This window comes from Ruegeria sp. BHSC223, assembly GCF_059613025.1.
In genome coordinates, this window is sequence record NZ_JBXWRR010000017.1 from 1 (window position 1) to 56,585 (window position 56,585).

Sequence of the window (56,585 nt, forward strand, 5' to 3'; positions counted from 1 at the left end):
CTACAACAGCCGTCGACCGCACTCATCGCTTGACGGGAGAACCCCCGATCAGGCCTACTTCAACAAGCCAATACCTGATGCGGCAGCGGCGTAACCCAGGCGGAAAAACACCTACAGAACGCCCGAAACCTGTTCAAACAAACCGAACCACCTCTGCTGGTCAAAATCCTGAACTTCGCCGGGATTGATCGGTGTTGCCATAGCTTAGCTCCATTTCCAAAGTTATCTTTATGACTTGCCTGTTGCAGCGTCTAAGTTCAGAGCATCGGGCGCTCTTGGGCCATAAACACATTCTGCTTCCAGAATGTTAACTATTTGATCGGAAAGGACGCGACCTTTATCTGCGTCACTCCATCCTGCGCAAAGCGCAGTCAGACAGATCCCAATCAGCGTCGCCAAGGGGTGTTGCGCTGCCTTTTAGGTCACGCAGGGTTGGCACCGCTTGGCGAGAGCAGCGGCGCGGTTCAGCTTGAACTTGGCTCGAGATTAGGGGTTGGCTGCGGGCTGTAGTGGATGAATGAAGCAGTGTGTACGGATGCGAATTGCTGCAAGCTTCACATGATCCGAAAATGCTGCATCGCGCGCTTCCATCGTAGGAACCCCAGCAGCGAGTTGCCCGCCCGATTGTTCATCGAGCCGCTCGGTTCAAGTAGATCGGCAGCGCCGACTTCGTTCAACGCAGCACCGTAGAACCGAAAGTTCTGAAACGCAGAACGTTGAATTCGGAGATTGGCAGATCCGACACTCCGTTCAGGATCAGGTCAGCGATGATCCGGCCTGTGATCGGTGCAAGCGCAAAGCCATGGGCCGAGAAGCCGAACAGATGATAGCCCCCGCCAAGTGTGGCCGGGCCGATCACCGGCAGCCGGTCGGGCGTGATCCCCTCGATCCCGGCCCAGCCGCGCAACACCCGCACGCCTGCCATGCAGGGGAATATTGCCGCCGCTGCCGCTGCATTGCGGGCAAGTTGGCGCATATCGAGGGCCGTGGTGCCAGTTTCGGGATTGGCGCGCCCCTGATAGGCGCCCCCGATCAAAACCGTGCCATTGCCGAACTGCTTGAAGCTCAGCGCCCGCCCCTGTGCGCCCACGACAGGCGACAGGAAAGGTTGCAGCCTTTCGGTGATCATGAGCATTAGGGCCGATGCCCTGACCGGCGCGTGATCGCCCATCATCGCGGCCAGGTCTCCGCCCCATGCCCCTGCAGCGTTGATGAGCAAAGGGGCGGCAAAGACAGGGCCGGTGCTTTGCACGGTCCAGATGCCGTTGGCGCGGCTAACGCCAGTAACTTTGCTTCCCTCCACAAGGTCCGCCCCGAGCGCGCACGCCTTGCGGGCAAACGCGCGCACCGTCCGGAACGGGTCGGCATGCCCGTCGCCGTGGACAATTGTCGCGCCCAGGCAGTGCGGGGCGACATCGGGAAGCAGCGCGCGCAAGGCGGTGACGCCAATGATCTCTTCATGCTTGAACCCGCAGGAAACGAGCCTCTCACGACGTGCATGCAGCGCGGCAAGCTCATCCTCGCTCTCGGCCACCTTGATCTGGGCAGCTGGGGCAAAAGCGCAATCATCGTCTACAAGCTCGGAGATCCGGTGCCAACACTTCAACGCGGCCTCGGCAAGCGGAAGTTCCGGAAACGCCCGACCCAGTCGCCGCACGCCACCGGCATTTACGCCCGAGGCGTGCCGCCCGGCGTGATCCTTTTCGACAACAACGACGCGCATCCCGGCTCGTGCAAGATAGAGCGCTGCCGACAATCCGTGCAATCCTGCGCCGACGACCACGGCATCGGCCTTTACGGTCGCCCGGACCATCTTCGTCACTCCGCCTCGTCGAGCGCCGCCAACTGCCCAAGCTCCAGAGGCTTGACCGGCGCGCGCAGGCGCGCGGCGCCGACATCGGTTATGGCGCATCCCCGTTCGGCGGCGATTACCTCTGTCACCGTCAAGCCGCAGAACCGCCCCTGACACGGACCCATGCCAGCGCGGGTAAAACTCTTGAGCTGGTTGGGGCCCCTGCAACCCAGCGCGACCGCCTCGCGGATCTGGGCGGCGGACACCTCTTCGCAGCGGCAAACGATGGTGTCGTCACCGGGCGGGATGCGAAAGCGGTCCGCCGGGCGATAGAGTGTATCGAGAAAGCGCCTCAATCCGGCCTGATGATCCAAGGCCCGGCGCATGCGCACGGCAAGGCTGTCGCGCTGTTCGGTCGTGATCCTGCCCAACCGGTGCAAGGCGCCAAGCGCCGCGATCTGCCCACCTGCTTCGGCGGCCACAGCGCCCGCGATCCCGGCGCCGTCACCGGCGACGGCAATGTTTGGATGGCTGGACGTGCCCCAATCATCAACGCGCGCATGCCAGCAGGCCTGTTCGGGATGCCAGTCGTGCCGACATCCGGCAGCCATCGCCAGATTGACATTGGGGACCACACCCTGATGCAGCAGTACCGTCTCGGCGGGCACGCGACTCCAGCGGCCCGACTTGCAATATTCCACCGCCTCTGCGGCCCCTGCCCCAACGATCCGGATATCCTCGACCCCGCTCATTACCGGGATCCCAGAGGCACGGATCTCCCGTTGCCAGCGCCAGCCTTTCCACAGGCTGGCCGCGTGGCGCATCGTTCCGGGCAGATGAGGCAGCGCGCGGGTGTAGTTCCCTCGCGGCGTGGTGTCGAGCAGGCCCGCCACCTTGACCCCGGCGCGCAGGTACTGATGCGCGACGAGGTAGAGAAGCGGCCCGGTGCCGACGAAGACCGGCACCGGCATGGCGATGCCCGATGTCTTGAGCAGGATCTGCGCGGCGCCCGCGTTCATCACCCCCGGCAGGGTCCAGCCCGGCACGGGAAAGGGGCGCTCCTGCGCGCCGCTGGCAAGGATGATCTGATCTGCCCGAAGCAGTTGTGCGCGATCGCCTATCGTTACGCCAATCTCGCCGCTAGCGTCGACCTGCCAGACGGTCGCGCCGGGAACATAGCGGGCGGTGCTGGCCCGGAACCGGTCGACCAGGCCTGCGCCATCGAGATACTCTGCCCCCAGGATCGCGGCGCCGTCCTCGCGGCGCCGCTCGACGGCGCGATAGATCTGACCGCCGGGCCGGGGTTGCTCGTCCAGCACGAGAACCGAGGCGCCGTGATGGCTGGCCAGTGTCGCGGCGGCCATGCCCGCGGGGCCGGCGCCGATGACGACGATATCGTGCTGCTCGTTCATGTGTCCTCCTCCGGGTCAAAGGACAATGCCGAGGTCACGTCAAAGGCCCCTTTCTGACGGGACACCCGCATTCCGTCGCGCACCTCGTGCATGCAGGCCTGCTGATTGCCCTTGCCGTCGATCTCGACCAGGCAGTCGAAACATACCCCCATCATGCAGAGCGGCCCGCGCGGTGTATCGGACAGGGCGGTGGTGCGGAACTGCCGGATCCCGGCGCCAAGCAGCGCCGCCGCAACGGTGTCTCCGGGCTGTGCCTCGATCACGGTGCCTTCGAAATGGATGCGGACAGGCGCGCCCGTGACCTCAAACACTCGGGACATGCTCAAACCTTTCCGGGCCAAGGCCGCTGGTTTCGCTCGGAAGCCCGCCCTTGGCAATCGCGGCGGCAAGGCTCTGGATATGGGCGGCGGCAAGGGTGACGCCGCTGTGACAGGTGGCGGCATAGGCGCCAGGACAGGTTTCCGAGCGGGCATAGATCGGTGCGCCATCCGGCGACATCACCCGTAACGCGCCCCAGGCGCGGACGATCCGGGCGTGGCGCAGATGCGGGAATGTTTGCACCGCACGTGACGCGATCCGCGCCTGGCAGGCGGCGGTTGTGCCATCGTCGAACCCCACCTCTTCCTTGCTCTCTCCCAGTTGCACGCTGCCTTCGGCGGTCTGCCGGATGCCGGACAGGGGCAGGTCGAGGAACGGGCGCATACGCTCGGTAATCAGGTTCTGGCCACGCTGTGGGCGGACCGGAACCTGCAACCCGACCTGTTGCGCCAGGGCCGGCGTGCCGAGGCCGCAGGCGACGACAACCTGTTCGCAATCGAAGCTCTGGCTGGCGGTTCTGACCTGAAACCCATGCGACCGCTGCTGGATTTCCAGCACCTTCTCGCCACTTCTGTTCGTGCCGCCCAGCAACTGGAAACCTGCGTGCAACGCCCGCAACAGGGCCAGCGGATTGACATGTCCGTCGGTCGAGGAATAGCAGCCCCCCACCACATCGGGGCCGAGGCCGGGCACCATGTTTCCCAGCGCGCGGCGTTCCAGTATCCGATAATCCACATGCGGGGCGTGGCGGCACAACAGCTCCATCCGCTCGGCCTTTTCGGTCATCTCGTCATCGGAGAGAAAGATCTCGATCCCGCCGGGCCGCCGATAATCGAGGCGCAGACCGGTCAGATCGGTCAATTCGCTCGCCAGCTGTTCCCAGCCCTGCGCCGATTGCCAGGTCCACTGGGCATAGGGTGGCATCTCGACCCCCTTGGACTGCACCCAGACCAGCCCGAAGTTGCCACGCGCCGCGCGAAAGGCGACATCGCCCTCGTCCAGCATCAGGGCCCTGACCCCGCGGCGTTGCAGGCCAAAGGCAATCGCGGCCCCGACCAGCCCGCCGCCGATCACGATGGCGTCGGCGCTGGTCATGCGAACCTGCCGATAGCGTAGGGCGCAAGATCGAGGTTCAGTGGCTCGCCCGCGATCAGCCCGGCAAGGATGCGCCCGGTATTGGGCGCCATGCCCAACCCGTAATGGCAATGCCCGAAGGCCACGAAGAGGCCCGCCGCGCCCGGCACCGCCCCGATCGCGGGCAGGCTGTCGGGAAAGGAGGGCCGCACCCCCATCCAGGGGGTGACGGTTTCGGTATCGAGCCTTGGGAACAGCCGTTTGGCCATACGCCGGAATACCTCGGCGCGGCGATAATCGGGCGGAGCGTCCAGTCCCGCGAACTCGGCGGTTCCGGCACAACGCAACCCGTCGCGCATGGAACTGGCGACAAACTTGCCTTCGACATCCATGACCGAATTGTTCACCGCGATCCCCGGGTTGGCAAACATCAGGTGATAGCCCCGCTCCGCCTCAAGCGGCAGTGTCAGTCCGAGCGGCGCCAAGAGCCGTGCTGACCATGCTCCCATGGCGACAACGGTGCAAGCGCTTGTGAGCGTGCCCCCGGTTGTGTCGATCCGCCATTCGCTCCCGTCGCGTTGCAGACCGCGAAGCTCGGCCCGGCGAAACCGGGCGCCCATGCGCAGGGCCTTGTCCATCAGCGCCCGGCCCAGGGCGCCGGGATCGGTGGCGCGGGCCTGATCGCGGATCACGATCGCCGCCCTGTAGTCGGGCGCGATCTCTGGTTCGATCTCGCGCAGCGTATTGCCGTCGATCCGCTCCAGCGGCACCCCCCGGTCAAGCCGCATCCGCCAGCCAAGCGCATCGAGATCCGCGTTTGCGGGGTTGCGAAAGACATGCACATAGGCCGCGTCCCGCAAGAGCCCCTCCTGCCCTGTCCCTTTCAGGTGCTGGCGGTAGAGTTCGACATTGGGACGATTGAGCGCGTTCATCGCATCGGCAATCGCGGGCAGTCGATCAGCACCCCCCGCGCGCAGGAACCGCAGCAGCCAGGGCAACATGCGCGGCGCGTGGGACAGTCTGACCGACAGCGGCCCCTCGCGGTCGATCAGCCATCCCGGCACTTGCTTCCAGAGGCCCGGCATCGACTGCGGGACGCAACTCCATGGTGAAATCACCCCGGCATTGCCATGGCTGGCCCCGCTGGCGGGATCGTTTCTGTCGATCAGTTCGACATCGAACCCCTTTTCCAGCAGGGACAGCGCGGTGCAGATACCGACGATGCCCGCCCCCAGAACGTGAACAGAGCCTCGCGCGGCGCCCTGCATTACGCAACCTGTACCCGTTTGCTGGCATAGACTTGCTGGAGCAATACCGGCAGCGCCACCATCATCGCGAACAGGTCGCTCTTTGACCCGGGCGTGACCATGAACAGGGCAGCAAGGGCGATCACCCAGCGAAGGGGTTTCGGCATCGGTGCGATGAAGAAGCCGCTGACGGCGGTTGCCATCATCACCACGCCCAGACCACAGGTCAGGACGGTTTGCAGGAACTCGGCCCAGGTGAAGTACTCTTCGAGCACGATCAGCATCGCGGGTGAATAGACGAACACCATCGGCACCATCAGCTTGGCAATGCCCAGAGAGAAGGCCGATAGCCCTGTCTTGAACGGATCGGCCCCCGCGATACCCGCCGCGGCATAGGCCGAGGCACAGACCGGCGGTGTGATTTCCGAAATCACGCCGTAATAGAGGACAAAGAGATGCGAGGCGAGCGGCGGAACACCGAGGTTGGCCAGCGCCGGCTGCGCGACCGTCGCCAGCATGATGTAAAGCGCCGTGGTCGGCAGGCCCGCGCCCATCAGGATGCAGGTGATCGCGATCAGCACCAAAGAGATGAACAATGTCAGGCTGGGGATCGAGATCTCGAGCATCGGGATCCAGCTGATCAGCCCGTGCACGGTTTCGGCCAGAGACAGGGCGCCATTGGCCACCATGAAGCCGAGCCGGAAACCCAGCCCGGTGGAATTGACCACGCCGACAACGATGCCGATGGCGGCCACGACGGCACCCACGGCAAGCGCGTATTTGGTCCCCAGCACCGCGCCGTCCATCACGTCGCGGATGGTCATCCTGTGCATCGGGTTGAGAAAGCCCACCACCAGGGCCGAGGTGATCCCCCAGAACGCCGCCATATGGGGCGAGTAGCCGCTGAACAGCACATAGATCAGGACGAATAGAGGGATCGAGGCGGGCCAGCCGCGCTTGATCACCTGCCAAAGCTGCGGGATCTCGGCCTCGGGCACGCCTTTCAGCCCCATGCGCTTGGCCTGGAAATGCACGATGCAGAGCACGCCGATATAATGCATCGCTGCCGGGATCGCGGCGGCCAGCACGATGGTGGTATAGGGCACCTCGAGAAACTCGGCCATGATAAAGGCCGCAGCCCCCATGATCGGCGGCGTGATCTGTCCGCCCGCGCTCGAGGCCGCCTCGACCCCACCCGCCAGGTGACCGGGATAGCCCATCCGTTTCATGTTCGGGATGGTCAGTGAACCGGTCGACACCGTGTTGGCGATGGACGATCCCGAAATGGTGCCGAAGAAGGCCGAGGAAACGACGCTGACCTTGGCCAACCCGCCAGTGTAGCGGCCGGCGACCACGGTGGCCATGTCGACGAACAGTTGCCCCAGCCCCATCCGCTGCGCGAGCACGCCAAAGAGGACGAAATGGAACACAACCGTCGAGACGATCCACAGCGTCACGCCATAGATGCCTTCGGACGGGAAATACATGTTGTTGATATACTGCGACCAGTTGATGCCCGGATGCATGATGGTCTGGATCGGGATGTACTGGCCGAAAACCGCGTAGCCGGTGAACAGCAGGATGATGATCGGAACGACCATGCCCAAGGTGCGCCGGACCGCTTCGAGCAGAACCACGATCAGCGCGGTGCCAAAGACGACGTCGATCAGCCAGGGGTCCCCCTGTCGCATCACCTGCTCCACCATCTGAAAATGGATGCCGAAAACGGTGACGTCGACCCCGTACCAGGTCACCCCGATATAGAGCGACGTGGTGATCCCGACGACGATGAAGATCCAGTCGATCAAGGGCACGTTGCCGAACCGGTACCACGCATTCGGGCGCATCGGTTGGTTCCGGTCGCGCTTGAACATGGGAAAGCTGATAAAGATCAGGGTGATGACACCGGCCATGTGGAAACCCATGTGCCAGTAATCGACCGGCACCCCGATCCCGGCGGTGACATAGTGATAGGCCGCGAACACCAGCGAGAACAGAAAGACGAACCTGACGATCCAGGGACCGACCGTTCGGGTCTGAAGCGCGCTGTCATACTTCTTTTCAAGCTGTTCGGCCTCGTTAACGTCAAAGGTCGCCATGTCAGTCTTTCCGGATGTGAAGCGTTGGTTACCCGTCCGCAGGCGCGCGGCGCCTCGGGGTCGGTGAGGGAAACGGGCGCAACCCTGCGCCCGTTTTGACAGGGCGCGTCGGTTACTTGATCATCCCGATCTCTTTGTAGAACCGTTCGGCACCGGGATGCAGCGGGATCAGAACACCGGTCAGCGCGGATTCAAGCTGGATCGCCTTGCCCTTGGCATGGCCCTTGTCCAGCAGGCCGCGGGTCTTGTCGCTCCAGAGCGCCTTGGTGATCTCGTAAACCAGGTCCTCGTCCTGATCGACCGAGGTGATCAGCTGGGCATTCACGGCAACCGTGGCGGTATCGGCGGTGATGTTCTCATAGACGCCGCCCGCGATGTTGCTGTGCACATAATAGGGGATGATGCCGTTGATCGCGTCCCGCTCGTCATCCGAGAAGGAGTATAGCTCGAAACCCTTGGTCGACCCCAACTGGATCAACGCTGCAAAGGGCGTGCCGCCGGCATAGAAGAACGCATCCAGCTGACCATCGGCCAGGCGCTGTGCGCTTTGCCCAAGGCTCAGTTCGTGCTCCTCGACGGTGATCCCGTAATGCTTGAGGATCATCCGCACCGATACCTGTGTGCCGGACCCGGCCGCCGCCACGCCGACGCGCATGCCTTCGAGCCCCTTGAGGTCGTCGATGCTGGTACCCTTGGCCAGAACCAGGTGCATATCCTCGGGATAGAGGTTGGCAATGACGCGGATCTTGTCCTTGGGCACGCCGTCGAACTTGCCTTCGCCCTTATAGCCCTGCACCACGCTTTGCGCGCCTGCCAGACCGGCATCGAGCTGGCCTGCGTGAATGGCGTTGACATTGGCCACCGACGCATTGGTCGACACTGCGATTGCCACCAGACCGGGCACGCCACAGGTGCCGCCATCTTCACAAGCCCGCGCGCCCGGCGGGTTCGAGATTGCGTTGGCGATCAGGCCCCCGATCGGGAAATAGGTGCCGCCGGCCCCGCCGGTACCGATACGCCAGAATTTCATGTCCTGCGCAGTCGCGGCGCCAGCCGCCAGCAACAGACCTGCGGTCGCCGCAATCAGTTTGTGTCGCAATTTCATGTGTCACTCTCCGTTGGTGGTTATTTACACGGTTTTGGTCGTCGTCGGCAGGAACAGGACTTGGGTGTCAGGAGCAAGCCAACAATCCGGCGCCTTCTACAGGGCCCTGCCGCAAAGAGTGACCGGTTCAGCCGATTAGCACAAATTGTAAATTTTTTTGATATGATCGATTTTTCTTATGGGATAGAGAGCCTTCTAAACCAGTCAAAGGGCAACAAATGAAGCTGAGGCAGCTTGAAGCGTTCCGCGAGGTCATGCTGACCGGTTCGGTGACCGAAGCAGCGCGCAACATGGGTCGGACACAGCCAGCAGTCAGCGCGCTGATCGCAGGGCTGGAAAGCTCGGTCGGATACCCGTTGTTCGAGCGACGGAAGGGACGGTTGCACCCGGTTCCCGAGGCCCATTACCTACTGGACCAATCCGCTACGATCCTCGACGATCTGGGCAAGCTTTCGCACAACATGCGGGCCGTGGGGCGTTTGCAGGAGGGTCATCTGAACATCGCCTGCCTGCCAGTGTTCAGTACTATCATGCTACCCAGACTGATTTCGAGTTTCGTCAAAGACCGGGGAAATGTCTCGGTCTCGCTTGTCAGCCAGTCCTCGGAACGTGTCTATGAACGGCTGGCATCGCAGCAATTCGATGTCGGAATCGCCGAAGCGACGACACATTCACCACTGGTAACCGAGGTCGAGACCAGCATGGACTGTCTTTGCGCCGTGGCTGCGGACAGCGATCTGGCACGCCAACAGATCCTGACGCCACATGATCTGGTGGGGTTGCCGATGACAACCTTTATCGACGGCCATTTCATTCGCCGCCAGGTCGAGAACGCCTTTGTCCGCGAACGCCTGGACCTCACCATTCGTTTCGAGATGCAAAACGCGGCCTCGCAATTCGCATTTGTCGAGGATGGGCTTGCCTGGGCGATCGTCAGCCCGATGAGTGTCTACTACTACAAGCAATCCGAACTCAACCAGCCGCGCATCGTGTTCATTCCGTTCCGCCCGTCGATCGTTTATCGCATCGCGGTGCTGACACCGGCACACACCCCGGTCTCACGCCTGGCCCGTGCTTTCTCCGATATCCTGGTCGACGAAGTGCGGCGCGTTGCTGGTCTGGACCCCCGCCAGGATCTGTCAGACAGACTATAACCAATCTCATCAAGGACAATTGCGCTGCCTCCTAGGTCACGCCAAGTTGGCGCCTCTCGGCGAGAGGATCAGCCAGCGCACTAGTCTATGGTGGTCCATCTGTTGATGGGTTTCAGTCCGATCTCTGCCCGGATTTTTCGTCCTTCAACCAGAACAGCGTAAGTCCCGGCCAATAGAGTGCTGCGCGTGCCACCGTTGGGTGGAGAGATCACACAGAGCCCGATAGCCGAACGCGCCTCGGCGCTATAAGCGCCGCTGGTGACAAAACCGACGATCTCATCGTCTCTGAGAACGGGTTCGTTGTGGTGCAATAGCGCGTCCGGATCATCCAACCGGAGCGAACACAGGAACGCACCCTTTCCAGCAGCCTTCCGTTCGAGAAAGGCATCCCGTCCGATAAAAGGCACCGGCTTGTCCGTCTTGCACACAAATCCAAGGCCCACCTGGTGCGGCGCGTCCGTATAGGCCAAATCGTGGCCCCAATGCACGAAACCCGCTCCGATGCGCAGGGCGTTCAACGCTTCGCCACCAACTAACTGCAGGCCGTGCGCCGCACCGGCGTCCATCAGGCAATCGAAGACATGCTCGGCAAAATCGGGAGTGATGAAAATCTCCCATCCGAGTTCCCCGGTATAGGACAACCGTTGGGCAAAAACGGGGGCGTGGCCGATATGAAAGTGTTGCAGGGTATTGAAAGGAAAGGCACTGTTGCTAAGGTCCGAGTCACAGACGGCAGTAAGGATATTCCGCGACTTCGGACCGCAGAGAGATAGCACCGCGTAGGCCGTCGTTGCATCAGTGAAACGCACATCCTCATCGGGCGCGACAAGCCCTTGCAGATAGGCGCGATCCCGCCGTGTGTGCGATATCGCGCTCATGACCATGAAACTCTCTGGCCCGTGCCGCGCGACGGTCACGTCGCTTTCAATCCCGCCCCGGTCATTCAGCATCAACGTGTAAGCCACCTTGCCCAAGGGCAGCGCCATGTCATTGGTGCAAGCGCGTTGCAGAAAGCGTTCCGCGTCGCGTCCCTCGACCATCAGTTTTCCCAACATGGAATAGTCGATCAGCCCTGCCGCCTCGCGCACGGTGCGCTGTTCGGCCAGCATATGTTCGAACCAGCTTGGACGGTGGAAGGAATGATCGTAGGTGGGTGTGTCCCCGTCGGGCGCGAACCAACCCGGGCGTTCCCAGCCCTGCGCTTCGGCATAGGCCGCACCACGGGCCTTCATCGCGTGGTAGAATGGTGTACGCCGCAAACCTCGTGCGCTTTCCCGTTGCCGCCCCGGCCAGTGCATCGCGTAAGTCAGCACCAGCGTTTCAGGACAGCGTTCGCGCAGATAGGGATCGCGGGCTTGCCACTCCTCTATCCGGGCGGGGTCCATCTCGGACAGGTCCATCGTCGGGTGGCCTGCCATGATCCAATCGGCGAGCGCCTTGCCCGCGCCTGATCCAGATTGGATACCGGTGGAATTGACCCCGGCCAGCACGAAGTACCCCTTGAGATCGGGCGCCTCACCCAGGGTGAAGCGGCCATCATGGGAATAGCTTTCAGGTCCGTTGAAGAAGGTGCGAATGCCCGTCTCTTGCAGGATGGGCACGCGGTTCATGGCCAGGTCCAGCACCTCCATCACGTCATCCTCGACAAAGGGCAGGCTGTCGAATTCGAAACTCTCGGGGATGCCGCCGGTCGCCCAGGGTTTAGCCTGGAAATGGGCGAAACCGAACAGCAGCTTGCCTGCGTCCTCTTTCCAATAGGTGCCGTCGCAGTAAGAGCGTAGCACCGGCAGGTCGGCGGGCAGGTCCGGGATCGGCTCGGTGACCAGATAATAATGCTCGCAGGCATGGAGCGGCACGCCGACACCGTTCTGGCGGCCCAGATCACGCGCCCACATGCCGCCGCAGTTGACCACGAAATCGGCGGTGATGGTGCCGTGATCCGTGCGCACGCCGGTCACGCGACCATTGGCGGTCAGCACCTCTTCGACCTTCACGTTCTCGCGGATCGTGGCGCCGTATTTTCGCGCGCCCCGCGCCAACGCCTGGGTCAGGTCGACCGGATTGGCCGACCCGTCCGAGGGCATGTGGATGCCGCCCAGAACGCCCTCGGCATTCATCAGCGGCCAGCGCTCGGCAATCTCTGCCGTCTCCATGTAATGCGCCTCGACCCCGAAAAGGCGTGCGAAATCGGCCTTGCGCTTCAGCTCGGCCATGCGCTCGTCATTCAGCGCGATGGATATCGAACCCGATTGTCGGAAACCGGGGTTCTGGCCGGTCTCCGCCTCGATCTCTTGCAACAATTCAACGCCATAGCTGGCAAAGGCGGTGGTGGCATGGCTGCCCTGCAATTGCCCGACCAGCCCCGCCGCGTGCCAGGTGGTGCCGCTGGTCAGCGTCTTGCGTTCCAGCAGCACGACATCGCTCCAGCCGCCCTTGGCCAGGTGATAAGCCACCGAGCAGCCCATGATGCCGCCGCCGATGATGACAACGCGGGCCCTGTCGGGAAGCGGAGTGGTCATTTGCTTGATCCTGTCTTGAAATTCGGGGATTGGGTGCGGTGGGTCAGCCGGTCGCGAACAGGCGACCGGCGCCCTCTGGCACGCCGCCAAGGCTCGCCAGCCGCATCAGGTGCCAGGCCAGAACCTGGTTCGAGGCGATCACCGGCTTGCCAATCCGCGCCTCGGCCTGGGCGATCACGTCAAGCGCGCGCAGGCTGGTGCAGGAGACAAAGACACCCTCCACCTCGTCACGCGCACCGATGGTCGCGACGGCATCAAGAATGCTCTGGGCCGAGATCCGGGCCACGGTGAAATCGTCGGACTGGTTGAACGAGGCAACCGCCACGGTTTCGAACCCCGCGGCGCGCAGATTGGCCTGCATTTCCAGCGTCACCTCGGGCGGATACGGCGTCAGCAGCGCGATCCGGCGCAGGCCCAGCGCCGAGAGCGCCGCCTTGCAGGCGGTGAGCGGGTTCGAGGTGCGGGCGCCGGGATGTACCGCGCGGATCATCTCGTCCACGCGGGCCTCGCCGATCATCGTGGCGCCCGAGGTGCAGGCATAGCCGATGGCGTCAAATCCGAAAGACGGCGGCAACAGTTCGGCGGTGCGCGGCAGATCGGCCTGCATCTGGCGCAGGGTTTCGGGCGAGACCTCCATCGCGTTGGGGATGCGCGCATGATAGAGCGCCACGCCCTCCCCCCGGAATAGCCGGGCGAACTCGTGCTCGATGGTCTGATCGGTCTGCAATACGATCAGCCCGATCCGGGCCTGCTGGCCAAGTCCGGCATCGGTTTCGAACGCAAGCGTTTCAATGACCGACGGGGGGGAGAACGCGGCGTTTTGCATGGCTACATCATCGCCCCGGCGCCGGCGCCATCCGATCCCTCTTGTTGCGCAAAGAAGGACGTCCCCTTGGGCACCGCCGGCAGCTCCATCTGATAGGTGGTGCAGCGCACCCGGCCCGAGGCCTCGCCGCGCACCAGTTCATGGGTGAACCGGCTTGGCAGGTGGTTGGGGCTCAGCTCGATCGCGTCCTCGGCGTAATAAGTGGTGATATACAGCGTGCGCGGCTGGTCCGACAGGTTCGGCGCCGAGCCGTGCAGCAGGCTGGCATGCATCAGGCAGACCGACCCCGCCTTGCCGGTGCATTTGACGATCTTGTCACGCTCTGCCTCGACGATCGCGTCATCCACCGCGCCGGTGAACACACCATTGTGCCAATGCGAATGGATCGGCCCCTTGTGGCTGCCCGGGATCACCTCGAGCGGGCCATTTTCCAGCGTCACGTCGTCGATGAACAACAGGCAGGTGATCATGTCGTCATTGGTCATCGGCTCGAACGGGAAATCCTGGTGCCATTTCACCTGGGTGGCTGATCCGGGCAGTTTCGAGTTCACCTTGCCATGATGAAAGCGCACGCCGGGTCCGATCAGCTCGGCGCAGTAATCCACCGTGCGCGCTTTGCGCATGGTGTCGGCGTAGACCTCCGAGACCTCTTCGGGCGACTGCACCCGGCGCAGGGCGGGCTTGTCTGCGCTGTGACCCGGTTGCAGGTCGAACCGTGCGCGACCGTCCAGCGTCTCGCCATAGTCGTCGGCATGGGCGCGGCTTTCCTCGACCCAACCCGCGAACTCGGCCCTGAGCGCGGCCAGCTCATCAGGCGAAACCGCATCCTCGACAACCAGCACGCCATCGCGCCAGAACATGTCCTTTTGTTCCTGTGACAACAGTCCCATCGTCTTTCCTCCCTTGTTTGACCCGGTTGCACCGGGGGTGGTCATGCCGGCAGCAGCGCCGTGCCGGGGTTCTGGAAAACCCGGCCGAAGCCGGTCAGCTGATCGGTGATTCCGGCGCGGCGCAGGCAGCTCCAGAACTGGGCCTGGTTCGATGTGATCACCGGCTTTCCAGCGGCCTGTTCGATCTCTTCGACCACTTCGAGCGCGCGTATGCCGCCGCAGGACAGAAAGATCGCGTCTGCCTCGGGCCGGTCGATCGCCAGGGCGAATTCCTTCCAGAATTGCGGCGTTACCTGTCCCATCTGGGTGCCCGTGGACAGGTTGAGCCCCTGGATATCCAGCACCTCGAACCCCTTGGCCAGTAGATACTCGGCCTCGGCGGTGTTGACCTCGTCCAGATAGGGCGTGCCCACGACGATGCGGCGCGCGTTCAATGCATCGAGGGCGTCCAGCACCCCCTGAACCAGGCACATCGGCCGCGCCCAGGGCGCGCCCTTGGCGATCTCGGCCATGACCCTGTCCTCGCCGATGACGATGGACCCGCTGGTGCAGCTATAGCTGATGACATCGGGTTTCAGGTCGGGCTGGATCCGCGCCGCGGCATCGGCCATGTGGTCGATATGCCGGGCAAGCGTTTCTTTGGTGGTGAAATCGTCGGTCTTCAGGCGGGTGATATGCACCGCGACACCCGGCGGCACCATGTCGAAGAAATCCGCCTCGGCCGCCAGATCGGTGGACATCAGGATAAAGCCCAGCCGCGCACGATGATGGCGCCCGGCGTCCAGCACCGGTGACCAATCCCTGGATACGACCTGTTTTCCCGAGGTGAACATATGCGTTGTTTCCCTTGCGAGGCGGAGGCCGGCACATCGGGTGCGAGACAAACCGCAATAACTGGTATATACCAGACTCACACGATGTAACGGTGAGTCCGCCCGTTCAGTCAAGTGAAATAATTTTCCTTGCCCGAACTGGTATATACCAAATACCCTTGTTAAAAATTGCGGGAATCAGATGAACGACGCAACACCCGATCAGCTCCGGACAGGACCATCGCGCGACACGCCGCGCTTTCAGCAGATCGTTCAGGACATCAAACGGCGGATCGTCGATGGCAGCCTGCCGGAACATGCCGCCCTGCCCTCGGAACGGCGCATCGCCGAGGAAACCGGCATCAGCCGGATGACCGCGCGGCGCGCGCTTGATGCGCTCGAGGCCGAAGGGCTGGTCTATAGCGCCGACCGGCGCGGGCGCTTCGTCTCGCCCAAGCGGGTCAGCTATGACGTCTCGAACATGGTCAGCTTTGTCGCCGATGCCGAAAGCCGGGGCGCCGCGCTGGGGATCGAGGTGATCCGGGCGCAGGAGGGCCAGGCCGACGCCGCGCTGGCCGCGCGGCTGGGGCTGAAACCGGGTGCCGCGATCTATGAATACACCCGCCTGTTCCATCAGGATGGTCACGCGATCTTTGTCGAGACCGAATATGTCGATGCCGCAAGATGCCCCGATTTCCTGTCTCACGACCTGCATCAATCCACCACCCGTCTGCTCGACAGCCACTACGATCTGGTCGCGCATACCGGGGATATCATGATCCGGATGCGCGGCGCCCATCCCGAAGAGACCCAGTTGCTGGGATTGGCGCAAAGCCAGTCGGGGATCGAACTGACCCAAGTGATCCGGGACGCATCCGGGCGCCCTTTCTGTTTCGGTCGCCAGTTCTGGCGCGGTGAACTGGCAGAGTTTTCGGCCCGCGCCATTGTCGGAGGTTTTACCCATGGCTGACAGTCCCATGCGCGGCTTCGCCGCCGCCGAATTTCAGGCCCGCACGGCGCGGGCGCAAGACAGGATGGCGGCACAGGGGCTGGACGGTCTGCTGCTGATGACCGAACCCGAGTTGCGCTATTTCAGCGGCTTTCACACGTTGTTCTGGCAGAGCCCGACCCGGCCCTGGTTCCTGTTCGTGCCCGCCAGCGGCAAGCCCATTGCGGTGATCCCCGAGATCGGCGCCGAACTGATGCGGCGCGGCTGGCTGGACGATGTGCGCACCTGGCCCGCGCCGCAGCCGCAGGATGACGGGATCAGCCTGTTGACCGAGCTTTTGTCCCCGCTGGCCGCGCGCGGCGCGCGATTGGGCGTCATGAAGGGGCATGAGACGCTGCTCAGGATGCCGCTGGGCGATTGGGAACGCCTGATCTCTGCCCTGCCCGGCCTCGAGATTGCCGATGCCACCGGCCTGGTGCAGGGGCTGCGCATGGTCAAGACCCCCGCCGAGATCGAGAAGCTGGCCCATATCTGCGCGATCGGCTCGGCCACGTTCGAAGCGGTACCACAGTTCGTGTCCGAAGGGATGCCGCTGGACGCCGTGTTTCGCGAATTCCGCCGCGCGGCGATCGGGTTGGGCGCGGATGACGCGCCCTATGTGGTGGGCGCCGCCGATCAGGGCGGCTATGCGGATGTGATCTCTCCGCCCTCGCAACGGCCCCTGCGGGCGGGGGACGTGCTGATGCTGGATACCGGCTGTACCTGGGACGGGTATTTCTGCGATTTCGACCGCAACTGGGCGATAGGCCGTGCCGATGATGCCGCGCGCCGCGCCTATGACGTGCTGTGGCGCGCCACTCAGGCCGGGATCGACGCCGCGCGCCCCGGCGCCACCTGCCGCGACCTGTTCGGGGCCATGTCCGCCGTCATCGCCGAGCTGGATGACAGCGGCGGCGATATCGGCCGGCTGGGCCACGGGCTGGGCATGCAACTGACCGAACAGCCCTCGCACGCGGCCTTTGACACCACCGTGCTGCAAGAAAATATGGTCCTGACCATCGAACCCTCGCTCAGCTACGGCAACGGGCTGATGATGGTACACGAAGAGAATATCGTGGTGACCGACGGGCCTGCCCGATTGCTGACCAACCGCGCCGCGCCCGAGTTGGTGATCTTGCAATGACCCGCATGCCCGCATCCGATCCCCTATTCGTCCACGCGGCGACCCGCTCGACGACGGGTGGTTGGAGACACGATCACGCAACTTCAGAAACTCTGAAATTTCTTTCAAAGGTTTCAAATTGCTTTGAGAGGACACGCTCTCTAGCCTCGGTGCGGGTGTAAACGTCCCGAAACCCGCACTTGGACAAGGCCAGGGACGGCAAAAAACAAATCACCAACAGGAGAAGACCATGAACAATCCCATCACTCTGGCCAGAAGCGTCATCGCCGTCGCGGCCATGACCACGGCATCGGCCGCATGGGCCGAATGTGGCGAGGTCTCGCTGACCGAAATGAACTGGCCCTCGTCCCAGATCATCACGCATACCGCCAAGTTCCTGATGGAACAGGGCTATGGCTGCACGGTCGAGCTGGTGCCCTCGGCCACCGTGACCTCGGTCGCATCGCTTGCCGAGAACGGCGAGCCCGACATCGTGACCGAACTTTGGCTGAACTCGGCCGGCGAGCCCTATCTCAAGCTTGAAGCCGAAGGCAAGGTCGAGCGTCTGGCCGAGGTGTTCAATCCCGGTGGCCTCGAAGGCTGGTGGATTCCCTCGTACCTGGCCGAGGCGCATCCCGAGCTGAAGACCGTCGCCGACATCCTAGCCAATCCCGAACTGGTCGGTGGCCGGTTCAACAACTGCCCGGTGGGCTGGGGCTGCCGGATCGTCAACGACAACCTGATCACCGCGCTGGGCATGCGCGACAAGATGGAGATCTTCGATCACGGTTCGGGCGAGACGCTGGCCACCTCGATCGCGGCGGCCTACGAGGACAAGACCCCCTGGTTCGGCTATTACTGGGCGCCCACCGCGGTTCTGGGCAAATACCCGATGACCCAGATCTCGATCGGCGATATCGACGCGGATGTGCACCTGGCCAACCAGTCGGCCGAAAATGCCAATCCGGGCGTGTCGGACTTTCCGCCGGCGCCGGTGCTGACCGTCGCGACGGCAGCCCTGACCGAACGGGCGCCGGACGTGGCCGAGCTGATGCGCAATCTTAGCTTTGACATCGACGTCATGAACGCCGTGCTGGCCTGGAAAGACGACACCGGTGCCTCGGCCGAAGAGGCGGCGGTCTATTTCCTGAGCAACAATTCGGACATCTGGGCAAGCTGGGTCAATGACGCGGCCCGCGAAAAGCTGGCCGCCCTGATCAAGTAATCCGGAACTTCCGCCGGGCCGCCATTGGTGGCCCGGCGGTTTCGACACCCGCCGTCGCGCATCCGGCACCAGACGGGAACCGTCCGAGACAACCGTGAAAGGGGCTCGTTCTCATGGCCACCTATGACTTTCTGTTCAACAGCCTCGGCTTGCGCGACTGGTGCGATGCCGGCAAATCCGGCGAAGCCACATTGTCGATGGCCGATCTGCTGGCCAAGGCCGGTGGCAAGACCGAGACCACCCTGTTCAACCTGCCCTTTCCCTCGCTGGACGAACTGAACAAGGCCTGCGCCGCCTTTGCCAAATCGCGCGATGTGACCAAAGGGGTCGAGGACGCGTTCCTGGCGGCCAAGGGCGCGCTGCGCTTTGTGCTGGACCCGCTGACGCAGCCGCTGAGCTGGATGCTGGAATTCGCTCTGGCCACTTTCGAGGCGACGCCGTGGTGGATCATGATGCCGCTGCTGGCGCTGGTGGTCTATTTCGCCTCGCGCTCGATGCGGCTGGTGGGCTTTGTCATGGCCTGCCTGGTGTTTCTGGCCTTTGTCGACCACTATGACCACGCCATGCAGACGCTGGCGATCATCTTTGTCTGCGCCTTTCTCTGCGTGCTGTTCGGGGTGCCCATCGGCATCGCCATGTCGCGCAACGACCGGCTGCAACGCATGACCATCCCGATATTGGACATGCTGCAAACGCTCCCCTCTTTCGTCTATCTGATCCCGCTGATCTTTCTCTTTTCGGTGACCGAGCCCAAGCTCTATGGCATCGCCATCATCCTTTACGCCATCGTTCCCGTCATCCGCCTGACCGATCTGGGAATCCGGCTGGTGGACAAGGACGTGATCGAGGCCGCCGACAGTTTCGGCATGACCGACCGGCAGAAGCTGTTCGGCGTGCAGATCCCGTTGGCCCTGCCCAATATCATGGCCGGGGTGAACCAGACCATCATGATGAGCCTTGCCATGGTCGTCATCGCCTCGCTGGTCTCGGCGCCGGGCCTCGGGGTTCTGGTCCTGCGCGGCATCCGCAACCTTGAACTGGGTGTCGGCCTTGTGTCGGGCCTGGGCATCGTGCTGCTGGCGGTGATTCTCGACCGGGTCACCAAAGCCGCGCTCAACCGCGTCAACGCCGCGCAACAGCACTGAGGGACACGGGCATGAGCGACAATATCAAGGTTTCGATCCGCAACCTCTACAAGATCTTCGGGGCCGATCCGAAAGCGGCGCTGAAACATGTGCTGGACGGCATGTCCAAGGCCGATCTGCTGAAACAGCACCGACACGTTCTGGGGCTGCGCGACATCAATGTCGACATGCGCGAGGGCGAGATCACCGTGATCATGGGCCTGTCGGGCTCGGGCAAGTCGACACTGATCCGCCACCTGAACCGCCTGATCGAACCCACCTCGGGTGAGGTGCGGGTCGATGGCGCGGATGTGCTGGCCTATGACGAGGAAAAGCTGCGCAACCTGCGCCGCGAGGTCATGTCGATGGTGTTCCAGAAATTCGCCCTTCTGCCGCACAAGACCGTGGCCGAGAACGCGGGCACCACGCTCAAGGTGCGCGGCGTGGCCAAGCGGGACTATCTGGTCGAGGCCGACAAATGGCTAGATCGGGTCGGGCTGCATGGCTATGGCAACCACTATCCGCACCAGCTGTCGGGCGGCATGCAGCAGCGGGTCGGGATCGCCCGCGCGCTGACCTCGAACTCGCCCATCATGCTGATGGACGAGGCGTTCTCGGCGCTCGATCCGCTGATCCGCACCGACATGCAGGACCTGCTGCTGGAATTGCAGACCGAGTTGCACAAGACCATCGTCTTTATCACCCATGACCTGGACGAGGCCCTGAAACTGGCCGATCACCTGGTCATTCTCAAGGACGGCTATATCGTGCAGCAGGGCGAGCCGCAGCATATCCTGCTCAATCCGAACGATCCGTATATCGAGGACTTCGTCAGCGACATCAACCGGGCCCGGGTGCTGCGGGTCCGCTCGATCATGACACCGCTCGATGGGCAGCCGGTACCGCCCGACGCCCATGGCGAGGTCGATCATGACGATACGCTGGAAAGCATGATTGCCCGCTCGGGCGGCGACACGTCGCATCGTTTTATCGTGATGCGCGATGGTGTGCCTGAGGGAACGCTCGATATGACAAACTTGGTCAAAGCACTGGTGCCGCGCGTTGCATCAGACGCGAGCACGCGGCGGAACTGACAGCACAATGAGGAGGTGTCAGACAGCTTCAAACCGGTCTCAGCTCGGACAGTAACCCTGCCCTTTATGCCGCAGCAAGTTGGCGCCACTCGACAAGAGCAGCGGCGCGGTTCAACCTGAAATTCTGTCGGCTGGTGAGGCTGCGCTGCGAGTTGGAATGGTTGAAGACCGAGGCGTGGTCGGAAGCAAACTTCTGCAAACTTCGCACGCGCCGAAAGCGTTGCATTGCCGGCGCGCGGCGTCGGAATGGCAGATGCGAATTCTCCGCCCTGTTGTTCAGCCAGCGACCCGTTTCCTGCCGATGGCTTTCATCGCCGCACCATAGGACCTCAACCGGTCGATCACCAGGACATGAGGTCGACCGTGGCGCTTCATTGATTTTCTGAGGATTTTCAATGCAGCCTTCTTGTCCCGCGTCTTTGTCACAAAGCTTTCCAGGACCTCGCCTTCGTGATCGACGGCCCGCCAAAGGTAGTACCGCTCGCCATTGATCTTCACGAACATCTCATCCAAGTGCCAACGCCACTGCGGCCAGGACCGAAGCCGATCCGCGCGTTTCCTGCGGATCTCGGACGCAAACATCGGGCCAAACCTTTGCCACCAGAACCGGATCGTTTCGTGACTGACATCGACGCCGCGCTCGTGAAGCAGCTCCTCGACATTATGCAGCGACCGCGGAAATCTGACCTACAGCATCACCGCCAGACGAATGATCTCTGGACTGCTGTGGAAGTATATGAACGGATCGCGTCTCGGCATCCTCAGAGGCTACGAGACCGCCCTGCCCGTCTCAACCGGATGCCTTCTGAGACCGCCGTTCATACCTTTGACAATACCACAACTCATTTTACCGACGCGCGGATTCCGTCCCCCAAGACATCAAACATTTGGTGAATCTGATCCTCACTGATGATCAGGGGCGGTGACATCACGCACATATTGATGATAGGCCGAACCAGCAGACCCCGTTTCTGGCATTCGGCATCGATCCGCGCGCCGATCTCATAGTCGCCTTCCAGCAAGCTGGTTTTATTCCCGTCGAGCGAGCACTGCACGCACCCCATCAGCCCCATGCCGCGGGTGTCGGTGACAATGCCGATCCGGCGCAGATCGTGCAGCCGTTCCTGGAACACCGGCGCGACCTGCCGGACATGTTCCAGAATGCCTTCGCGTTCGATGATCTCCATGCTGGTCAGCCCGGCGGCGGCGCAAACCGGATGGCCGGAATAGGTGTACCCGTTTGAGAATGTGGCATCGTTCCCGGCGATGTCGGCAATCAGCCGGTCGGAAATGATCGCGGCCCCCATCGGGGCATAACCCGATGTCATTCCCTTGGCGCAGGTGATGATATCGGGCTGAATGCCGAACACGTCCTTCGAGGCGAACCAGTGACCCAGCCGCCCGAAGGCGGTCACGACCTCGTCAGAGATATAGAGCACGTCATGGCGGCGGCAGATTTCGAGACAGCGCTTGTGATAGCCTTCGGGCGGGACAATCACTCCGCCCGACGCAAGGATTGGCTCTGCGATGAAGGCGGCCACCCTATCCGCCCCAAAGGTCAGGATCGCGTTTTCCAGATCCGCGATCTTTTCGTCCAGGAAGTCCGCGACACTCTGGCCCTCGGCACGATACAGCGGGTTCACATTCGGCAGGAAATGGGCCAGGTCATCGGCCTTATCCAACCACAGCCGGTCACGCTCTTTGCCGCTGACGCTGGCGGCCAAATAGGTGCTGCCGTGATAGGCCTTCTGCCGTGAAATTACGATCTTCTTGTCGGGATGTCCCATCAGGTTGTTGCGGAACTGGATAAACCGCAGGGCGCTGTCGACCGCGGTAGAGCCGCCGGTGGTGAAGAACACGTGGTTCAGATCGCCCGGCGCCCGCTTTGCCAGTTCGCGAGCAAACCGTGTGGCGATCGAGTTGGTGTTGTTGAAGGGCGAGAAATAGGCAAGCTGACGCGCCTGTTCCGCCATCGCATCGGCCATCTCTGTGCGGCCGTAACCGATCTGGGTGCACCACATGCCGCCGGGCCCGTCGATCAGCCGTTCGCCCTTGTCGTTGACGATATGAATGCCGCTGGCAGTTTCGACAAAAGTTCGGTCGTTCTGACCTACAGCGGCCATGCCTTCCCACGGGTGAACGAAATGACCGTTATCCCAGGCTCTGAGTTCGGTGTTATCCACGGCGAGCCATCTCCTCTTCTGACATGATGATCGGAAACTCCGCACGCACCTCTGCGTCGGCGGCGCCGAAATAGTTGGGGAAATGACTGTCCAAGATCGTGTTGGCCTTGTCCCGCGCCCGTTCCAGAAGGTCAGTCTTACCCTCGTTCTCCCAGGTGTCGGTGCGCTCGCGATCCATCAGCTGCGGATAGACGAACTCGGTATTCATGTAGGTGAGCGTATGGGAGTTGCCGAGGAAATGACCAGGGTCGAGGGCGCATTTGTGGATCACGTCCACGGCCATGGTCTCGTCCGAAACCTCTATCCCGCGCAGGGTGCGCAGGATCATGCCGCCGGCCTCGTCGTCGATGACCATGCTTTCGAAACTGCATCCCATCAAGCTGCCGATCATGCCGCCGAACTCGCACAGCCGGTTGGCACCCGCATGGGCGGCCAGCGAAAAGGTCAGCGCCTTTTCCAACCCGTATTGCGCATCAGGCACCTTGGCGTCGGTCATCCCCGCGCCCACGGAAGTGGGCAGGCCATAGAAATTGCCCATCTGTACCGCGGCGGCCCCGATCAGCGCCTGTTCGCCGCTGCCCCCGGTGAACGAGCCGCTGCGCAGATCGGTGATGAAGGGCCATGCGGCAAAGCAGACCGGACAGCCGGGGGTGATCAAGTTGACGATTGCCACGCAAGCGAGGGTTTCGGCCACGGTCTGCACCAGTGTTCCGGCCAGCGTGGCGGGGGCGGTGGCCCCGGCCTGCGGCGGCACCGCCAGATCGACGGTCAGGCCCAGTTTGGCGGTGTCGATCAGAAGCTCCATGTTCTCGCGCCCGATCCGCAGGGGCGAAACCATCGGGCAGCCGCCAAAGATCACGCTGGGCTTTTTCATGAAACTGCCTTCGCCGCCCGAGGCCAGGTCGAACATGCGGATCGCGTGCGGGATGTGGCTGCGGTCGCGAAAGGTCAGGCAGGCGGGTTTCTGGCTGCCCGCCAGCATCGCGTAGACGGTGTTCATGTCATGGGCGAAATCGTCCGTCACATCGGTGGCCAGAACCGTATCGCCCAGCATGTGGATGTTTTCCAGTTGATCCACCAGCCGGGTGAAATCGTAGACGTCGCGCAGGGTCGAGGGGCGATAGGACCTCGTTTCGTAGTCGAAGGTGGTGACCGCCGTGCCCGAATTGGCGAAATAGACGCTTTCGGCGGTGCAGTGCATGTCATCCTTGCCCTCACGCTCGCCTCGCGCAAAGACATAGAACTCCTTTGCGGCGACAGAGAGCAGGTCCTCCATCAGCGCGCGGGGAAAGCACAGGCGGCCATGTTCGTTCAGCACCGCGCCCTTGGGCAGGACAAGATCCAGCAATTCGGGAAAGTGATCGGACACGCCAGTGCGTTCCAGCACGGTCAGCGCGGCCGAGTGGATGTTTTCCATGTCGCGCTGGCTGAGCGGTTTGTACCGTCCGCCCTGCATCCCGCCATGTACCGCCTCGTTACCGGTGGTCGCCTGCTGCACCGCGATCCGCGCGGCACGTCCGCCGCCACCCCGCCGACGAGGTTTTGTGGGTGTCTCAACCATTTGCTGCCTTCCTGAATTCTGGGTCCGGCCCGATCATGCGTAGATAGAAGTTGTAGAAATCGCCCACCCAGCCTTCCATTTCGCTCAACGGGCCGGGCTGGAAATAGGCCGAGTTCACGCCGGCCTGATTGTGCCGGATGATGCGTTCGTCATCCTGGGAGGTGACATGCCAGAGCCAGGTGAGCGCTTCGCGGTCATAGTCGCGCCCCTCTTCAGCGTCGGCATGGACCATCCAGACCACCTCGATGTCGGTCTGCTGCACGTCGCGGGGCAGGAACCGGTAGCCGACCAGGTGATCGGAATAGACCAGGAACCAGTTGAGTGGCCCGATCCCCATATCGGTGGCACCGCCGTCATACCCTTTGAGGTCACCCAGAAGCGGTGCGAGGGGCGTGCCATCGCGGCTGCCGGTGTCGTAGCCGGGATAAAGCGGATAGCGGCGCAGATAGGCGCCGGTGAACGGCGTCGGAGCGGCCGCCCCGGTCAGGTCCAGCATCTCGGAGGACAGCCCCGCCGCCGCCGCGCGTTCCGCTAGCGGACCCACGAGCTCGGCCATTTCCTTGGGCGATTTCAGGCTGTGCGAGCGCGAATATTCCTGATGCGCCGGGCCGCAATGATAGCATTCCAGATAGTTCTCGACCGCCAGTTTCCAGTTGGCGGGCACCGGATAGCTGGCCTTGTGCGCCACCTTCAGACGGTCCAGCCCATAGGGCGTGGTCAGCGGGGCCAGTTGCGCCAGCGCCGGCTCCAGTGCCGGTGTGTCCGCGTCGCAGCAGACAAAGATCAGTCCCTGGAACAGCGTCACCCGAACCGGGAACAGCCCCCAGCGCGAGGGGTCGAAATCCGGCCCCATAGCCCGGCCCGCGCGCAACTCGCCTGTCAACTCAAAGGTCCACGCATGATAGGGGCAGGCAAAGACGCGCGCCGTTCCCTCAGCCTCGGTGCAGATGCGCGAGCCGCGATGCCGGCAGATATTCAGATGTGCGCGCACCCCGCCGTCGCGGTCGCGCACGATGATGATCGATTCCGACCCGTAATCGAGCAAGACATAATCCCCAGCCTCGGGGATCTGGCTTTCGTGCCCGGCCCAGAGCCAGTTCCGGTTCCAGACCCGCGCGATATCGTGATCATAGATCGCTTGCGAGGTGTAAAACCCGCGCGGCATGGCCAGTCCGGGGTGGTATTCGGCAATCAGCGCGTCGAGTTCGGGGGGGCGTCCGGTCATGTCACGACTCCTCTCGCAGGTCGATGATTTCACGGCGGAACCAATCCTTGTCGGCATCCTGTCTCGGGCGTTCGAAATCACGGGCGGCGCGATGGCCGGAGAACACCGCATCGACGATCAGGCCCGGCTGCGCGGCATCCCCGATCAGTTCGAGCGTGGTCAGGCTCAGAGGCTTCAGGCTGGTGTGCAGGGCGGTCTCGCGGATGCGCTCGGTCACCAGCACCGCTGATCCGCAGGCCAACGCCGTTCGCCGCCCGGTAAAGGCGCAGGCCAGGCTGGCATTGCCTGTGCCAAGCGCCGCAAGCGTCTGGTTGCAGCGGATGTCCACGCCCAGGTCGATCAGCCGGGCCTGAATGCGATGCTGTTCCAGAGTGTTCACGGTGAAGCTGGAAACCAGGCTCTCGGGCGTGGCAAAGATCACCTCCAGACCGGCCAAGGCCAGCTTCTCGGCAATCACGCCCGCAAGATAGACATTGTCGTCATCATAGACCAGGACCGGGCCCGCCGGGGGCATCTGGCCCGACAGGATGTCGTCGGGTGTCAGGATGGTTGCGCCCGCTGCGATATCTGGCGCGTGGCGCTGGGTGTTGCGGCCGATGCCGTCGCGGCGCCACTGCGCCCCGGTCGCCACAAACACGTTGCCGATGCCCAGTTCGGCGACCTGCGCCGCATCCAGCGCGCTGTTGGTGAACATACGCACATTGGCGCGCCGGTTCAGGTCGTTCAGGCGATAGTCCATCACCCGGCCCCAGGCCGACAGCCCCGGCAGGCGGCTTTCACGGGCCACGCGCCCGCCGAATTCGGACGATGCCTCGGCCAGTGTCACCTCATAGCCGCGCCGGGCCATCTGCATGGCGCATTCCAGCCCGGCCGGGCCACCGCCGATCACAAGAACCTCGTTCTGCTTACCCTTCGAGGTGATGACCTCGGGGTGCCAGCCGCGGCGCCATTCCTCGCCCATGGTCGGGTTCTGGGTGCAGCGGATCGGAATGCCCAGATTGTCCGAGGCGACGCAGATATTGCAGCCGATGCATTCGCGGATCTCGTCGATGCGGCCTTCGCGGATCTTGGTCGGCAGGAACGGGTCGGCGATCGAGGGCCGCGCCGCGCCGATCAGGTCCACGATCCCCTTTCTGACCATCGACACCATAAGGTCGGGCGAGGTCAGCCGGCCCACGCCCACGACGGGCTTGCCGGTCACCTGCTTGACAAAGGCAAGGGCGTCGTTCTGGTATCCGTCCTGCGGCTGAAACCGGGTGGTGATGCTGTCATTGTCCCAGCCCGAGACATTGACGTCCCACAGGTCGGGCAGATCGGCCAGCAACTCGACCACGGCGCGGCCCTCTTCGGCGGCCTGCATGCCGTCGGGTCCCTGCATCTCGTCAATGGCGAAACGGAAGGCCACGGCACAGGTGTCGCCCACCGCCTCGCGCGTGTCCTCCAGCAACTCGCGGGCAAGCCGCACGCGGTTTTCCAGCGACCCGCCATATTCGTCGCTGCGGGTGTTCATATGCGGCAGCATGAAATGCTGGGCGATCGACATGGAATGTCCGGCATAGACATAAATGATATCGGCGCCGGCCTGTTTGGCGCGCAGCGCTGCATCTCGGTGCCAGCGGCGCAACTCGCGGATATCGGTCTTGTCCATGGCGCGGGCGTGTTTCGGCATCGCCAGATCGGCGCTCATCTCGGAGGGGGCCAGGATCGGCGCGCGGCTCAGATGGTTAACGGCGTGGTTGCCGTTATGCACCAGCTGGATCGCGGCCAACGCCCCATGTTCGTGCACGGCGTCCGTCATCAGCCGCAAAGCTGGAATGTCACGGTCATCCCAAAGCCGCCCCTCGGGAAAGGGCGAAAGATCCGAGGTGGGATGAATCTCGGTTTCCTGGTTCGAAACCACCGCCCAGCCGCCAGCGGCCTTTGTCCCCCGCACACCGGCGTCGGCGCGCGGACGCAGATGACCCAGCCCGGTGCAATGCGGTACCTGAAAGAACCGGTTGCGGGCTGTTACCGGGCCGATCTTAACCGGTTCAAAAAGCAAAGCGTATGGGTTCGCGTCGGACATGTCGCGCGTGTTCCTATCCGTCGGGGCCAGGGGCGCAGAGGCGCCCCCGGCGAAATGAGTGAATTAGAAGCCGGCCTTGATCCGCTCGAACTCGGCCAGCATTTTGGCCTCGAGTTCCGGCGTCACCGCGTCAAAGAACAGGCTGCCTTCGAAGAAGCTTTTAGGATCGGAGAACCCGTAGGCCTCGATGTTGGCCTGATCGGCCATCTCGAACGCCTTGGCGTTGGAATGCGGATACCCCCAGTTGTCGATGATGTACTGACCGCTGACAGGATCGGTGAGCGCGTTGAGCAGGTCATAGACCTGTTCGTCCGGCGTGGTCGAGGATTTCAGATGCACATAGCCACAGACCCAGGTGGCGATACCCTTGTCGACGTCCCGCATCATCGCGGCGGGCACTTCGTTCCAGATCAGGTTCAGCTCGGACTGGTTCCAGGCCCAGCCCATTTCGATCTCGCCGCTGGTCATCGCCTGGTCCAGCTGGCCCGCATCCGACCAGTAGAACCGCATGTTGGGATGAATCGCGCGCAGGAAATCCGACGCTTCCTTGAACTGTTCGTCGCTCAGATTGGTGTAATCGGCGCCGTTGCCGGTGGCCAGCGAGGCCAGCGCATAGGCTGACGAGGCCGCATCGGGAATGGCGATCTTGCCCGCATAGGCGGGATCGGCCAGCAGTTGCAGCGAGACCGCGTCGGCAGCGATCTTGTCGGTGCGATAGATCAGGCCGGTATTGCCCCATTCGAAGGGCAGCATGTAGAGCTTGCCATCCAGAACGATGCCGTCGACCTCCTTGATCTCGGGCAGCATATCGGCCCAGTTGGTCAGCTTGCTCTCATCCAGCGGCTTGATCAGGTCGGCTGCCACCCATTTGCGCACTGCGTCCGAACAGGGATGTGCAAGATCGGCGGTAAAGCCCGACATAAGCTTCGTAAAAGCCTCTTCCTGGCTGCCGAAATAGGAATAGCTGGGCGCCTCGTTCCCGTATTTCGCCATGTAGCTGGCGAAAAAGCCCGGATCCTCGTAGCCCGACCAATCGAAAACGCTCAGGTCCGCCCCCCCGGCGCTGGCGCAGCCGGTGCTGATGGCGGTCGCGAGTGCGAATGCTGCAATGCCTTGAAGTCTCATGTTTTCTCCCGTTGGCTTGATTTTCTTTCTTTACCCAAATCGATCACACTGGCCACTTGCAGGCCCAACCAGACCGCGTCACCGCGATTGAAATCGACCGTGTGGAAATAGTTCGGCACCGACACCGCGATCGGTTTGTCGATATTCTCGACCGCGACATGATAGTGGATGTTCTCACCGTAAAAGGCGACATTGCTGATTTTACCTTTCAGCGTGGCAGGATAGTCGGCGGGTTTGTCGGCCTTGATTTCCAGCTGTTCGGGGCGGATGCCGACAATGATGTCGCGTGCCCGATCGGTGGCGTTGACATTTCGTTCGATCCGCATGCGGCCAAACCCGGCCGCTTCAATGGAAAGCATGCCCCCGGTTTCCTCCAGTACAGTGGCCGGCAGGATGTTCATCTCTCCGATGAAACTGGCCACCGCCCGGTTGCAGGGGCGCGCATAAAGCGTGGCCGGCGTGTCTACTTGCTCCAGGCGGCCATCAAACATCACGCCGATGCGGTCGGACATGGTCATAGCCTCGTATTGGTCGTGTGTGACCATGACAAAGGTGATACCCAGCGACTGTTGCAGGTTACGCATTTCGAACTGCATTTGTTCGCGAAGTTTCTTGTCCAGCGCCGAGAGCGGCTCGTCCAACAGCAGCACTTTGGGTCGCATGATCAGTGCGCGGGCCAGTGCGACCCGCTGGCGCTGACCGCCAGACAGCTCATTGGCTCCGCGTTGGTGCAACCCTCCCAATTCAACCATCTCCAGCGCCTCGGTCACGCGGGCGTCGATCTCGGCTTTGGGCACCCGCCCGCGCAACCCATAGGCCACGTTGTTGGCCACATTCAGATGCGGAAAAATGGCATAGCTCTGGAACACCATGTTGGTGGGACGGTTGTTGGCCGGCACGCCGGCCATGTCTTGCCCATCGATCAGGATGGCGCCCTGTGTCGGTTCCTGGAAACCCGCGATCATTCGTAGCACCGTGGTCTTGCCACAGCCCGACGGCCCCAGCAAAGAGAAGAATTCGCCCTGACGAAGGTCCAGATCGATCCCGGAGGCCGCCAGGAAACTGCCATAGCGTTTCTCGACGCCTTTGAGTTCTATGATGTTTTTCTCGGTCATCAGACGTCTCGAGTTGTTGAGCGGCGTTGGAAATATTTGGCCAGCACCAAGAGCATGACCGAGGCGAAAAGCAGAATGGAACCAAGCGCCAGAACATTGGGCAGCTTGGCCGGAAAGCGGATCTGGCTCCAGATGTAGACCGGCAGGGTTGGCTGGTTGCCAGACAGAAAGAAGGCCAGCACGAATTCGTCGAAGCTGACGGTAAAGGTCACCAGAATGCTGGCGACGATGCCCGGGGCAACAACCGGCAGGGTGACACGCCGGAAAGTCTCGAACACGCCACAGCCCAGATCATAAGAAGCCTCTTCGAGCGAGGCGTCGAAATCGTCAAAGGCGGATTTCAGGATCGATACGGCAAAAGGCAGTGCCAGAAAGGTATGCCCCAGCGTGACCGTAACCAACGACGGCTGCAGACCAAGGAACAAGAACAGCACCAGCATCGACGAGGCAACGATGATGCCGGGAATGACGAGCGGCAGCATCACCAGCCCCTCGGCCGCAGCCTGACCACGAAACCGGTAGCGAACAAAAGCGCGGGCAGCGAACAGCCCCATGGCGGTGGCCAGCAATGCCGTGACTGCACCGACACCCAGCGAATTCCAAAGCGCCTGGATCAGGGTATCCTGCTCGCCCAGCTTGCGGTACCAGTCAAGTGTCCAGCCCTTGATCGGAAATGCAACGATGGTTCCACTGTTGAACGAAAACAGCGGCAAGAACATCACCGGCAGGTAAAGGAAGATCAAATAGGCAAAGGCGTAGATCACAAGGAGTGAAGGACGTTTCATCTAATTCGCCCCCCCAAACCGCGACCCGCGATGACGAACACGATTGCCACAAAGCCGACCGACATCATCGCCAAAAGCGACAGCGTGGCTCCTAAAGGCCAGTTGTTCGCAGCACCGAATTGAACCTGAATCAGGTTGGCGATCATCTTGCCATCCGACCCGCCCACCAGCGCGGGGGTCACATAATCGCCCACCGTTGGGACGAAAATGATCAGGCTGGCGGCAATGATACCGGGCACGGTAAGCGGCAGCGTCACGCGCAGGAACCTTTGCAGCGGGCTGTTGCCTAAGTCGGTCGCTGCTTCAAGCAGGCTGGGGTCGATCTTTTGCAGACTGACATAGATCGGCAGGATCGCGAACGGGGCCCAGGCATGAGCCAGAGTCAGCACCACTGCAAACTCGTTATAAAGCAGAAAATCAAGCGGTTCATCGATCAGGCCGAGCCCCAGTAGCGCCGAGTTCATCACGCCATTGAATCCCAGTATCAGCTTCCATGCGAACACCCGCAGCAGGTAGCTGGACCAGAAGGGAATGGTGATCAACAAGAGCCAGATCGTTTTTCTCCGGGCCTTCATCGCGATGAAATAGGCAATCGGATAGGCCAGCACCACGGTCGCCAGAGTGACCGCGCCAGCGATCCAGATCGAACGCAGCATCAGGTGATGCACCAGCGGATCGGACAGCGCGGCGCGATAGTTCCCGAGCGTGGGCGTCTTATCAAGCGTAACGTAGGTCTGCGTCCAGAAGGAATAGGTGATCAGAATGACAAGCGGCGCCGCCACCAGAAAGCCGACATAGGCCGTGGCAGGCGAACTGAGAGCATATCCTCTGGCCGCTTCGCTTCTGGGCTTGAACACCGGACCTCCCCGACCTGGCCTGCCTAAATTCCCTAATGGACGATTGTCCATTAAGTATTGCGCGGCGGCAGTGCTTGTGTCAATCTACTCTTTGAAATTTGATGGAAATCGATCTACATGGTTGAATATGAAAGATATTACCTCAACCAAACACCGTCGACGCCGACCAGCCAAGCGTGATCCAGAAGCCAGCCGGCAGGCATTGATCGACGCGACTCTCGACACGATCGCTGAAAGCGGCCTGACGGAGGCCTCAGTCACAAACATCATTCACCGGGCGGAATTGTCGCGCGGAATGGTACACCTGCATTTTGGCGGCAAGGACAATCTGGTAACCGCAGCGGCCAAGCAGTTCAGCGAGCACTACTATTCAAAAATGGATCGGATGACCGACATCGGCGACGCCCCCCCGGCGGTGCGTGTGATGGCGATCGTCGTCGCCGATCTTTCCGAAACCCTACTCAGCCCGCGCGGGATCAAGATCTGGCATGCATTCCGCGGCGCGGCAAGTTCTCACCCCGGGATCGCCCAATACACCAGCACCCAAGACGAGCGTTTGGTGCAAAAACTGCGCTCCGCCTTTGAAGAAATAGCTGGCGAGGAGGGGGCATCGGCAACTCTCGCCGAAGATGCCACCCATGGCACGCTAGCGCTGCTTGAGGGCATGTGGGTGCACTACCTGACCGACATGGAGAATTTCTCGCGCGTTTGGGCGATGGAACTTGTGAGGCGCTTCCTAGCCGGGCTGTTCCCCATCCATTTTTTGGACCCTGCTACCAGCGCGAAGGCCATTTCTGGGAGGTGTCAGACAGCTTCGAACCGGTCTCAGCTCGGACAGTAACCCTGCCCTTAATGCCGCAGCAAGTTGGCGCCACTCGGCTAGACGGCGGCGCGGCTAAGCTTGAAATTCTGTCGGCTGGTGAGGTTGCGCTCCTAGTTGAAATAGTTGAAGACTGAGGCGTGAACCACCCTGCCCGTCTCAACCCGATGCCTTGTGGCAAGACCCTTCGGATCAATGTAGGCCAGGGGGTCAAGGATACGATGCGGGTCTACCCTTGGGCGCAACGTAACACCCCCCCGGAAACGAAGTTCATCAACCTGTCGGGGCGGAAGTTCGGGAAGTTATTCGATCCGACGGACAACGAGGCCATGACCGGTCGCGGTGGCAGCATTCCGCCACGCGTCTGGCCTGCGCCTGACCCTCCACCGGTCGAAAACTGGATGATCATTCCCGGGCAGTGCCTTTCGAGTCCCTCCTTGAGAGCCGCGTACTTCTCCGGGCGCCTCCTTTGAAAACAGGAACGATCACGGGACCAAACCAGGTCCGGTAGGCGGCGAAGCGTCTACAGATCTAGGGGGCACCTCAAACCAGCAACCCGTTTCCTGACGGTGGCTGGCACCGATTTCCTTGAGGGCAGCACCCCCGCAACCGTTCTGGTTGCAGAAAACAACGCCCCCAGCAGTCAGGTAACGGACGCGTCCGCTTTGTCACAGGTCGGTTTGATATGCTTGGCCCCAATCACGACCACCGGACAACGCGCGGCAGAGAAAAGGTGCCTCAGGTCCTCTTCGCTCTTCAGTGGACCCACGTTGAGATCAACGACAATTGCCGCGACGCGACTGCGATCAACCCTTTTGAAAACTGCTGCGACCTCCTCGGTGGTTTGAACCTCGGATATCTTGGCCGCGGATGAATTGGCCAGCGCGCGCACCATGGCCAAGACCTTGGTCGAGTGTGAGTTGGGTGCACCGATCAAAAGCACATTGCCATGAAATCCAAGCATGGGGCGTTGGCAGAGCAGCAAAATATCTTCGTCGGCAGCAGCGGCGCATGCGCATGTGATCAGATCGCCTTCGGCCACCTCGCAACTCAAGCGCTCAGAGCGTCCAGATGACAAGTCGGCGATGAGTGTCTCCAGACGGCTTGCCTCCCATTTCACGGTTCGCCGCAACTGTTCGTCAGTTGGCATCTCCCGGAGCGTACCGTCGAGGGCTACGACCCTATGCCCTACACCAATAGCGAGGTCTGCAATCCGCGTATCTACTAGCAGGCCCCTCGGGATCGCTGGCAGCATGTCCAACAGGGTACGCGCAAATGACATCGTGGCCTTCACATCGGAACTATTCATTCCAACGACCAGAAGATGAGGTTCAGGACGCATCTCCTTGCTCATGAATGCTCACCCTCACCTGCCGCTTCGGTGCGGGCAGAAAACGCTCTGCGATCCCTGGCAAACGTACGAAGCCTTGCCTCGACTTCTGCATTCACGCTGCCATCCGGGAACTCTCCCGTTTCCACCCTTGCGCCTGCGGTGCGACCGGTCATGATTTCCACCCCCTCATCGACAGACCGGATCGGAATGATCCGAAAACGCCCCTGCCCGACGGCCTCGACCACCCGATCGCGCAGCATGAGGTGTTCGATATTCGAGGCCGGGATGATCACGCCCTGATTTCCGGTCAACCCACGCTCGGCACAGACATCGAAAAACCCCTCGATCTTTTCGTTGACGCCACCGATGGCCTGAACCTCTCCAAGTTGATTGACCGAACCGGTGATCGCGAGATCCTGTCGAACCGGCCTGCCCGAAAGCGCCGAAAGCAGCGCGATCAGTTCGGCACAAGACGCGCTATCCCCGTCGACACCGCCATAGCTTTGTTCGAAGACGAGGCTGGCGTGAAGCGAGAAAGGTGCATCCAGCGCATAGGTCGATGTTAGATAGCCCCCAAGGATCATCACTCCCTTCGAATGCAGGGCGCCGCCAAGCTCCACCTCTCGCTCGATGTCGATCAGCTTGCCCGCCCCCATCCGGACGCGCGCCGTGATGCGCGAGGGGCGGCCAAAGCGGTAAGTTCCTGTTTCGACGACGGAAAGACCATTGATCTGACCGACCATTGTGCCCTCTGTATCGACCAGGACAATCTGTCGTGAAATGGCCTCTTGGAAACGTTCCTGTACGCGCGACGCGCGACGCTCGCGCTCGCCCACCGCGCGCGCGATTTCGGTCTCGCTCACGATTGAATGCCCGTCCGATCGCGCATAGTGTTCCGCCTCGCGAAGCAGATCGGTCAACTGACCGAGTTGCAGCGTCAGCTTGCGCGCATCGCCAGCAAGACGCGTGGCCTCGTCCAGCAACCTCGCTGCGCCGGAATCGGTCAGTGGAAGCAAGCCCTGCTTCCGCGCGAAGTCGTGAAGGACCGAGGCCAGACCGAACAGTGTTTCGCCACTGCGCGTCACGGTGCCTTCGAAATCTGCCTGCACCTTGAACAGCTCGGAAAATTCCGGGTCCAGCATGACAAGCAGGCTGTGCAGCCTGCGGTCGCCCACCAGAACCACCCTGACGTCCAGCGGAATTGGCTCGGGCTCCAGCGAGGTCGTCGAGAACAGGCTCATGCGATCGACCAGAGACGTGATGGTGATCGACCGTTTCTTCAGGCACCGTTTCAGAGCGTCCCACGCGTAGGGTTCTGCGAGAATTCGCCGCGCATCAATCAGAAGATATCCTCCATTTGCAAGATGCAGCGCCCCGGGTCGAATGAGGGAAAAGTCGGTGACCAGAGAGCCCATCTGGGAAATATGCTCGATCCGTCCCGCCAGCCGTTCCAATGAGGGAAGGTCCTCGACAACGACTGGTGCCGAAGACATCGCAGCCGGATCGTGGGACACGATCACGTTGACCAGGTAACGTCGAAAGATCGGGTCCAGATGCGATTTCGCTATTGCTTCGGGAAACGGCCCGTTCTGTCGCTGAGCTGCCGCTTGGAGAAAGATCTCGGGGTTCTCGATCATGTCCTTTCGGACACGAAAGAGATAGTCGGACACTCCATCGACAGCACCAAAGGCGGACTCCGCCTCGCCGATCCGGCTGGAAACCGCGCGCTCTGCCATCTCGGCATTCAATGCCTCGACCCGCGAGCGGTGCTCACGCTCCATTTTGGAAGCGTCTCTGAGTATATCAGAGAGCTGGTTCTGAAAACGCTCGACCTTCTCCTCGATCACTGTCTGCTCGTCTTCCGGTAGCTTCTTAAACTCCTCGCTCTTGAGAACATTTCCCTCCTTGGTGGCAGCAACCATGAAACCCATCGGCGTTCTGATCAGTGTCGTGTTTTCCTCCCGAGCGCGCTCTGCGAAATCGGCCATAGCCTGCTCGTGCCGCTCGCTAAAACTCTCTTCAATAGCGCGCCTCTGCGCCTGATATTCCTCGGATTCGAAAAGCGCAGGCATGTCGCCCGCCAGGTCGTCTATGACGTCCTCCATCTCGACCTTTAGCCGATCCGCCAGGCCAACAGGCAACTTCAGCGCGACCGGTTTATGAGGCGCATCAAAGTTGTTCACATATACCCAGTCGCATGGTGTTTCGCGCGTGGCAGCATGAGCGCGCAGAACCTGTTCCACCGTGGTGTGGCGCCCCGTCCCTTGCGGGCCGAGAACGAAAAGATTGAAGTCTTCGTGCCGAATTTCCACTGCCAGCTTGAGGGCACGCAGCGCTCGTTCCTGGCCAACCAGCCCACCTTTGCCAGTTTGCTCGGTTCCCGCGCCGACGAGGCTCGCGGGATCACAAGTTCGCCGCAACTGTTCGACCGACAGTTCGCCCTTCAATCGTGTAGCCATGATAGCCACCCTGCGTAATCTTCATGCATCCAATCTACGCAGCGGGAAGAAGTCCGCGTTGATCTCCATCAAGCGTTTTCGGCTTGTCTATGTTGCTCCTTTGTCGCACCAGCCCTGTAGTCGGAGGCCGCAAATGGCAACAAGTGAAATCAAGCCGGGAGGCCTCGGCATCCCTACTCCTCCAGCCCCTGTATCTTGCCGAGCAACATGTCAATGTCCTCGCTTTCGTGAAGTTTTATTTCCCGACCGGTCGAAAGCAGCAGAACTTGGTCGCCGGAGTTGTTGCCAGTGATTGCGACAATGTGTTGGACATTGACCACATGACCAGTGAGTTCGTCATCTATGATTTCAATCATCTGCACCATTTCATGACCCAATTGTTCTTCTCGTTCGCGCGCCCCAGGCCCGCAGTCAGGCAGACAATAGCCGGTCCACCCAAACTCAGAAAGAATGACTCTCGTCATATCATGAAGCGGTGTCGAACTGGTCTCAGCTGGAACAGTAACCCTACCCTTTCTGCCGCGGCAAGCTGACACCACTCGGCTAGGGTGACGGCGCGGTTGAATTTGAAACTCTGTGGGCTGGTGAGGCCGCACTTCGAATTGAAGTGATTGAAGGCCGAGTCATGACGGCAGCAAACATCTGCAAACTTCGCATTCACTTGAAGCGTTGAATACCCACTCTCTTCATAGGAATGGCGAATGTGATTTCTCCGCCCTATTGTTCAGCCAACGAACCCGAACGTTTCGTGGCTGACATCGACGCCGCGCTCGTGAAGCAGATCCTCGACATTGCGCAGCGACAGCGGAAATCTGACCTACAGCATCACCACCAGACGAATGATCTGTGGGCTGCTGCGAAGGGAATTACAAGGATCACGTTTCGGTATGCTCAGAGGCTAACTGCCCACCCTGCCCCGCTCAAGCGCCATCCCTCTGACAAAGCCAAACTGAGACTAGGGTGGCTGGCGGTCCTGTCAGACAGATTCTAACTGGTCTCAGTTCGGGCAATAAACCTGCCCTTTATGCCGTAGCAAGTTGACGCCACTCGGCCAGAGCGGCAGCTCGGTTCAACTTGAAATTCTGTCGGCTGGTGAGGCTGCGCTCCGAGTTGAAATGGTTGAAGACCGAGGCGTGGACGACGGCGAACATCTGCAAATTTCGCACGCGCCGAAAGCGTTGCATCGCCCGCTCTCGTCGTCGGAATGGCAGATGTGAATTCTCAGCTCTGTTGTTCAGCCAGCGACCCGTTTCCTGCCTGTGGGCATTGCCGATGTCCTTCATCGCCGCACCGTACGACCTCAACTGATCGGTCACCAGGACATGAGGTCGACCATGGCGTTTCATTGATTTTCTGAGGAATTTCAATGCGGCCTTCTTGTCCCGCTTCTTCGTGGCGTAGCTCTCAAGGACTTCGCCCTCGTGATCGACGGCCCGCCAAAGGTAGTGCCGTTCTCCATTGATCTTCACAAACATTTCGTCCAAGTGCCAACGCCACTGCGGCCAGGACCGAAGCCGATCAGCGCGTTTCTTGCGGATCTCGGACGCAAACATCGGACCAAACCTTTGCCACCAGAACCGGATCGTTTCGTGGCTGACATCGACACCGCGCTCGTGAAGCAAATCCTCGACATTGCGGAGTGACAGGGGAAATCTGACGTACAACATCACCGCCAGACGAATGATCTCTGGGCTGCTGTGGAAGTATTTGAACGGATTACGTTTCGGCATGCCGACAGGCTACAAAACCGCCCTGCCCGTCTCAACCAGATTCCTTCTGACACCGCCGTTTGAGTTCCTTGAGTTGGTCGGTTCCCATACCGCCATACTGCTTGCGCCAGCGGTAATAGGTCTGCTCGGTAATGCGCACTTCGCGGATCGCATCCACGCGCTGCATCCCCTGGCCGACAAGCACATCAACCTGCCGCAACTTCTGAACTATTTCCTCGGGCTTGTGCCGCTTGTTTGCCATTCTCTGTCCTCCGGTCCCTATACATAACGGTGGACCAATTCAGATGGGGCATTTCAGCCTTAACAAAACCACCCCGCTCCTTTCAGATCACCACGCAGCCAGCGTGACAGGATATGTCTGGCAGTTAGATCCGGCCCATCCCGATAAACAACTGACGATCCTGATCCTTGATCGCGCGCCGGCCGTGCATCACCCGGGTATTGTCGAGGATCGCGACATCCCCGTCCTGCCAGTTGATCTCCGTGGTGCAGGTCTCGGCCAGGGTCCGCATTTCCTCGATCTCTTCCGCTGTCACGACCGACCCATCGGCCAAGCGATAGACCGGCGCCTCGTAATTGTGCGACGGCCCCAGAACGGCGTTCGCAAACCCGGCCCCGCCGGAAAAGGCCGAGGGTCGCACCGGGTTCAACGTTATGTGATAGGTCAGCGACCCGTCCTCGTGTAGTTCAAAATCCTGGTTCGGGATCGCCGCCTTGAATTGCAGGATATGCTCCTCTGTCACCTCTTCCGGCTTGGAAATTGCCGGGTGTTCATTAGCCAGGTAGCGTTTCCATAATTCCTCTGGCAGGCGGCGCGAAACGGTCATCGGTTGACTCCAACGCGCCCGCTGGGCCTCGTTCATCGCGTCCAGAACCTTGCGACCGTCACAGACCGTGGTCTGCGATCCCTCGAACGCCGCGCGGGCAGAGTAAAAGGCAACCAGATCGGGGCAGACAGGCGTGTTGCCGTTCTCGATATGCAACCCGATCGGCCCGGTTCCGGCATCGACCTTTTGCGTGTTCTTCTCTGAGAAGGCGCGCGCAGGGTCAAAGGTGATCGTGCGGCAGAACTGCGCGGTCAGCGCGCTGAAGACGCTCATGTCCACCTCGAAGCCACGCAACAGTGCCCAGCCGTCGCGCTCGAGATGGCTGCGCACCACATCCATTTCCGCCGCGCCAATGGCGGCCCGCGGCATCTCTGCCCGAACGATATTGTAGGTCATGCTCTTATCCTTGTTGATCCGATTGCCGGGGCTCATACCCGGCGCAGCGTTTCGATTGCTTGAAGGGTGTTTTCGGAACGCGCCTGCGCCCCCACGGACCGGTCCACCAGTGACGGGAACAGGCGCTGCACCTTGACAAAGAACCGCTCCTTGCCCCGTGGAAAGCTTTCGCGCCGCCCGGCATGGATCGCTGCCCAGGCCTCGGTCGCGACACGCTCGGCACTGTCGAGCACCATATCGAGCGGTTCAACCAGCGCCCCGAATTCTGCCTCTGCGGCGGTTCTGGTGGCGCGAGGTGCCACATAGGTCACCCCGATCCCCGATCCCGAAAATTCGCGCCGGATCGCGTCGGAAAACCCGCGCAATCCGAACTTCGTCGCCGAATATGCGGCGAAATAGGGATACGCGATATCCCCGAACACCGAACCGATATTGACGATCCGCCCGCGCGCCGCCCGCAAAGCAGGCAGCATCTCGCGGGTCAGCGCCATCGGTGCCAGCAGATTGGTTCGCACCATCCGCTCCAGCGCCTCGTCATCCAGATCGCCCACTGGGCCGACCGTCAGGCATCCCGCGTTGTTGATCAACACATCGAGACGGGCACCGACAGTCCCTGCGATGCGCCGCCTGTCCTCGGCCAGGGTGACATCCCCTGCCAGGATGGCGACCTTGTCCGATCCCGCCATTTGCGCGGTTTCCTCCAAAGACGACCACGTGCGCCCAACGATCAACGGTGCATAACCCAGGCGCACGGCCTCAATGGTCAGGGCCCGTCCGATGCCGGACCCGGCGCCGGTGATGAGTACAGATCTGGGTATGGTCATGAGGCAAGGCTTTCGATTATTGGGAACAGAGGGACCGCCGCGCGCTCGTTGACCAGCGCCGCCACAGTCTTGCGGTTCGGGGTGCCGGCAGGGAACAGCAACCCCCGCTCGGATGGAGAGGTCACGATCAGTCCTACGGGACGCGCATAAATGGGCAGATCGGACAGCAGCCGTGCAATTTCGTCCGGTGTGACCGGCGCAATCGCCGCCACGACCAGCACCAACGCCCCATCCGCCCGCAGGCCCAGACCAGAACTCATCACACGCGGATCGGCATTCACTCGCTGCTCGATCCATTCGGGCGAGATGTTGCGCCCGTCCGGCGTGATCAAAACTGCATCCTTACGACCCTCGACGATCAGGCGGCCATGCTCGATGCGCCCCAGGTCGCCCGTTCGCCAGCGCGCGGGCGCGGAATCGCCGTTCAGGTAACCCATCATCACCGTTGGCCCCGAAACCGTGATCTCGCCCGCCTCGATCCGCACATCGAGACCGGACAGGATCTCGCCCGCGCTGCCGATCACATTGTCGCCGGGCCGGTTCATCGCTACCACCGCGCAACATTCCGACAGCCCGTATCCTTCGTACACCGGGATGCCCACGCCCCAGGCCGCTTCCAGCAGGGCAGGAGCGCTGGCCGCCCCCCCGACAGCGACAAAGCGCAGGCTGGCTGGAGCGCGCTGACCACGCTGTGCCAGATCAGCCACCCAGCGCCCCAGCACGCCGGGCGCCAACAGGCTGGTCGTCGGCCGCACCCGCGCGAAGGCTTCGGTCAGGGGTGCGATATCCGCTTGAAACAGGGTCCGGGTGGCAGCAAAGTCGAACCGGGTCTCAGCTCCGGCCAGGATCGGCAGGTAGATGCCGCAGATCTGCTCCAGAAGCTGCGCCAGCGGCAGCACCGACAGGTGACGTTCCGCCTCGGTCGCCCGCACTAGCGGCATTAGCGCCGCCAGCGAGGCCGCCATCTGCGAGGCACCGATCACCACGCCCTTGGGCCGCCCCGACGACCCCGAGGTATAGATCACCCGGTCCCCGCCGGGCTGGTAAGGCGGCAACTCCAGCCCCTCGCCCCCTTCGGCTGCTGATGAAATCACCCTCAGCCCTGGCGCATCGGCAAATGCCTCTGGCCGATCCGTGATCACCGCCCCCACCCGCGCATCGGCCAGCACATGTCCCAACTGCTCGGCCCCGAAAAAGAACGGCAGCGGCACCTGTCGGCGGCCGGTCAGCGCCAGCGCAAGATCGGCCACCACGTAATCGCAGCCGCCCGCAATACCGATGGCGATACAGCGCGGCGCCCCCTCCAAACGCCGCGCCATATCCGCGACCCGGCTCGCAAGCTGCGCCCAAGTCAGGGCCGCGCCATCACCGGAGAACGCCAGCGCAGCGGGCCGCGTCCGCGCGTGGTGCCGCAAAGTGTCAAAGACGCCGTTCATGCCATCGCCTCCCGCAATCCGGCAGGCTTTCGGCCCGGCACCAGGTCGGCGCGCCGACCCTCCCCCTCAACAAAGGCACAGACCCAGGGATCAACCTCGTAATACCGGCCCCAGGCATCCGGCGCCGCCACCTTGTCCGGCGTTGCGGCGCAGAGCGCGCTATACCCCAGCCCCGCCCGCGTCAGCAGTCGGCGCAGGGGATGGGTTGCGGTAAAGACGCCGCAGATGATGCCGCGCGCCCGGCCCCAGCCGATCATCCGGTCCAAGAGCGGCAACACCGGAAAGGGCGAGATCGAGGCCAGTGAGGTGACCTCCATGATCTGTCCAGCACCGATGTCGAAACCGGTCGCACCGGCCAGCGCCGCGGAAAACCCGCCCTCGACATAGCAGTCGGAAAAGAACCCGTCCTGCGCTGTGCGTATCCCGGCCGCGCACAAGATCTGGCCATCGGCACCAAAGGCCGCCGCCAGCAGTGGGGCGAACTGCGTCACCTCTGCGCCGTAGCAGCGGCGATAGACCTCGGCGATATGCCTCTCGGCTTGGGACCGCTGCGGATTGTCCGCCGGAAGAAACTCGAATCGCATGGGCTGCCTCGCGTTGTTTGCTTGCCCATAGAGATGCCCGCCCCGGCTTACAGTTCGCTTACAGCCGGGCGAAATCTCGACACCCGGCGCGATCTCGGTCCGTCATCTGAACGCGATCGAGAACACGCTGCCGCCGCCGGGCCGGTCCTCGACCTGTACATCGGCCCCATGCGCTGCCGCCACCGCGCGCACGATGGCCAGCCCGATGCCCGACCCGTCGCCCGACGGGCGCCGCCCACGGTGAAACGGCTCAAAGATCGCCTCGCGATCCTCGGACGCAACCCCCGGCCCCCGGTCCAGAACCCGCAGGACGGGCGGGTTGTCCCGCACGTCGATCTCCACCTCGCTGCCCGCTGGCGCATGCGCCAGCGCGTTGCGCACCAGATTGTCCAGCGCAATCCCCAGCAAGCCTTCGTGCCCGGCGACCATCACGGTGTCGGCGCCCGTCACTGCCAGCATCTTGCCGGACTTCAGCGCCGCCATCGCGCGTGCGCCCGACACCTGCCGGGCGAGCTTGCACAGTTCGACCTCAGCAAAGGATTCCGGCATCAGCGCATCCGCCCGCGCCAGATCGACAAGCTGTTCAAAGGTCGCTTCCAGCCGGATGACATCCTCTTTCAGGCTCTCCCGCAGCTCCGCGTCGTGAATCGTGTCGACACTGGAATGCAGCACCGCCAACGGCGTCCGCACCTCGTGCGCCACATTCGCGGCAAAGGCGCGTTGCGCCTTGTAGCCCTGTTGCAGCCGCGCAAAGGCGGTGTTCACCGCCTGTGCCAGCGGCACCAGCTCGGCGGGCAGATCATCCGCGCTCAACCTTCCGTCCGGCGCATCCGGCCCGATCTCCAGCGCCTCGCGGCGCACCTTGTCCAGCGAAGAGAGCGACAGGCGCACCGCACCAACCGCCGCTGCGAACACGATGACCGAGCCCAGCAGGATCCACTGGGTCTGTTCCTGCACCTCGTGCCACATGGTATCCAGCACCGGCCTGTCCGTCGGCGGCAGATAGGCTGAGGCCAGAACGCAATATCGCTCCGCCTTGATCAGCCCGCAGAGCGCCACGCCCCTGCGCGCGTTCGGAACTGCGATCTCGGCCGCCTGCCCAAGAGCGAGTCGCGCGATCTGCTCGCGCAGCTTCGACGTGTCCTCACCGCCGACAACCGCATGTCCTGTAGGCCCGAAGATCGTATAGCGATAGGCCCCCTCGACCCCACGGAACCGCAGCACCTGCGGATCAAAGCCGAGGCTCGGCAGGTCCGGATCGATCTGGACCAGGATTTCCTTTGCCTCACCGTACAGTGCCTCTTCCTGGTTTTCCTCCAGATGCTCGAAGAATTCAAAGATCAACACTGTCACCGACATAAGGATGGTCAACAGCAGCGCCGCCAGGATATTGACCGTCAGCTTGCGTTGCAGTGATCCCGCCGCCCCGACCGGCGCCTTCAGGATCGCCAGCACATGCCTCATTGGCCATCGTCTTCCATCAGATAGCCGATGCCACGCAGGGTGTGGATGGTGCTCGATGCCCTGATATCCGCCAGTTTCTTGCGCAGACGGTGGATCGCCACCTCGATCGCATTGGGGGTCGGCGGCTCATCGAAGCCGTATAGTGCGTTTTCGATCACGTCCCTGGACAGGATGCGCCCCTTGCGCCGCATGAACAGCTCCAGCAAGGCCAGTTCGCGGCGCGAGAATTTCGCTGGCTGCCCCGCCACCAGAACCGACCGGTCTGCACTGTCGAACCGGATATTCCCAACAACAAGCTGCACGCCCAGCGCCCCACCCGGCCGACGCAACACGGCACGGATGCGTGCCATCAGCTCGCTCACGTCGAAGGGCTTGACGATATAGTCGTCCGATCCCGCGTCCAGCCCGGTGATCCGTTCATCCAGCGTGTCCCGCGCGGTGCAGATGATCACTGGCGTATCGGCATTTACCCGTTTCAAACCTTGCAACACCTCCAGCCCATCTATGTCTGGCAGTCCAAGATCCAGGATGATGGCGTCATAGAGATAGCTTTGGGCCGAATGCATCGCATCGGACCCGGTCGACACTGCATCGACCACAAAGTCATGTGCCTGAAGGCTGGCACAGGTGTTCCGCGCCAGCCTTGCATTATCTTCCACATAAAGAAGCCGCATGGGCCCCGTCCTATTTACGCACGTAGGTCACGGTCGAGCCATCATCGGCCTTGAATGAAACATGTGCAAGATTGCCCGCGTCATCATACCAGACATCGCGCTCCAGATCGCCCGAGATACGGAAGTGATGCGCATTGATCTTGCCACGCCCTGACGGCACTGCCTGCATGCCCAGATCAGTAACATGGACCGACATCACCTTTCCGTCGATGGTGTTAAGCAGATTGTGGCTCTTCACGATATCGTCGTTCCACAGGCTGGCCGGCAACAGACCGTTGCCAAGTTGGCTCAACTGGTGCGGCGTGCCATTGTCATCTGTTTCTGAGGCGATCGCGGTCATCTTGCCACCTGCCCAGGTCTCGGTGCTCTGCTGTTCAAAAACATAGGCGTTGAGCTGGATCAGCGGCACCTTGACCGCGATCTGAGTTTCCACTTTCACCGAATAGGATGCGGGCGACCCCACAAAATGATAGGAATGATCACCGATATCCTTGCCCTTCCGGATCACATCGAAACGCAGGCTGCCCTGATCGGGCAAAGATGACGCTGCAGCGGGTGAAGCCAAGACCGGGAAAAGGGCCACTAGGGCGAATGCGAATTTTGCGCGCACTGGGGTTTCCTTCATAGTTGAGAAGTTTCTTGGGACCTCCTCATGCACAAGCGCGCTTACTTAAACCTTACAAGATCAAAACGGGTCCAACGGTGCTGTCAGACAGTTTCTAACTGGTCTCAGTTCGGGCAATAAACCCGCCCTTTTTGCCGTAGCAAGTTGACGCCACTCGGCCAGAGCGGCAGCTCGGTTCAACTTGAAACTCTGTCGGCTGGTTAGGCTGCGCTCCGAGTCGAAATGGTTGAAGACCCAGGCGTGGGCGGCGCGAATTTCTGCAAACTTCGCATTCGCCGAAACCGTAGCATCGCCCGTTCTCGTCGTCGGAATGGCAGGTGCGAGTTCTCGGCCCGATTGTTCAACCAGCGACCCGTTTCCTGGCGATGGCTGGCACCGATTTCCCTCAGAGCGGCACCGTAAGACCTGAGCCTGTCGGTTACGATCGATTCCGGGCGACCGTGCTTACGTATTGCTTTCCTTAGAAATTTCAGTGCGGCTTTCTTGTCCCGCTTCTTCGTGACGAAGCTCTCAAGGACTTCGCCCTCGTGATCTACCGCCCGCTAAAGGTAGTGTCTTTTGCCGTTGATCTTCACGAACATCTCGTCCAGATGCCAACACCATCGGCTCGATTTCATCCCTTCGACACGTCGCTTCCTGATCTCGATGGCGAACATCGGACCGAACCTGTGCCACCAAAACCGAACGGCTTCATGGCTCACGTCAACGCCACGCTCATGGAGCAAATCTTCCACGTTTCGGAGAGACAGTGGAAAACGCACGTACAACATGACCGCCAAGCGGATGATCTCTGGGCTGGTCTTGAAATAGCGAAATGGCGAACGTTTGGTCATGACCGGACGCTACAAAACCGCCCTGCCCTCCTCAAGCCAGTTTGCTTTGACAGCAACGACGGGGGAAATCTGACGTACAGCATCACCGCTAGACGGATGATTTCTGGGCTGCTGCGGAAGTATTTGACCGGATCACGTTTCGGCATGCCGACAGGCTAGGAGACCGCCCTTCCCGTCTCAACCGGATTCCTTCTGACACCGCCTTGCTCGCTCTTCCCTCACCCTCACCTGCGATCCGGTGGCCCTCGCGAACTGCCTCGGCATCGCCACTGACGCCTTCGCGCCGGAGGTGTTCTCCTTCACGCTGCCGTTGACCCTGCGCCGCCGCGGCGTGGAAACCCGGATCGTGACCGGCGCGCGCGCGCGCATGCCAGACCCGGTGCTGCTGCGGAACCTGGCCCGGGCACATGACTGGACCCGTGACCTGCGTGGCGGTATCCCGATGTCCGGGGTCATCAACAAGAGCCGCCAATCCGAATCCTTCGTCCGCACCCGCTCGCAACTGGCGTTCCTCTCGCCCCGGCTTCAGGCCGCCATACTCGCTGGAACCCTGCCGCCCGAGATGACTGTCCGGCGCATCCTCTCCCAACCGATCCCCATCGACTGGGCCAAGCAGGAACAGATCTACGGACTGCCCAAAACCTGATCCCCATTCAATCGTTCGAACTCCGGGCCGGTCTCTGCGCCAGAGATCGGCCCGGTCGCATTCACGCGTGTCGCCGCAACATCGACGTGACGCCCCCGATGCGTTTTTCCCTGTAAATTCCCTGTTAATGGCTCCCCGAAACGAAAAACCGCACCGCCAAAACGGCCCGCAGAGACTGCGCCCGAAATCCCGCCTTTCCACGCCGCTGCAATGCGTCTCTGCGCGCCATCACACCGCGCAACCGCCCGGAATACCCGGCAGAAAAGGCATCAGCTTCGTTATAGGGGGAGTACCCGAAGGTGGCTGGCGGTGCTGCCAGACGAATTCGAACTCGTCTCAGAAAGGGCAGGATGACTGCCTTTTAGGCCGCGCAGAGACTGCGCCATTCGGCCAGGGCGGCGGCGCGGTTCAGCTTGTAGTTAGCTCTGGAGGAGAGGCTGCGCTCCGAATTGAAATGGTTGAAGACCGAGGCATGGACGGAAGCAAATTTCTGCAGACTTCGCATCCTCCGGAAGCGGAGCATCGCACGCTCCCGTCGTCGGAACGGCAGGAGTGAATTCTCCGCCCGATTGTTCATCCAGCGGCCCGTTTCCTGCCGATCGGTAGCGCCGATTTCCTTCAGGGCAGCACCATAGGATCGTAGCCTGTCAGTTACAAAAATATGCGGATGGCCGTACCGCTTTATCGTTTTCTTCAATAATTTCAATGCAGCTTTCTTGTCGCGTGTCTTCGTGACGTAGCTTTCCAGAACCTCGCCTTCGTGGTCCACGGCCCGCCACAGGTAGTGTCTTTCGCCGTTGATCTTCACAAACATCTCATCAAGGTGCCACCTCCACTGCGGCCAGGACCGCAGACGATCGGCGCGTTTCCGTCGGATTTCTGCGGCGAACATTGGCCCGAATCTATGCCACCAGAACCGCACCGCCTCGTGACTGACGTCAATGCCGCGCTCATGCAGCAGGTCCTCGACGTTCCGCAACGAAAGCGGAAACCGAACATACATCATCACCGCCAGTTGGATGATCTCACGGCTGGTCTTGAAATACTTGAACGGGTCGCGTTTCTTCATTCGTAGAAGCTATCCGAGCCCCCTGCCCCGCCGCAAGTCAAGTTCCCCTGACAGAGCCCCACAGAGACCAAAGCCGCCGGCGGCGACCAACATCCCGTCATGCAGAAGGCCATTTAGAGCCTCGGCAGCCGTTTTGTAGACCTTGTTCATGCTGCGCGTCCTTTCGAGGCATTCTCAGGAAGGCGCAGTCCAAGAATGCGGCGCGCCTCTTGCCAGCTCGCCACCGGACGATCGTTCCTGTCACAGATCTCAACGGCCCGGCGCACCAGTGCTGCGTTGCTGGGAGCGAGCGTGTCGCGATCCAGTCGAACGTTGTCTTCCAACCCGGTGCGCGCATGACCGCCCGCAGCTATGGCCCATTCGTTCAGTTTGAGCTGATTGGCACCAATGCCCGCGGCGCACCATGGCGCGTCTTCACCGAACAGGCGGCGCACGGTGTGGATGTAATAGTCGAACACGTCCCGATCGACCGGCATCGCGTTTTTCACGCCCATCACGAATTGGATGTATGGCGTGCCGACAAGCTGACCTTTGTCCGCCATATCCTTGGCTTTCAGGATATGGCTCAGGTCGAAGGCTTCGATCTCCGGTTTGACATCGTAGGCCCGCATTTCACTGGCCAGCCAATCGACCAGATCGGGCGGGTTCTCGTAGACACGCGTCGGAAAGTTGTTAGACCCCACCGACAGCGAAGCCATGTCCGGCGACAGCGGCAACATTCCACCGCGTGTCTGACCCGCGCCTGAGCGCCCTCCGGTCGAGAACTGCATGATCATGCCGGGGCAGTGTTTCTCGATACCCTCTTTCAGCGCGGCGAACTTCTCCGGATCGGAAGACGGGGATTCATCATCGTTGCGCACATGGGCGTGCACGATGGTGGCTCCGGCCTCAAAGGCCTCATGAGTCGATTCAACTTGTTCTGATACCGTGATCGGAACGGCAGGGTTGTTGGCTTTCGTCGGCAAACTGCCCGTAATCGCCACGCAGATAATGCAGGGATTGGTCATGGGTGTACTTATCCGTTGGACGTGGCCGGACAGAGGCCAGCATGTCCGGGTTCAGGTTTCAGAAAGGAAAGGTCGAACAGTGCCGGACGCTTGCGCGATGCCTCGATGGCCTTGCGCTCGTAATCGGTGAAGAACATCCAGGCCGCTTCGGCTTTTTCATGTTTCTTGCATCCGGGGCACGGGGTTTTCGCGTTCTTGCACATGACTCCTCCTGCGCAGGGTTTATCGGTCAGGCAGCTTTCGCCGCCGGGCTTGGCATCTTTCCCAGTGCGTCCACGAAGAACGGACGAAAGCCTTCGGGATGTTCGCTCATCGGGAAGTGACCGAGCTCGTCCATGACCGCCAGCGTGGCGCCCGGGATGGCCTTGGCCGTGCGTTCGGCGTCTTCGGGTGTACACGTCAGGTCATAGGCCCCGACAATAATGTGCACCGGCGTTGCCCGCGTATCGATAGTCGGCAAGCGCGGGATCAGGCTGTCGTCGCGGGTGTAAAAACTCAGATCGCCGCGGAAAACGCCCGGACCGCTCTGCATGAACATCCAAAGCGTGTTCCAACGTTCGGAGTCGGGCGCATAGGGCGAGATATTGGCCGACACGAGCGCCGCGCCCATTTCACCGCCATGGGCGTCGGGACGGTGGAACCAGTCGATATCGTACCAGGCGGGCTGGAAGTCCGAGGCCTCTATCGCGATGAAGCCGCTGAATTTTTCCGGGTGAAGCGCTGCGATTTGCAGAGCAATCCGCCCGCCCATCGAGCAGCCAGCAAGGACCGGGCGATCAAGACCCAGCCCGTCGATGACGGCCAGAACGGTTTCGATATAGGCTTCGGTCGTCAGCAAGTATTCCTGGGTCTCGAACCCTTCAGGCGGCAGCGACTTGCCGTGCCACGGCATGTCGAAGGCGATCAGGCGGTTGGATGCGGTGATCTCGGCATCATTCATCAGATGACGCCACTGACGAGTATCTGCACCTGCGGTGTGCAGGCAGATGACCGGACGCCCTTGGCCTGCCTCTTCGAAATAGATGCGACGCGGGGCACCGCCCACGGTGACGGTGACATAGTGACCGGTGATAGGCTCTATACTCATGCTGCCAGCTCCTCTTTTGCGCGGGCGAGAGACAGCACTTCCTTGAAGAAGCGCAGGTTCTTGACGAGGCTCAGAATGTCGCCGTCAATCCGACCGCGACCGATCTTCACCAGTCCGAAGATGTCATGGAAACCCGGCTCGGGCCGCGCCTCCCAGAACTTGTTCAGCGCTTCGGCATCCGTCCGCAAAGCAAAGCGCCAGGGCGTCTTGCGGCTGGGACCTTCGACCACCGAGACGATGTGCCCCTTTTCGAAGGACAGGTAGAATTCATCGCCACCCACCTCGATAAGCACGGTTTCGGAAAACAGCCGACCGAGGCGCAGCAAATGCGGCGTTGCCTCAAGGCGCGTTTGTATTTGCTTGAAGGTATCGATCACCTTGGCCTCCCATGCGTTCATAAGCTGGGGAATAGCTGCCATGATCGCGGCCCCGTGGGCCATGCCAGCGAGGGTATGGGTCAATACTCTGCCTTGCGACCTTGCGATAAACGCCATGTTCGCAAGGGTCGGGTCGCCGTCGGTATCACCCGATACCGCCGCGGGCATTGGGTAAGCGTGGAGATTCGGCAAAGTCTGTGTTGCGACGAGAGGCAGTCACGCAACTCGTAACCGGATATACAGATTGCCAGGAGGAGGATTTACCCATGGGCATCGTCAACCAAGAGAACATCACCGACGTCGTGATCGAGAGCCTCGGCAAACATGGCGACATCACCGACCGCCAGCGCGAACTCGCGACCGGCCTGGTCAAACACCTGCACGCTTTCATCAAGGACGTGAAACTGCAGCACGACGAATTCCTGTTCGTTTGTGACTACCTCGCCCGTGCCGGCAAGCTCTGCAACGACAACCGTCAGGAGTTCATCCTTCTGGGCGACATCCTTGGTGTCGAGGTTCTGGTCGACATGATGACCAACCCCGTCGAAGGCAACGAAAGCGAATCCACCGTTCTGGGCCCGTTCTATCGCGAGAACCCGCCGGTTCTGCCCAAGGGCGGTTCGACCATCCAGAAGCATTACGACAATGAAGAGACCGCCTATTTCGAAGGCTACATCAAGGACGAAAACGGCAACGGCATCGCCGGTGTGACTCTGGACGTCTGGGAAGACGCGCCGAACGGCATTTACGAAAATCTCGACCCCGATCAGCCGGAATACAACCTGCGCGGCCGGTTCGAGACCGACGAGAACGGCCATTACGCCTTTGTCGCCGTGCGCCCCGTACCCTACCCGATCCCGGACGACGAAACCGCCGGTGAACTGCTGCGCTTCATGGGCCACCACCCGAACCGCCCGGGCCATATGCACTTCATCATCTCGAAAGACGGCTACCGTCCGCTGATCAGCCAGATCTACGACGCCGACAGCGCATGGCTGGACGAAGACAGCGTCTTCGCGGTCAAGGAAAGCCTGATCGGCAAGTTCAAACCGGCAGCTGCCGATCTGGGCACCGACCTGCATTTCGAGTTCGATTTCGTGCTCAAGACGGCCGCCGACGAAAAGGCGATCGCCGCCGAGTAATCCCCGATACCTCCCTGAAAACTGGCCTCCGCAAGACGGGGGCCTTTTTTCGTTTTGAGGTATAGCATATCGTAAGTTCTTGGGAGGACGGCGAAAATGAACTTCAAACAGCTGACCTATTTTATTGCAGTCGCGGAAGAGCTGCATTTCGGGCGCGCCGCAGAACGCCTCGATATGGCGCAACCCCCGCTCAGCCGTCAGATCAAGCAACTTGAGGAAGACCTTGGCGCGATCCTGTTCAACAGGGGCCGGAGCGCGATCACCCTGACACAAGCAGGTGGGCGGTTGTTGAAGCGAGGCAAAACAATCCTCGCAGACCTTGAAGACACGCAACTGGAAGTGCGTCGGCTGGGACAAGGGGCCGAAGGACGGCTCAGGATTGGGTTCGTCGGCTCTGCCACATACGGAATTCTGCCAAACATCATCAGATCGTACCGGGCGAATTACCCGGACGTGAACCTAAGCCTGGTCCCGATGAACAACGCCGAACTGCACCGGTCCCTGGTGTCACGGGAACTCGACGTCGTATTTGCCCGGCCAACCCTGAAAGACCCTGAGTTCCTGTCGAAGCACTTGGTCGAAGAAAAGCTGATCCTCGCTCTGCCCGATATCGTCGATACGGGCACTCGGACAGTGGCCAAGTTGGAACGGCTAATGACCCATCACCTGATCCTCTACCCCGAACGACCAAGGCCCAGCTATGCGGACATGGTTCTCAAGGCGATTGAGGATGCGCGCTTCGAGGCGCCCTTGCGTATCTGGTGCATGGATTTGCAAACCGCGCTCAGCCTTGTCGCGGTCGGCGAAGGCGTGTGCATCGTCCCGGAATCCGTCGCGAATGCGCCGCGCAAGGGCATGAAGTTTCTCGATATCGAACCCGAGATCGCGCGGACCGAACTGTCGGTCAATTACCGCCTTGATGAACAGGGCGTGCACGTCAAGAATTTCGTCAACATCGCGCAGAAAGTGGCGCGAAAAAGCCCTGTCAAAAAGGGATGAGCGTGCAGCGTGCGTCGACCCTGCACGTCGGCCTCAGACCCCAAGCCAGGTGTGTTGCGCCTCTTCATCGGCCCTGATCTGATCCGCATTGCCCGTCCAGACGATCTGGCCCTTGCTGACAACAACCACGTCATCGGCAAGAGAGGTGGCAAAGCCGAAGTTCTGCTCGACGATGATCATCGACAGGCCCGCCACTTTCAGCTCTTGCAGCTTGTCATGGATCAGCTTGACGATGATCGGGGCTAGGCCCTCGGTCGGTTCATCGAGGATCAGGAGCTTTGGGTTCATCAGCAGGCCCCGCGCGATGGCCAGCATTTGCTGTTCGCCACCCGAAAGCTGCGTGCCGCCGTTTTCCATGCGCTCTCCCAGTCGCGGAAACAGGTCCAGTACCCGCTCCATCGTCCATTCAGGGTTCGACCCGCCAAACCGCTTGGCCGCAATCTCAAGGTTCTCGCGCACGCTGAGCGATGGAAAGATATCGCGTGTCTCTGGCACATAGGCGATCCCGCTCTTGGCGATGTCAAAGGGTTGCCCTGCGATCGGCTTGCCACCCCACAGGATTTCGCCGGACTTGAGCGGCAAAAGTCCCATGATCGTCTTCAGTGTCGTGGATTTGCCGGCGCCATTGCGCCCGAGGATGGCCAATACCCGACCGGCCTGTGCCCGAAGCGACAGGCCATAAAGGACCTGCGTTTCGCCATATCCGGATTCGATTGCGTTCAGTTCAAGCATCTTCCCAGTTCCCCAGATAGATTTCCTTGAGCAGGCTCGACCCGCGTGCCTCTTCTGGCAGACCGTCAAAGACCACTTCACCGTAGTTCAGCACCGTGATCGTGTCGGCCACGTCAAAGGCAAGGTCCATGTCATGCTCGATTATCAGCATTGTCAGGTCGCGCGGCAGGTTGTTCAGCAGATCGTGAAATCCTTTGGACATTTCCGGCCCGACACCGCTGGTCGGTTCGTCCATCAACAGAACAAGCGGCCGTGTGGCGAGGGCTACACCAACTTCAAGCTGGCGACGCACGCCATAGCTGATCTCGGACACTTTTGCATGGATGAAGGGCATCAGGTTCACCTGCTCGGCCACCTCTTCGACGATCTCGCGAACCTCGGGTTTTGCCAGGCTGTCCGACCAAAGCTGTGTCGCATTGCCCGTGTGAACTGCCGCCGCAAGCCCAAGGTTTTCCTCGACCGTCAGACCATCGAACAACGTGTTCTTCTGATAGCTGCGCGACAGGCCCCGGCGGGCGCGTTTGGCAACGGGAAGTGCTGTGACATCTTCACCCGCCAGATGCACCGAGCCGCTGTCGGGGGTCAGCTCGCCGACCAACTGGTTGAACAGCGTTGTCTTGCCCGCCCCGTTCGGCCCCAGGATCACCCGGCGCTCGCCCCGTTCCAGCTTCAACGACACGTTGCGCGTGACGTGAACGGCACCAAAGCTTTTGTCCAGATTACGTGTCTCAAGCATCGGTCAACGCCTCCTCGGGCTCCTGTTTGCGGGTCGCATCAGCCAGGCGGCGGTCGAATACGCCGCCCCAGCGGGCCTCGACCCAGCCGAAGATGCCGTTTGCGCGGCTCATCACGACGGCGATCAGGATGACGCCGACAACAAGGTGCCAATAGGTCGTGACCGAGCTCAGTTCATGTTTCAGGACGACGAAGGCCGCCGCTCCGATCAGCGGTCCGACAAGCGTTCCAAGCCCACCGAGGATCACCACAACCAGTGCCTCGCCCGAGACGGTCCAGCTCAGCAGCCCGGGCGAGATGTACATGATGTGTTGTGCGGCCAGCGCACCGGCGAGGCCTGCGATCATGCCGGACAGGCCGAACACATCGGCCTTTACACGCCAGACCGTCAGGCCAAGCGCTCGCATCCGCTGTTCATTGTGCATGACGCCGGTGAGCGAGCGGCCAAGACCGGATCGCAGGATCATCACAGAAGCACCGTAGACCGCCCCGAGAATGGTCAGACAGAAGAGCGCAAAGCTGCGACTGTCGTTCAGATCGATGCCGATGAAGCTCAAGTCCAGCCGGGATAGGCCGCCCAACCCGTCATCGCCGCCAAAGAGAGGGGCCTCGAACACGTAGGAATAGGCCATTTGCCCGAAGGCGAGCGTCGCCATGATGAAGTAGATACCGTGGCTGCGCGACCCGATGGCGCCGATCACCCAGGCCGCTGCGCCGGTCAGCGCAATGCTTCCCGCAATGGCGACGGGCGGTGCGATCCCCGCCTTGGTCGTCAGGATCGCGTAGGCATAGGCCCCGACCCCCATCAGAGCGCCATGGCATAGCGAGACCATGCCACCGAAGCCCGCAACGATGTCGAGCGCCAGAACCAGCATGGCAAGGATCAGGATCTCTGTCAGGATCTCCAGACCGAAATATTCGGCCGTGAAAGCCTGGAAGAGGGCACCGGCCGCGAGCAGGACCAGAGCGGTGTAACGAAGCGTGTTGTGGCGAAACATCGTCTTATCCTCTCGCGGGAAAGAGGCCCTCTGGCTTGATCACAAGGACCGCAGCCAAAAGCGCATAGATGAGAACAGAGGCCAGCCCAGGGGCCAGAACGGCACCGAAAGTCTGCACAAAGCCGTAGATCAGCGATCCTGCGATGGCACCCTTGAGCGAGCCGAGACCACCGATCACGATCACGATCAGCGTCGGGATCAGGATCTGCAGCCCCATGTCGGGCGTCACGCTCAGCAGCGGTGCCGCGACCGCCCCGGCCAGACCGGCAAGGGCACAGCCCACGCAAAAGACGATGAAGAACAGCCGTTCCACGTTGATGCCCAGACAGGCCGCCATGGCATCATTGTCGACACCGGCGCGGATCATCGCGCCGATCTGGGTGCGGCCGAGCACGAAGGCCAAGGCTCCGAAGATGGCGAGACCCAGAACGATGATGAACAACCGGTAGGTCGGATACTCGACACCAAGGAAGGTCAGACGTCCGCCAAGCAGCGCGGGCACGTCGATGGCAAGAGCCAGATCACCCCAGAAGATGCGTGTCAGATCGAGCAGGACAAAGATCAGCCCGAAGGTGACGAGAACCTGTGCCATGGGCCCCGATTTCCGCATCCGCTTGATGAGGCCGGAATAGAGCAGGATCCCCACCCCGGCGACCGCCACGGGCGCCAGAAAGAACCCCATCCAGTAGCCGCCCACGGCAGCCAGCGAGGCCGCGAAATACGCGCCAAGAGCATAAAGCGAGCCATGCGCGAGGTTCACGAAATGCATCAGCCCGAAAATGACCGTGAGGCCGATGGAAAGAAGAAACAGAAGCATGGTCAATTGCAGGGCATTCAATGCCTGAAGCGTCCAGAATCCAAGATCATGTGCCATTGAGGGTCCTCCTCGAACGTTTTGTCCCGGCCACAGGCGAGCGGCCGGGACCTTTCGGTCAGTTGGAGACGGGTGCCATCTCGCAGCCATTGGTCGGATCGGCTTCCGCGGGGAGCTGAGCGAGAACCTTCTGCGTAAGTCCACCTTCACCAGCGACGGTCTCGTAAACATAGATTGGCTGGATGATGTTGTTGGTCGCGGGGTCGATCGAGAGCTGACCGCGCGGCCCCTCAAAGCTGACCTGGCGCAGGGCATTTGCCAAAGATGCACGGTCGGTTGCGCCTGTTTTTGTCGCCTCAATCAGCGCGCGAGCAGCATCATAACCTTGGACAGCAAATTCCGACGGAGTGCGGCCGGTTTCCTCGGTGAAGGCGGCCACGAAAGCAGCGTTCGCCTCGCTGTCGATGGTCGGAGCGTAGTGCAGCGCTGTGATGACGCCTTTGGCGGCCTCGCCTTGCGCATTCACATAAAGCGGTGAGGTCAGGAAACCCGAGCCATAGAGGGGGAGTTCGGCTTTCAAACCAAAGCTGTCATATTGCTTGACGAAGGAAATCGCCTCGCCGCCTGCATAAAAAACGTAGACCGCATCCGCACCGCTGGCCTTGGCCTGGGCGAGATAGGGACCGAAGTCCTGCGTCTTTTGGAACGGCGTGAATTCCTGCCCGACGATCTCGCCGCCTGCGGCGGTGAAGGTCTCGGCAAAGGCATCGATCATCTGGCGACCGGCGGCGTAGTCAGGCGCAAGCGTGAACACCTTCTTCACGCCCTGCTCTGCCATCCAGGTGCCCATCGGACGGTTGATCTGGCCGTTGGAAAACGACATCCGCGTGATGAAAGGCGAGCAAGAGGCACCGGTGGCCTCGTCATTGCCGGCATTGGCCACGATCAGCGGCACACCTGCGCCATGCACCATGTCGCGCACCGCGCCCAGAACACCGGAACTGACGATCCCGACCATGACATCGACCTTGTCTTGCAGGATCAGTTTCTTGGCCTTGCCAAGCGCGACAGGCGGCTTCACCTCGGTGTCTTCGCGGGCGATTTCGAAAGTGACATCGGTCTCGGAACCGAACTGTTGCAGACCGAGGTTGAAGCCGGTCTCGATTTCATTGCCGAGCGACGCGTAGACGCCCGAGAAAGGGAGCAAAAGCCCCACTTTGATGTCTTCTTCTGCCACAGCAGGCATAGCAAAGCTG

At 61.5% G+C, this 56,585-nt stretch carries 50 protein-coding genes and 7 pseudogenes (1 of these 57 running past the window's edge); 10 read left to right on the forward strand and 47 right to left on the reverse strand.

Annotation, left to right across the window (positions count from 1 at the left end; translation table 11 throughout):
- Positions 1-673 precede the first annotated feature (673 nt).
- From AC2FNY_RS17975 to AC2FNY_RS18005, 7 genes are all read right to left on the reverse strand, one after another.
- Entirely contained in the window at positions 674-1,813 is a 1,140-nt protein-coding gene (locus AC2FNY_RS17975) for an NAD(P)/FAD-dependent oxidoreductase (RefSeq protein WP_496803334.1), read from the reverse strand.
- Positions 1,814-1,818: 5 nt separating this feature from the next.
- Entirely contained in the window at positions 1,819-3,204 is a 1,386-nt protein-coding gene (locus AC2FNY_RS17980) for an FAD/NAD(P)-dependent oxidoreductase (protein WP_496803292.1), read from the reverse strand.
- Positions 3,201-3,524, reverse strand: coding sequence for a (2Fe-2S)-binding protein (locus AC2FNY_RS17985; protein ID WP_234139047.1), 324 nt, complete (start codon positions 3,522-3,524; stop codon positions 3,201-3,203). Before AC2FNY_RS17985 ends, AC2FNY_RS17980 begins: the two co-directional genes overlap by 4 nt.
- On the reverse strand, positions 3,508-4,617 hold the full coding sequence (locus AC2FNY_RS17990; RefSeq protein WP_496803293.1) for an NAD(P)/FAD-dependent oxidoreductase: 1,110 nt from the start codon (positions 4,615-4,617) through the stop codon (positions 3,508-3,510). The genes AC2FNY_RS17985 and AC2FNY_RS17990 overlap by 17 nt, the downstream gene beginning before the upstream one ends.
- Positions 4,614-5,864: an NAD(P)/FAD-dependent oxidoreductase gene (locus tag AC2FNY_RS17995; RefSeq protein WP_496803294.1), complete on the reverse strand. Its 1,251-nt coding sequence runs from the start codon at positions 5,862-5,864 to the stop codon at positions 4,614-4,616. Before AC2FNY_RS17995 ends, AC2FNY_RS17990 begins: the two co-directional genes overlap by 4 nt.
- The gene (locus tag AC2FNY_RS18000; RefSeq protein ID WP_496803295.1) at positions 5,864-7,942 is read right to left on the reverse strand and encodes a TRAP transporter permease; all 2,079 of its coding nucleotides are present in this window, start codon (positions 7,940-7,942) and stop codon (positions 5,864-5,866) included. The genes AC2FNY_RS17995 and AC2FNY_RS18000 overlap by 1 nt, the downstream gene beginning before the upstream one ends.
- Before the next feature lie 112 nt (positions 7,943-8,054).
- Positions 8,055-9,047, reverse strand: a complete 993-nt coding sequence (locus AC2FNY_RS18005) for a TAXI family TRAP transporter solute-binding subunit (protein WP_234139043.1) — start codon at positions 9,045-9,047, stop codon at positions 8,055-8,057.
- Between the two features lie 218 nt (positions 9,048-9,265).
- Between AC2FNY_RS18005 and AC2FNY_RS18010 the strand changes: the two genes are divergently transcribed.
- Positions 9,266-10,201 carry a LysR substrate-binding domain-containing protein gene (locus tag AC2FNY_RS18010; protein ID WP_234139042.1) on the forward strand — a complete coding sequence of 312 codons (936 nt, stop codon included), beginning with the start codon at positions 9,266-9,268 and terminating at the stop codon, positions 10,199-10,201.
- An 80-nt stretch (positions 10,202-10,281) separates the two neighbouring features.
- On the opposite strand, the gene AC2FNY_RS18015 is transcribed toward AC2FNY_RS18010, so the two are convergent.
- From AC2FNY_RS18015 to AC2FNY_RS18030, 4 genes are read right to left on the reverse strand one after another with little or no spacing between them, the layout of a single operon-like run.
- Positions 10,282-12,720 carry a GcvT family protein gene (locus AC2FNY_RS18015; RefSeq protein ID WP_496803296.1) on the reverse strand — a complete coding sequence of 813 codons (2,439 nt, stop codon included), beginning with the start codon at positions 12,718-12,720 and terminating at the stop codon, positions 10,282-10,284.
- Between the two features lie 43 nt (positions 12,721-12,763).
- Positions 12,764-13,546 carry a maleate cis-trans isomerase family protein gene (locus AC2FNY_RS18020; RefSeq protein ID WP_496803297.1) on the reverse strand — a complete coding sequence of 261 codons (783 nt, stop codon included), beginning with the start codon at positions 13,544-13,546 and terminating at the stop codon, positions 12,764-12,766.
- Between the two features lie 2 nt (positions 13,547-13,548).
- Positions 13,549-14,436, reverse strand: coding sequence for a phytanoyl-CoA dioxygenase family protein (locus AC2FNY_RS18025; protein WP_234139039.1), 888 nt, complete (start codon positions 14,434-14,436; stop codon positions 13,549-13,551).
- 41 nt (positions 14,437-14,477) lie between these two features.
- Positions 14,478-15,269, reverse strand: coding sequence for a maleate cis-trans isomerase family protein (locus tag AC2FNY_RS18030; protein WP_496803298.1), 792 nt, complete (start codon positions 15,267-15,269; stop codon positions 14,478-14,480).
- A 181-nt stretch (positions 15,270-15,450) separates the two neighbouring features.
- Here AC2FNY_RS18030 and AC2FNY_RS18035 point away from each other — a divergent pair, with 181 nt between their 5' ends.
- The 5 genes from AC2FNY_RS18035 to AC2FNY_RS18055 all read left to right on the forward strand — a co-directional run bounded on the left by AC2FNY_RS18035 (position 15,451) and on the right by AC2FNY_RS18055 (position 20,802).
- The gene (locus tag AC2FNY_RS18035) at positions 15,451-16,218 is read left to right on the forward strand and encodes a GntR family transcriptional regulator (RefSeq protein ID WP_496803299.1); all 768 of its coding nucleotides are present in this window, start codon (positions 15,451-15,453) and stop codon (positions 16,216-16,218) included.
- Positions 16,211-17,380 carry a M24 family metallopeptidase gene (locus tag AC2FNY_RS18040; RefSeq protein ID WP_496803300.1) on the forward strand — a complete coding sequence of 390 codons (1,170 nt, stop codon included), beginning with the start codon at positions 16,211-16,213 and terminating at the stop codon, positions 17,378-17,380. The genes AC2FNY_RS18035 and AC2FNY_RS18040 overlap by 8 nt, the downstream gene beginning before the upstream one ends.
- A 229-nt stretch (positions 17,381-17,609) precedes the next feature.
- The gene (locus AC2FNY_RS18045) at positions 17,610-18,584 is read left to right on the forward strand and encodes an ABC transporter substrate-binding protein (protein ID WP_496803301.1); all 975 of its coding nucleotides are present in this window, start codon (positions 17,610-17,612) and stop codon (positions 18,582-18,584) included.
- Positions 18,585-18,697: 113 nt separating this feature from the next.
- Positions 18,698-19,729 carry an ABC transporter permease gene (locus AC2FNY_RS18050; RefSeq protein WP_234139034.1) on the forward strand — a complete coding sequence of 344 codons (1,032 nt, stop codon included), beginning with the start codon at positions 18,698-18,700 and terminating at the stop codon, positions 19,727-19,729.
- 11 nt (positions 19,730-19,740) lie between these two features.
- On the forward strand, positions 19,741-20,802 hold the full coding sequence (locus AC2FNY_RS18055; RefSeq protein WP_496803302.1) for a quaternary amine ABC transporter ATP-binding protein: 1,062 nt from the start codon (positions 19,741-19,743) through the stop codon (positions 20,800-20,802).
- A gap of 64 nt (positions 20,803-20,866) precedes the next feature.
- On the opposite strand, the pseudogene AC2FNY_RS18060 reads toward AC2FNY_RS18055, so the two are convergent.
- The 9 genes and pseudogenes from AC2FNY_RS18060 to AC2FNY_RS18100 all read right to left on the reverse strand — a co-directional run bounded on the left by AC2FNY_RS18060 (position 20,867) and on the right by AC2FNY_RS18100 (position 31,718).
- Positions 20,867-21,561: pseudogene (locus AC2FNY_RS18060) on the reverse strand (IS6 family transposase).
- Positions 21,562-21,644: 83 nt separating this feature from the next.
- Positions 21,645-22,985, reverse strand: a complete 1,341-nt coding sequence (locus AC2FNY_RS18065; RefSeq protein ID WP_496803303.1) for an aminotransferase — start codon at positions 22,983-22,985, stop codon at positions 21,645-21,647.
- Positions 22,978-24,546, reverse strand: coding sequence for a trimethylamine methyltransferase family protein (locus AC2FNY_RS18070; protein ID WP_496803304.1), 1,569 nt, complete (start codon positions 24,544-24,546; stop codon positions 22,978-22,980). Before AC2FNY_RS18070 ends, AC2FNY_RS18065 begins: the two co-directional genes overlap by 8 nt.
- Positions 24,539-25,771, reverse strand: a complete 1,233-nt coding sequence (locus tag AC2FNY_RS18075; RefSeq protein ID WP_496803305.1) for an aromatic ring-hydroxylating oxygenase subunit alpha — start codon at positions 25,769-25,771, stop codon at positions 24,539-24,541. The genes AC2FNY_RS18070 and AC2FNY_RS18075 overlap by 8 nt, the downstream gene beginning before the upstream one ends.
- A 1-nt stretch (position 25,772) precedes the next feature.
- Positions 25,773-27,836 carry an oxidoreductase gene (locus tag AC2FNY_RS18080; protein WP_496803306.1) on the reverse strand — a complete coding sequence of 688 codons (2,064 nt, stop codon included), beginning with the start codon at positions 27,834-27,836 and terminating at the stop codon, positions 25,773-25,775.
- Positions 27,837-27,899: 63 nt separating this feature from the next.
- Positions 27,900-28,961 carry an ABC transporter substrate-binding protein gene (locus AC2FNY_RS18085; RefSeq protein ID WP_238906064.1) on the reverse strand — a complete coding sequence of 354 codons (1,062 nt, stop codon included), beginning with the start codon at positions 28,959-28,961 and terminating at the stop codon, positions 27,900-27,902.
- Positions 28,958-30,076, reverse strand: coding sequence for an ABC transporter ATP-binding protein (locus AC2FNY_RS18090; protein WP_234139027.1), 1,119 nt, complete (start codon positions 30,074-30,076; stop codon positions 28,958-28,960). The genes AC2FNY_RS18085 and AC2FNY_RS18090 overlap by 4 nt, the downstream gene beginning before the upstream one ends.
- Positions 30,076-30,861 (reverse strand): ABC transporter permease, encoded by a 786-nt coding sequence (locus tag AC2FNY_RS18095; protein ID WP_234139026.1) that lies wholly within the window; start codon positions 30,859-30,861, stop codon positions 30,076-30,078. Before AC2FNY_RS18095 ends, AC2FNY_RS18090 begins: the two co-directional genes overlap by 1 nt.
- Entirely contained in the window at positions 30,858-31,718 is an 861-nt protein-coding gene (locus AC2FNY_RS18100; RefSeq protein ID WP_234139025.1) for an ABC transporter permease subunit, read from the reverse strand. The genes AC2FNY_RS18095 and AC2FNY_RS18100 overlap by 4 nt, the downstream gene beginning before the upstream one ends.
- Positions 31,719-31,845: 127 nt before the next feature.
- On the opposite strand from AC2FNY_RS18100, the gene AC2FNY_RS18105 reads away from it, so the two are divergent.
- Positions 31,846-32,559 (forward strand): TetR/AcrR family transcriptional regulator, encoded by a 714-nt coding sequence (locus AC2FNY_RS18105; protein ID WP_234139024.1) that lies wholly within the window; start codon positions 31,846-31,848, stop codon positions 32,557-32,559.
- Between the two features lie 274 nt (positions 32,560-32,833).
- Here the strand turns inward: AC2FNY_RS18105 and AC2FNY_RS18110 are convergent.
- The 16 genes and pseudogenes from AC2FNY_RS18110 to AC2FNY_RS18185 all read right to left on the reverse strand — a co-directional run.
- Positions 32,834-32,998, reverse strand: a pseudogene (locus AC2FNY_RS18110) (3-keto-5-aminohexanoate cleavage protein); the annotation flags it as partial.
- Positions 32,999-33,181: 183 nt separating this feature from the next.
- Positions 33,182-33,892, reverse strand: coding sequence for a hypothetical protein (locus AC2FNY_RS18115; RefSeq protein WP_238906065.1), 711 nt, complete (start codon positions 33,890-33,892; stop codon positions 33,182-33,184).
- Entirely contained in the window at positions 33,889-36,330 is a 2,442-nt protein-coding gene (locus AC2FNY_RS18120) for an ATP-binding protein (protein ID WP_234166120.1), read from the reverse strand. Before AC2FNY_RS18120 ends, AC2FNY_RS18115 begins: the two co-directional genes overlap by 4 nt.
- Positions 36,331-36,503: 173 nt before the next feature.
- On the reverse strand, positions 36,504-36,686 hold the full coding sequence (locus tag AC2FNY_RS18125) for a hypothetical protein (RefSeq protein ID WP_496803307.1): 183 nt from the start codon (positions 36,684-36,686) through the stop codon (positions 36,504-36,506).
- Positions 36,687-37,063: 377 nt separating this feature from the next.
- Positions 37,064-37,219 (reverse strand): annotated as a pseudogene (locus AC2FNY_RS18130) (IS6 family transposase); the annotation flags it as partial.
- A gap of 133 nt (positions 37,220-37,352) precedes the next feature.
- Entirely contained in the window at positions 37,353-38,060 is a 708-nt protein-coding gene (locus AC2FNY_RS18135; RefSeq protein WP_496803308.1) for an IS6 family transposase, read from the reverse strand.
- A gap of 58 nt (positions 38,061-38,118) precedes the next feature.
- Positions 38,119-38,301, reverse strand: a pseudogene (locus AC2FNY_RS18140) (transposase); the annotation flags it as partial.
- Between the two features lie 124 nt (positions 38,302-38,425).
- Positions 38,426-39,283, reverse strand: a complete 858-nt coding sequence (locus AC2FNY_RS18145) for a TauD/TfdA family dioxygenase (protein WP_496803309.1) — start codon at positions 39,281-39,283, stop codon at positions 38,426-38,428.
- Between the two features lie 32 nt (positions 39,284-39,315).
- Complete coding sequence (locus tag AC2FNY_RS18150; RefSeq protein WP_496803310.1) at positions 39,316-40,107, reverse strand: SDR family NAD(P)-dependent oxidoreductase; 792 nt, start codon at positions 40,105-40,107, stop codon at positions 39,316-39,318.
- Positions 40,104-41,543 (reverse strand): AMP-binding protein, encoded by a 1,440-nt coding sequence (locus tag AC2FNY_RS18155; protein ID WP_496803311.1) that lies wholly within the window; start codon positions 41,541-41,543, stop codon positions 40,104-40,106. Before AC2FNY_RS18155 ends, AC2FNY_RS18150 begins: the two co-directional genes overlap by 4 nt.
- On the reverse strand, positions 41,540-42,127 hold the full coding sequence (locus AC2FNY_RS18160; RefSeq protein ID WP_496803312.1) for a thermostable hemolysin: 588 nt from the start codon (positions 42,125-42,127) through the stop codon (positions 41,540-41,542). Before AC2FNY_RS18160 ends, AC2FNY_RS18155 begins: the two co-directional genes overlap by 4 nt.
- Positions 42,128-42,229: 102 nt before the next feature.
- Positions 42,230-43,591, reverse strand: coding sequence for a sensor histidine kinase (locus tag AC2FNY_RS18165; protein ID WP_496803313.1), 1,362 nt, complete (start codon positions 43,589-43,591; stop codon positions 42,230-42,232).
- Positions 43,588-44,265, reverse strand: coding sequence for a response regulator transcription factor (locus tag AC2FNY_RS18170; RefSeq protein WP_496803314.1), 678 nt, complete (start codon positions 44,263-44,265; stop codon positions 43,588-43,590). The genes AC2FNY_RS18165 and AC2FNY_RS18170 overlap by 4 nt, the downstream gene beginning before the upstream one ends.
- Before the next feature lie 10 nt (positions 44,266-44,275).
- The gene (locus AC2FNY_RS18175; protein ID WP_496803315.1) at positions 44,276-44,875 is read right to left on the reverse strand and encodes a DUF6134 family protein; all 600 of its coding nucleotides are present in this window, start codon (positions 44,873-44,875) and stop codon (positions 44,276-44,278) included.
- Positions 44,876-45,022: 147 nt separating this feature from the next.
- Positions 45,023-45,723: pseudogene (locus tag AC2FNY_RS18180) on the reverse strand (IS6 family transposase); the annotation flags it as partial.
- A gap of 20 nt (positions 45,724-45,743) precedes the next feature.
- Positions 45,744-45,869 (reverse strand): annotated as a pseudogene (locus AC2FNY_RS18185) (IS6 family transposase); the annotation flags it as partial.
- A 92-nt stretch (positions 45,870-45,961) separates the two neighbouring features.
- On the opposite strand from AC2FNY_RS18185, the gene AC2FNY_RS18190 reads away from it, so the two are divergent.
- A complete protein-coding gene (locus tag AC2FNY_RS18190; RefSeq protein WP_496803316.1) occupies positions 45,962-46,369 on the forward strand; it encodes a hypothetical protein in 408 nt (135 codons plus the stop codon).
- A 361-nt stretch (positions 46,370-46,730) separates the two neighbouring features.
- Here AC2FNY_RS18190 and AC2FNY_RS18195 read toward each other — a convergent pair whose 3' ends face one another.
- The 6 genes and pseudogenes from AC2FNY_RS18195 to AC2FNY_RS18220 all read right to left on the reverse strand — a co-directional run bounded on the left by AC2FNY_RS18195 (position 46,731) and on the right by AC2FNY_RS18220 (position 50,077).
- Positions 46,731-47,438, reverse strand: a complete 708-nt coding sequence (locus AC2FNY_RS18195; protein WP_496803317.1) for an IS6 family transposase — start codon at positions 47,436-47,438, stop codon at positions 46,731-46,733.
- A 57-nt stretch (positions 47,439-47,495) separates the two neighbouring features.
- Positions 47,496-47,588, reverse strand: a pseudogene (locus AC2FNY_RS18200) (CoA-transferase); the annotation flags it as partial.
- Positions 47,585-48,445: a 3-oxoadipate:acetyl-CoA acetyltransferase gene (locus tag AC2FNY_RS18205; protein WP_496803318.1), complete on the reverse strand. Its 861-nt coding sequence runs from the start codon at positions 48,443-48,445 to the stop codon at positions 47,585-47,587. The gene AC2FNY_RS18205 and the pseudogene AC2FNY_RS18200, both read right to left, overlap by 4 nt.
- Positions 48,446-48,453: 8 nt before the next feature.
- Positions 48,454-48,648, reverse strand: a complete 195-nt coding sequence (locus tag AC2FNY_RS18210; RefSeq protein WP_496803319.1) for a hypothetical protein — start codon at positions 48,646-48,648, stop codon at positions 48,454-48,456.
- 26 nt (positions 48,649-48,674) lie between these two features.
- The gene (locus AC2FNY_RS18215; protein ID WP_496803320.1) at positions 48,675-49,532 is read right to left on the reverse strand and encodes an alpha/beta fold hydrolase; all 858 of its coding nucleotides are present in this window, start codon (positions 49,530-49,532) and stop codon (positions 48,675-48,677) included.
- A complete protein-coding gene (locus AC2FNY_RS18220; protein WP_496803321.1) occupies positions 49,529-50,077 on the reverse strand; it encodes a hypothetical protein in 549 nt (182 codons plus the stop codon). The genes AC2FNY_RS18215 and AC2FNY_RS18220 overlap by 4 nt, the downstream gene beginning before the upstream one ends.
- A 98-nt stretch (positions 50,078-50,175) precedes the next feature.
- On the opposite strand from AC2FNY_RS18220, the gene AC2FNY_RS18225 reads away from it, so the two are divergent.
- Together AC2FNY_RS18225 and AC2FNY_RS18230 are read left to right on the forward strand one after the other, a co-directional pair.
- Positions 50,176-51,051, forward strand: a complete 876-nt coding sequence (locus AC2FNY_RS18225) for a dioxygenase family protein (protein WP_496803322.1) — start codon at positions 50,176-50,178, stop codon at positions 51,049-51,051.
- Between the two features lie 96 nt (positions 51,052-51,147).
- Positions 51,148-52,050 (forward strand): LysR family transcriptional regulator, encoded by a 903-nt coding sequence (locus AC2FNY_RS18230; RefSeq protein WP_496803323.1) that lies wholly within the window; start codon positions 51,148-51,150, stop codon positions 52,048-52,050.
- A gap of 33 nt (positions 52,051-52,083) precedes the next feature.
- Here AC2FNY_RS18230 and AC2FNY_RS18235 read toward each other — a convergent pair whose 3' ends face one another.
- The 5 genes in view from AC2FNY_RS18235 to AC2FNY_RS18255 are tightly spaced (at most 58 nt apart) and all read right to left on the reverse strand, a layout consistent with a single transcriptional unit that may run on beyond the window.
- On the reverse strand, positions 52,084-52,782 hold the full coding sequence (locus AC2FNY_RS18235; protein WP_496803324.1) for an ABC transporter ATP-binding protein: 699 nt from the start codon (positions 52,780-52,782) through the stop codon (positions 52,084-52,086).
- On the reverse strand, positions 52,775-53,518 hold the full coding sequence (locus tag AC2FNY_RS18240) for an ABC transporter ATP-binding protein (RefSeq protein WP_496803325.1): 744 nt from the start codon (positions 53,516-53,518) through the stop codon (positions 52,775-52,777). Before AC2FNY_RS18240 ends, AC2FNY_RS18235 begins: the two co-directional genes overlap by 8 nt.
- Complete coding sequence (locus tag AC2FNY_RS18245) at positions 53,511-54,515, reverse strand: branched-chain amino acid ABC transporter permease (protein ID WP_496803326.1); 1,005 nt, start codon at positions 54,513-54,515, stop codon at positions 53,511-53,513. Before AC2FNY_RS18245 ends, AC2FNY_RS18240 begins: the two co-directional genes overlap by 8 nt.
- Before the next feature lie 4 nt (positions 54,516-54,519).
- Complete coding sequence (locus AC2FNY_RS18250) at positions 54,520-55,389, reverse strand: branched-chain amino acid ABC transporter permease (protein WP_496803327.1); 870 nt, start codon at positions 55,387-55,389, stop codon at positions 54,520-54,522.
- Positions 55,390-55,447: 58 nt separating this feature from the next.
- Positions 55,448-56,585, reverse strand: partial view of an ABC transporter substrate-binding protein gene (locus AC2FNY_RS18255; RefSeq protein WP_496803328.1) — the 3' portion only. It continues 38 nt past the right edge of the window; the window shows 1,138 of its 1,176 coding nt (coding positions 39-1,176); its start codon lies beyond the right edge, outside the window; its stop codon occupies positions 55,448-55,450.

What these genes read in the sequence shown, in the direction of transcription:
- AC2FNY_RS17975 (WP_496803334.1), bottom strand. Translation starts at nt 1,813, where the DNA reads ATGGTCCGGGCGACCGTAAAGGCCGATGCCGTGGTCGTCGGCGCAGGA.
- AC2FNY_RS17980 (WP_496803292.1), bottom strand. Translation starts at nt 3,204, where the DNA reads ATGAACGAGCAGCACGATATCGTCGTCATCGGCGCCGGCCCCGCGGGC.
- AC2FNY_RS17985 (WP_234139047.1), bottom strand. Translation starts at nt 3,524, where the DNA reads ATGTCCCGAGTGTTTGAGGTCACGGGCGCGCCTGTCCGCATCCATTTC.
- AC2FNY_RS17990 (WP_496803293.1), bottom strand. Translation starts at nt 4,617, where the DNA reads ATGACCAGCGCCGACGCCATCGTGATCGGCGGCGGGCTGGTCGGGGCC.
- AC2FNY_RS17995 (WP_496803294.1), bottom strand. Translation starts at nt 5,864, where the DNA reads ATGCAGGGCGCCGCGCGAGGCTCTGTTCACGTTCTGGGGGCGGGCATC.
- AC2FNY_RS18000 (WP_496803295.1), bottom strand. Translation starts at nt 7,942, where the DNA reads ATGGCGACCTTTGACGTTAACGAGGCCGAACAGCTTGAAAAGAAGTAT.
- AC2FNY_RS18005 (WP_234139043.1), bottom strand. Translation starts at nt 9,047, where the DNA reads ATGAAATTGCGACACAAACTGATTGCGGCGACCGCAGGTCTGTTGCTG.
- AC2FNY_RS18010 (WP_234139042.1), top strand. Translation starts at nt 9,266, where the DNA reads ATGAAGCTGAGGCAGCTTGAAGCGTTCCGCGAGGTCATGCTGACCGGT.
- AC2FNY_RS18015 (WP_496803296.1), bottom strand. Translation starts at nt 12,720, where the DNA reads ATGACCACTCCGCTTCCCGACAGGGCCCGCGTTGTCATCATCGGCGGC.
- AC2FNY_RS18020 (WP_496803297.1), bottom strand. Translation starts at nt 13,546, where the DNA reads ATGCAAAACGCCGCGTTCTCCCCCCCGTCGGTCATTGAAACGCTTGCG.
- AC2FNY_RS18025 (WP_234139039.1), bottom strand. Translation starts at nt 14,436, where the DNA reads ATGGGACTGTTGTCACAGGAACAAAAGGACATGTTCTGGCGCGATGGC.
- AC2FNY_RS18030 (WP_496803298.1), bottom strand. Translation starts at nt 15,269, where the DNA reads ATGTTCACCTCGGGAAAACAGGTCGTATCCAGGGATTGGTCACCGGTG.
- AC2FNY_RS18035 (WP_496803299.1), top strand. Translation starts at nt 15,451, where the DNA reads ATGAACGACGCAACACCCGATCAGCTCCGGACAGGACCATCGCGCGAC.
- AC2FNY_RS18040 (WP_496803300.1), top strand. Translation starts at nt 16,211, where the DNA reads ATGGCTGACAGTCCCATGCGCGGCTTCGCCGCCGCCGAATTTCAGGCC.
- AC2FNY_RS18045 (WP_496803301.1), top strand. Translation starts at nt 17,610, where the DNA reads ATGAACAATCCCATCACTCTGGCCAGAAGCGTCATCGCCGTCGCGGCC.
- AC2FNY_RS18050 (WP_234139034.1), top strand. Translation starts at nt 18,698, where the DNA reads ATGGCCACCTATGACTTTCTGTTCAACAGCCTCGGCTTGCGCGACTGG.
- AC2FNY_RS18055 (WP_496803302.1), top strand. Translation starts at nt 19,741, where the DNA reads ATGAGCGACAATATCAAGGTTTCGATCCGCAACCTCTACAAGATCTTC.
- AC2FNY_RS18070 (WP_496803304.1), bottom strand. Translation starts at nt 24,546, where the DNA reads ATGGTTGAGACACCCACAAAACCTCGTCGGCGGGGTGGCGGCGGACGT.
- AC2FNY_RS18075 (WP_496803305.1), bottom strand. Translation starts at nt 25,771, where the DNA reads ATGACCGGACGCCCCCCCGAACTCGACGCGCTGATTGCCGAATACCAC.
- AC2FNY_RS18080 (WP_496803306.1), bottom strand. Translation starts at nt 27,836, where the DNA reads ATGTCCGACGCGAACCCATACGCTTTGCTTTTTGAACCGGTTAAGATC.
- AC2FNY_RS18085 (WP_238906064.1), bottom strand. Translation starts at nt 28,961, where the DNA reads ATGAGACTTCAAGGCATTGCAGCATTCGCACTCGCGACCGCCATCAGC.
- AC2FNY_RS18090 (WP_234139027.1), bottom strand. Translation starts at nt 30,076, where the DNA reads ATGACCGAGAAAAACATCATAGAACTCAAAGGCGTCGAGAAACGCTAT.
- AC2FNY_RS18095 (WP_234139026.1), bottom strand. Translation starts at nt 30,861, where the DNA reads ATGAAACGTCCTTCACTCCTTGTGATCTACGCCTTTGCCTATTTGATC.
- AC2FNY_RS18105 (WP_234139024.1), top strand. Translation starts at nt 31,846, where the DNA reads ATGAAAGATATTACCTCAACCAAACACCGTCGACGCCGACCAGCCAAG.
- AC2FNY_RS18115 (WP_238906065.1), bottom strand. Translation starts at nt 33,892, where the DNA reads ATGAGCAAGGAGATGCGTCCTGAACCTCATCTTCTGGTCGTTGGAATG.
- AC2FNY_RS18120 (WP_234166120.1), bottom strand. Translation starts at nt 36,330, where the DNA reads ATGGCTACACGATTGAAGGGCGAACTGTCGGTCGAACAGTTGCGGCGA.
- AC2FNY_RS18125 (WP_496803307.1), bottom strand. Translation starts at nt 36,686, where the DNA reads ATGATTGAAATCATAGATGACGAACTCACTGGTCATGTGGTCAATGTC.
- AC2FNY_RS18135 (WP_496803308.1), bottom strand. Translation starts at nt 38,060, where the DNA reads ATGCCGAAACGTAATCCGTTCAAATACTTCCACAGCAGCCCAGAGATC.
- AC2FNY_RS18145 (WP_496803309.1), bottom strand. Translation starts at nt 39,283, where the DNA reads ATGACCTACAATATCGTTCGGGCAGAGATGCCGCGGGCCGCCATTGGC.
- AC2FNY_RS18150 (WP_496803310.1), bottom strand. Translation starts at nt 40,107, where the DNA reads ATGACCATACCCAGATCTGTACTCATCACCGGCGCCGGGTCCGGCATC.
- AC2FNY_RS18155 (WP_496803311.1), bottom strand. Translation starts at nt 41,543, where the DNA reads ATGAACGGCGTCTTTGACACTTTGCGGCACCACGCGCGGACGCGGCCC.
- AC2FNY_RS18160 (WP_496803312.1), bottom strand. Translation starts at nt 42,127, where the DNA reads ATGCGATTCGAGTTTCTTCCGGCGGACAATCCGCAGCGGTCCCAAGCC.
- AC2FNY_RS18165 (WP_496803313.1), bottom strand. Translation starts at nt 43,591, where the DNA reads ATGAGGCATGTGCTGGCGATCCTGAAGGCGCCGGTCGGGGCGGCGGGA.
- AC2FNY_RS18170 (WP_496803314.1), bottom strand. Translation starts at nt 44,265, where the DNA reads ATGCGGCTTCTTTATGTGGAAGATAATGCAAGGCTGGCGCGGAACACC.
- AC2FNY_RS18195 (WP_496803317.1), bottom strand. Translation starts at nt 47,438, where the DNA reads ATGAAGAAACGCGACCCGTTCAAGTATTTCAAGACCAGCCGTGAGATC.
- AC2FNY_RS18205 (WP_496803318.1), bottom strand. Translation starts at nt 48,445, where the DNA reads ATGACCAATCCCTGCATTATCTGCGTGGCGATTACGGGCAGTTTGCCG.
- AC2FNY_RS18210 (WP_496803319.1), bottom strand. Translation starts at nt 48,648, where the DNA reads ATGTGCAAGAACGCGAAAACCCCGTGCCCCGGATGCAAGAAACATGAA.
- AC2FNY_RS18215 (WP_496803320.1), bottom strand. Translation starts at nt 49,532, where the DNA reads ATGAGTATAGAGCCTATCACCGGTCACTATGTCACCGTCACCGTGGGC.
- AC2FNY_RS18220 (WP_496803321.1), bottom strand. Translation starts at nt 50,077, where the DNA reads ATGCCCGCGGCGGTATCGGGTGATACCGACGGCGACCCGACCCTTGCG.
- AC2FNY_RS18225 (WP_496803322.1), top strand. Translation starts at nt 50,176, where the DNA reads ATGGGCATCGTCAACCAAGAGAACATCACCGACGTCGTGATCGAGAGC.
- AC2FNY_RS18230 (WP_496803323.1), top strand. Translation starts at nt 51,148, where the DNA reads ATGAACTTCAAACAGCTGACCTATTTTATTGCAGTCGCGGAAGAGCTG.
- AC2FNY_RS18235 (WP_496803324.1), bottom strand. Translation starts at nt 52,782, where the DNA reads ATGCTTGAACTGAACGCAATCGAATCCGGATATGGCGAAACGCAGGTC.
- AC2FNY_RS18240 (WP_496803325.1), bottom strand. Translation starts at nt 53,518, where the DNA reads ATGCTTGAGACACGTAATCTGGACAAAAGCTTTGGTGCCGTTCACGTC.
- AC2FNY_RS18245 (WP_496803326.1), bottom strand. Translation starts at nt 54,515, where the DNA reads ATGTTTCGCCACAACACGCTTCGTTACACCGCTCTGGTCCTGCTCGCG.
- AC2FNY_RS18250 (WP_496803327.1), bottom strand. Translation starts at nt 55,389, where the DNA reads ATGGCACATGATCTTGGATTCTGGACGCTTCAGGCATTGAATGCCCTG.